At 58.8% G+C, this 57,671-nt stretch carries 32 protein-coding genes (1 of these 32 running past the window's edge); 7 read left to right on the top strand and 25 right to left on the bottom strand.

The annotated features are described in order from the left end of the window. Positions 1 to 372, top strand: the 3' portion of a protein-coding gene (locus JNB88_RS06330; protein WP_037134262.1) for an SURF1 family protein. It extends 384 nt beyond the left edge of the window; 372 of the gene's 756 nt are visible here — the last part of the coding sequence; its start codon lies off the left edge, out of view; the stop codon is at positions 370 to 372. On the opposite strand, the gene JNB88_RS06325 is transcribed toward JNB88_RS06330, so the two are convergent. Beyond that, a complete protein-coding gene (locus tag JNB88_RS06325; RefSeq protein ID WP_220354728.1) occupies positions 373 to 1,779 on the bottom strand; it encodes an FAD/NAD(P)-binding protein in 1,407 nt (468 codons plus the stop codon). A gap of 449 nt (positions 1,780 to 2,228) precedes the next feature. Here JNB88_RS06325 and JNB88_RS06320 point away from each other — a divergent pair, with 449 nt between their 5' ends. The 3 genes from JNB88_RS06320 to JNB88_RS06310 are packed head-to-tail and all read left to right on the top strand — an operon-like array spanning position 2,229 to position 7,024. After that, complete coding sequence (locus JNB88_RS06320; RefSeq protein WP_220355074.1) at positions 2,229 to 4,037, top strand: ABC transporter ATP-binding protein; 1,809 nt, start codon at positions 2,229 to 2,231, stop codon at positions 4,035 to 4,037. An 11-nt stretch (positions 4,038 to 4,048) separates the two neighbouring features. Further along, the gene (locus tag JNB88_RS06315; RefSeq protein WP_220354727.1) at positions 4,049 to 5,947 is read left to right on the top strand and encodes an ABC transporter ATP-binding protein; all 1,899 of its coding nucleotides are present in this window, start codon (positions 4,049 to 4,051) and stop codon (positions 5,945 to 5,947) included. 45 nt (positions 5,948 to 5,992) lie between these two features. Next, complete coding sequence (locus JNB88_RS06310) at positions 5,993 to 7,024, top strand: aldo/keto reductase (protein WP_220354726.1); 1,032 nt, start codon at positions 5,993 to 5,995, stop codon at positions 7,022 to 7,024. A gap of 38 nt (positions 7,025 to 7,062) precedes the next feature. Here JNB88_RS06310 and JNB88_RS06305 read toward each other — a convergent pair whose 3' ends face one another. The 14 genes from JNB88_RS06305 to JNB88_RS06240 form a co-directional block, all read right to left on the bottom strand. After that, on the bottom strand, positions 7,063 to 8,133 hold the full coding sequence (locus tag JNB88_RS06305; RefSeq protein ID WP_220354725.1) for an ABC transporter ATP-binding protein: 1,071 nt from the start codon (positions 8,131 to 8,133) through the stop codon (positions 7,063 to 7,065). Continuing rightward, complete coding sequence (locus JNB88_RS06300; protein ID WP_220354724.1) at positions 8,130 to 8,957, bottom strand: carbohydrate ABC transporter permease; 828 nt, start codon at positions 8,955 to 8,957, stop codon at positions 8,130 to 8,132. Before JNB88_RS06300 ends, JNB88_RS06305 begins: the two co-directional genes overlap by 4 nt. Beyond that, positions 8,954 to 9,856 (bottom strand): carbohydrate ABC transporter permease, encoded by a 903-nt coding sequence (locus JNB88_RS06295; RefSeq protein ID WP_037134268.1) that lies wholly within the window; start codon positions 9,854 to 9,856, stop codon positions 8,954 to 8,956. Before JNB88_RS06295 ends, JNB88_RS06300 begins: the two co-directional genes overlap by 4 nt. Before the next feature lie 110 nt (positions 9,857 to 9,966). Then, a complete protein-coding gene (locus JNB88_RS06290; protein ID WP_220354723.1) occupies positions 9,967 to 11,199 on the bottom strand; it encodes an ABC transporter substrate-binding protein in 1,233 nt (410 codons plus the stop codon). Between the two features lie 65 nt (positions 11,200 to 11,264). After that, complete coding sequence (locus JNB88_RS06285) at positions 11,265 to 12,167, bottom strand: sugar phosphate isomerase/epimerase family protein (RefSeq protein WP_220354722.1); 903 nt, start codon at positions 12,165 to 12,167, stop codon at positions 11,265 to 11,267. Positions 12,168 to 12,177: 10 nt separating this feature from the next. Continuing rightward, positions 12,178 to 13,257, bottom strand: coding sequence for a Gfo/Idh/MocA family protein (locus JNB88_RS06280; protein ID WP_222857954.1), 1,080 nt, complete (start codon positions 13,255 to 13,257; stop codon positions 12,178 to 12,180). Between the two features lie 351 nt (positions 13,258 to 13,608). Further along, on the bottom strand, positions 13,609 to 14,646 hold the full coding sequence (locus JNB88_RS06275; protein ID WP_220354720.1) for a LacI family DNA-binding transcriptional regulator: 1,038 nt from the start codon (positions 14,644 to 14,646) through the stop codon (positions 13,609 to 13,611). 114 nt (positions 14,647 to 14,760) lie between these two features. Beyond that, complete coding sequence (locus JNB88_RS06270; protein WP_338110962.1) at positions 14,761 to 15,135, bottom strand: VanZ family protein; 375 nt, start codon at positions 15,133 to 15,135, stop codon at positions 14,761 to 14,763. A gap of 78 nt (positions 15,136 to 15,213) precedes the next feature. Continuing rightward, entirely contained in the window at positions 15,214 to 15,771 is a 558-nt protein-coding gene (rfbC, locus tag JNB88_RS06265) for a dTDP-4-dehydrorhamnose 3,5-epimerase (RefSeq protein WP_220354719.1), read from the bottom strand. Further along, positions 15,768 to 16,652, bottom strand: a complete 885-nt coding sequence (gene rfbA / locus JNB88_RS06260) for a glucose-1-phosphate thymidylyltransferase RfbA (protein WP_220354718.1) — start codon at positions 16,650 to 16,652, stop codon at positions 15,768 to 15,770. Before rfbA ends, rfbC begins: the two co-directional genes overlap by 4 nt. Further along, on the bottom strand, positions 16,645 to 17,544 hold the full coding sequence (gene rfbD / locus JNB88_RS06255) for a dTDP-4-dehydrorhamnose reductase (RefSeq protein ID WP_220354717.1): 900 nt from the start codon (positions 17,542 to 17,544) through the stop codon (positions 16,645 to 16,647). Before rfbD ends, rfbA begins: the two co-directional genes overlap by 8 nt. Continuing rightward, positions 17,541 to 18,590, bottom strand: coding sequence for a dTDP-glucose 4,6-dehydratase (rfbB, locus tag JNB88_RS06250; RefSeq protein WP_037134279.1), 1,050 nt, complete (start codon positions 18,588 to 18,590; stop codon positions 17,541 to 17,543). The genes rfbD and rfbB overlap by 4 nt, the downstream gene beginning before the upstream one ends. Positions 18,591 to 18,639: 49 nt before the next feature. Next, positions 18,640 to 20,079: an exopolysaccharide biosynthesis polyprenyl glycosylphosphotransferase gene (locus JNB88_RS06245; RefSeq protein ID WP_220354716.1), complete on the bottom strand. Its 1,440-nt coding sequence runs from the start codon at positions 20,077 to 20,079 to the stop codon at positions 18,640 to 18,642. Between the two features lie 436 nt (positions 20,080 to 20,515). Further along, a complete protein-coding gene (locus tag JNB88_RS06240) occupies positions 20,516 to 20,887 on the bottom strand; it encodes a hypothetical protein (RefSeq protein ID WP_220354715.1) in 372 nt (123 codons plus the stop codon). 239 nt (positions 20,888 to 21,126) lie between these two features. On the opposite strand from JNB88_RS06240, the gene JNB88_RS06235 reads away from it, so the two are divergent. Beyond that, positions 21,127 to 22,185 carry a right-handed parallel beta-helix repeat-containing protein gene (locus JNB88_RS06235; RefSeq protein ID WP_223217095.1) on the top strand — a complete coding sequence of 353 codons (1,059 nt, stop codon included), beginning with the start codon at positions 21,127 to 21,129 and terminating at the stop codon, positions 22,183 to 22,185. A 33-nt stretch (positions 22,186 to 22,218) separates the two neighbouring features. On the opposite strand, the gene JNB88_RS06230 is transcribed toward JNB88_RS06235, so the two are convergent. From JNB88_RS06230 to JNB88_RS06190, 9 genes are all read right to left on the bottom strand, one after another. Then, entirely contained in the window at positions 22,219 to 23,508 is a 1,290-nt protein-coding gene (locus JNB88_RS06230) for a tetratricopeptide repeat protein (protein ID WP_220354714.1), read from the bottom strand. A gap of 17 nt (positions 23,509 to 23,525) precedes the next feature. Further along, positions 23,526 to 26,396, bottom strand: coding sequence for a tetratricopeptide repeat protein (locus tag JNB88_RS06225; protein ID WP_220354713.1), 2,871 nt, complete (start codon positions 26,394 to 26,396; stop codon positions 23,526 to 23,528). 277 nt (positions 26,397 to 26,673) lie between these two features. Continuing rightward, positions 26,674 to 29,622 carry a tetratricopeptide repeat protein gene (locus tag JNB88_RS06220; RefSeq protein WP_220354712.1) on the bottom strand — a complete coding sequence of 983 codons (2,949 nt, stop codon included), beginning with the start codon at positions 29,620 to 29,622 and terminating at the stop codon, positions 26,674 to 26,676. Further along, complete coding sequence (locus tag JNB88_RS06215) at positions 29,619 to 30,788, bottom strand: alginate lyase family protein (protein ID WP_220354711.1); 1,170 nt, start codon at positions 30,786 to 30,788, stop codon at positions 29,619 to 29,621. The genes JNB88_RS06220 and JNB88_RS06215 overlap by 4 nt, the downstream gene beginning before the upstream one ends. Then, positions 30,785 to 34,540, bottom strand: a complete 3,756-nt coding sequence (locus JNB88_RS06210) for a NosD domain-containing protein (protein WP_223217094.1) — start codon at positions 34,538 to 34,540, stop codon at positions 30,785 to 30,787. Before JNB88_RS06210 ends, JNB88_RS06215 begins: the two co-directional genes overlap by 4 nt. Positions 34,541 to 34,622: 82 nt before the next feature. Then, positions 34,623 to 35,753, bottom strand: a complete 1,131-nt coding sequence (locus JNB88_RS06205) for an alginate biosynthesis protein Alg44 (RefSeq protein WP_037134290.1) — start codon at positions 35,751 to 35,753, stop codon at positions 34,623 to 34,625. A 10-nt stretch (positions 35,754 to 35,763) separates the two neighbouring features. Beyond that, on the bottom strand, positions 35,764 to 37,401 hold the full coding sequence (locus JNB88_RS06200) for a glycosyltransferase (RefSeq protein ID WP_220354709.1): 1,638 nt from the start codon (positions 37,399 to 37,401) through the stop codon (positions 35,764 to 35,766). A 107-nt stretch (positions 37,402 to 37,508) separates the two neighbouring features. Further along, positions 37,509 to 38,900, bottom strand: coding sequence for a nucleotide sugar dehydrogenase (locus tag JNB88_RS06195; protein WP_037134292.1), 1,392 nt, complete (start codon positions 38,898 to 38,900; stop codon positions 37,509 to 37,511). Positions 38,901 to 40,039: 1,139 nt separating this feature from the next. Beyond that, positions 40,040 to 42,259 (bottom strand): multicopper oxidase family protein, encoded by a 2,220-nt coding sequence (locus JNB88_RS06190; protein WP_338110961.1) that lies wholly within the window; start codon positions 42,257 to 42,259, stop codon positions 40,040 to 40,042. A gap of 869 nt (positions 42,260 to 43,128) precedes the next feature. Between JNB88_RS06190 and JNB88_RS06185 the strand changes: the two genes are divergently transcribed. Beyond that, a complete protein-coding gene (locus JNB88_RS06185; protein ID WP_220354707.1) occupies positions 43,129 to 44,052 on the top strand; it encodes an ArdC family protein in 924 nt (307 codons plus the stop codon). Between the two features lie 1,683 nt (positions 44,053 to 45,735). Here the strand turns inward: JNB88_RS06185 and JNB88_RS06180 are convergent. Beyond that, positions 45,736 to 47,178: a sensor histidine kinase gene (locus tag JNB88_RS06180; protein ID WP_220354706.1), complete on the bottom strand. Its 1,443-nt coding sequence runs from the start codon at positions 47,176 to 47,178 to the stop codon at positions 45,736 to 45,738. A 346-nt stretch (positions 47,179 to 47,524) separates the two neighbouring features. Between JNB88_RS06180 and JNB88_RS33440 the strand changes: the two genes are divergently transcribed. Further along, on the top strand, positions 47,525 to 57,671 hold a 10,147-nt coding region (locus tag JNB88_RS33440; protein ID WP_223217093.1), incomplete at its 3' end, for a peroxidase family protein.

The raw sequence follows: 57,671 nt of genomic DNA, 5'->3' as shown, positions 1-57,671 counted from the left end.
CCGACCGACAGACGCGATCCGAAAACGCGTAGTGAAGGGCAGGTTTCCACGCCGGTGAAGATCACCGGGCTCTTGAGGATCAGCGAGCCGAGGGGCACCCTCCTCAAGTCCAACGATCCGAACAGCGACCGCTGGTATTCACGCGATGTCGCGGCAATCGCGGAGCATCGCAATATCGCGCTTGTCGCACCTTACTTCATCGATGCCGACGCGACCGTCAATCCCGGAGCCCTGCCGGTTGGTGGCTTGACGCAGATCGCATTCCCCAACAATCATCTCGTCTACGCCATCACCTGGTTCGTGTTGGCGGCCATGGTTGCCGCGCTCCTGATTTTCGTCGCCCGAAGCGAGATCCGCTCCCGCCGGTCGTGATCAGACGGCCTTGCTCTTGGGATAGAAGCGCTCGGCAATGTGCTCTCCCACTGCATAGGCCTGGCTGACAATCTCAGGAACGAGATCGATATCAGGCAAACTGCCGAGGCCGAGGGGTCCAATTGCAAACAATCCGCCGACGGTTGATCCGTCCTCAAGGCACGGCTGGCCGCGCTGGTTCACTGCAAGGCCCAGTGACAATTCGTCTGCTAGAGCCAGCCCCTGGTTTTGCAGGCTTGAAAGCAGCGGAGAATTCAGTTGCGGTCCGCGGCAGCGGCAATCCAGTATTCGTTCAGCATGGATGACCTCGTCGCAGGCCGATCCGGCTGGACGGAAGAAAATGCCGCTCAGGCCCTGCCTTCCCACGACGCCGCGGCGAAGGATCGTGTTGCCACTCGCGAGTTCGCCCTGAAGGCGTGCATAGATCGCCTCCGGCAAACGGTTGCGATGGCTGTCGTAGATAGCGCGAAGGTGCCGATTGAACTGACGTTTCTGATGAGCCGGTAGCGAGCGCCAGAGCGAACGGGCGTGCTTGCGCAGCCCGTTCATGACGGACTGCCAGCTTCGACCCTCCTCCTCTGCTTCGCGGCAGGCGTTGCGGATGAAACGCAGGATCTCGGGGAGGTTGGATGGTAAGGCCGCGGCAGGGAAAACCGGATCGGCAGAATTCGGGGTGTGGCTCTGCGGCAGAAAGCCACGGCGGGAAACGATTGTGATCTGGCCCTGGTAGCCAGCATCGCGCAACTGCAGGAGATGATCGACGACCCTGATACCGCTGCCGAGAAGCACCGTATGGGGTCGCGCAATGAGCCTCTGGGCTCTGACCGGCGACGGATCTCGCGCCGGGTCTTCGATCTCGGGCATACCGTAGCCCGTGGCAAGGATCACGCTGTCGAAAAGTGGATTGGCAGGGTTGGCGCTTTCCAGCAGGAAGCGGTTGCCATGCGTCCTGCGGATCGCCACGACTGGATCATGGCAGACCTGGACGGTTATGTCCTTGCGAGCGGACAAGGCTTCGGAAAAACGCTGGTAGACATAGTCGCTGAAGATGTCTTTAGGCACGAATATCTGGCGGAATCCCGGGATTGCAGCTGGGACTGCAGCGCGGAATTCCGCGTTGCTACAGAGCCAGTCGTTGAAATCATCCGTGTCGCCCACCGAAACAGACAGATCGCGCACACGCGTGTTCAGGATAGTGGAGGCACGTGCCGACGACAGTGCCTGTCCGCCACTGACCGAAGAATTGGGGTCGAAGAGCTGCATATGAAAAGGCAGGCGCACCGTCTTCATGAGCGCTATTGCCATCATCATCCCGGAGAAGCCGCGACCCACGATCGCAAAGCGCGGCCTCGCGGAGATCTGGGCTGCCGCCGCTGACCTGGAAGAAAAAAGTCCTTGAACCGTCATCTCAACTCCCCTGCGACCTTCGCGCATCGTGTCTCGACTGGTTTCAACGCGGGAAATTTACTCGCGCGTTGAAGAGGTTCATGCGGTTTAGAACCGCCTATAGTCTATCAAACTGGTCGTGTATGAAAGCGCTAAAAGACGATTTAGGCAAGGCCTTTGTTTCCAACCACGCCGCTCCAAGTTGCTAAGTACCCGGTAGTACTTTGATATTTCGAGCCGACGCGAGTATGCGCGGTCGCAATTCCCCTTCGCTTCTGCGCTCACGATAAAATAACCAACTGGTGAATTATTGACTTGAAGGGCGCAAAGGAATCGGCAAAAGTAAGGGCGCTAATCAATCCCTTTACGGGCTTGTCGTCTTTCCGGACCAGCGTCCGACCACACTTCTGTTTTGGAATATCACCGTGAGCAGCGATGCTTTAACACGCGCGGCGAAGCCATCGGCTTCGATGGCGAAAGCGACTGCGGCAGGCTGGGGCAAGGGCCTCTTTACGCTCGTCCGCATTACCGTCATGGCGTTTCGCCATCCCTGGCAATCCAGCCTTGCAATTGGCGCAACACTTGTGGCTTCGACCTTCCAGCTGATGATACCTCGCCTCCTTGGCCAGGCCGTTGACCACACCCAGGTTGCGATGGAGGGCGGCCGGGCCGGCCAGCTCGCGCAGGATGCACTTCTGACAACCGCACTCATGCTGCTTGGCGCCAGCGTGCTGCGGGGCATCTTCACGATGGTTCAAAACTATTACAGCGAGAGTGTCGGCCATCATATCGGGTATGAGCTGCGGCTCGCCTGCTATGAGAAGATCCAGCGCCTCTCCTTCAGCTTTCATGACAGCGTCCACTCGGGCGACCTGATCACCGTCGGGTTGCTCGACCTCGAAGGTGTGCGCATGTACTTCTCGACAGCGTTGGTTCGCATGGTGCTGCTGACCGTTCTGATCGGCATCGGCGCTTACATGCTGCTCTCCACCGATCTCATTCTTGGCCTGCTTGCCCTAAGCTTCGTGCCTTTTGTTGCCTGGCGCTCTTCGGTTACGCAATTGCGATTGCGTGCGACGTGGCTCGATTTGCAGGAACGCCTGTCAGTGCTCACGCGCATAATGGAGGAAAATCTCGGCGGTATCCGCGTCGTGCGGGCATTTGCCGCGCAGGCACATGAGATGATGAAATTCGAAAAGGCCTCCACGAACGCCCTTTTGCTTGCACACCAGCGCGTTGGCATCCGTGTCATCAACACCAGTGCGATGACCTTTTCGTTCTTCGCAGCGATGGGACTCGTGTTATGGATTGGTGGTGGCAAGGTGATGTCCGGCGAGATTACAGTCGGCACGCTTGCCTCCTTCCTGACCTTCATGACGATCCTGCAGATGCCAGTCCGCCAACTCGGACTTATGGTCAACGCCTTCGCTCGCGCTTCGACCTGCGGCACGCGGCTCTTTAACCTGCTCGATCTCGAAATTGCTGTGCGGGATGCACCTGACGCCAAGGAGCTCGCGCTAACTGACGGCACGATTCGCTTCGAGAATGTAAGCTTTGCCTATCCAAGCTCGCCGATGCATGAGGTGCTTCGGAACGTCTCCTTCGAGGCAAACCGTGGCGAGACCATCGGGATCGTCGGTCCCCCCGGGAGCGGTAAGTCGACGCTCGCGCATCTGATCCCGCGCTTCTATGATGTCACGAGGGGTAAGATCACCATCGACGGCCAGGATATCCGCAAGGCCACACTTCAATCGCTTCGCCGCGCCGTTGCCGTTGTCCAGCAGGATTCGTTCCTCTTCACGACTTCGATCGAGAACAACATCGCCTATGGAGATCCCTGGGCGAAGGAAGGTCGTATCGAGCGGGCGAGCGAAAGCGCGCAATTGCACAATTACGTGCTTGGCCTGCCGACCGGCTACGGAACCGTCGTTGGCGAGCGGGGCGTATCGCTGTCGGGAGGACAGCGCCAGCGTTTGTCGATCGCACGCGCGCTGATGCTGAAGCCTGCCGTGATGGTTTTCGATGATTCAACGGCGGCGATCGATGCGGCAACCGAACAGCGCATTCGCGCCGCCATGCGCAAATACGCGGCCGATCGCGTAACGATCATCGTCGCGCATCGCCTGAGCTCGCTGATGCACGCCGACCAGATCCTGTTCGTCGAAAACGGACAAATCGTCGAGCGCGGAACGCATGACGAATTGTTGGCTGCCGGGGGGCGCTACAAGGCGCTCTACGATCTGCAAGTGCGGCCGGGCGACGACGCCGTCGGCGCCTAGGGAGGAAAGAAATGGCTGAGGAGTTGGAAACCGAGCGCTCCGACGTTCGCGAGGACGGGCGCCGCCCGCCGCGTGCGGTCGTCGGCTCTCACCGCGTCGAAGAAGAGATGTTCGGCAAGGCGTTCGATGGCAACATCATAAAGCGCATCTGGACCTTCGTGCATCCCTATCGCCGGCAAGTCTGGCTTTCGGTGGCCGCAGTTTTGACTTTCACGGCAATGCAGCTCCTGATCCCGCTGATTATCCGCTACGCGATCGATCACGGCATGCAGCCGCAAGGGGGCCATTCGGCGCTGACATGGGCGATGGTCGCTTTCCTGGTTGCGATCATCATCAATTACGGCGCCAGCTACGCGCAGGAGACACTGGTCGGCAATGTCGCAGAAGAGGTTCTCTTCGACATCCGCAAGGCGATGTTCTCACATTTGCAGCGCGTCTCGCTTTCCTTCATGGACAAGACCGAGGTCGGGCGCCTCATGTCGCGCCTGCAGGGCGACGTCAACTCGATGCAGGAGTTCCTTGAAACCTCCGTCCTGTCGGTCGGCGATATCGCGCTGCTCTTCGGCATCGTTTTCGTGATGCTCTATCTCGACTTCAAGCTGGGCCTCCTTACGCTCTCGGTTCTACCGATCCTCTTTATCGTTCGCCTCTTCTGGCTTCCTTTGGCGCGCAAGTCCTTCATGGCGGCACACGAAACAAACTCGGTTGCCAACGGCGCATTGGCAGAAGCTATTCACGGTGTGCGCGCCGTTCAGAGCATGGACCGTCAGGGGGTCAACTTCATGCTCTACGACGATAAGGCCAAAGCGAACCTAAAAACGCATCTGACGGCGGCGCGCTATGCGCAGGTGATGGTGCCGATCGTGGACTCACTCACTGGTGTTGCCATGGCGCTGGTCATTGTCGTCGGTGGCGCGCGCGTGCTCAACCAGGCGCTCGATGTAGGCGTGCTCGTCGCATTCCTGTTTTATATCCAGCGCTTTTTCGATCCGATCCGCTCGCTGACCCTACAATATTCGGTGATGCAGCGCGCCATGGCCTCCGGCCAGCGGCTGACAGAGGTTCTTGATGTTCCCGTCGAGATCAGGGACGCGCCGGATGCAAAAGAGCTTTCCGCCGATATGGACGGCTCCGTGGAATTTCGCGATGTGGTCTTCGGCTATCATCCAAAGCACCCGGTCCTGAAACACGTGAGCTTCAAGGTGAACCCAGGCGAAACGGTTGCTCTTGTCGGGCCGACCGGCTCCGGCAAGTCGAGCTGCATGTCGCTGATCCACCGCTTCTATGATGTGCAGCAGGGTCAGGTGCTGGTTGGTGGACACGATGTGCGCGACCTGACGCAGGATTCGCTGGGCAACCAGATCGCTATGGTCCTTCAGGAGCCTTTTCTGTTTACGGGCACAGTCTTCGAGAATATTCGCTATCACAAGGCTGAAGCGACCCGCGAACAGGTCATCGAAGCCGCAAAGGCCGTCGGCGCCCATGATTTCATCATGCGCCTGCCGCAGGCCTATGACAGCATGCTCGGCGAGCGCGGCGGCAATCTTTCGCTCGGCCAGCGTCAGCTTCTGAGCTTCGCCCGTGCGCTGGTCGCTGACGCGAAAATCCTGGTGCTTGACGAGGCAACTGCCAATATCGACAGCTACACCGAGATGCTGATTCAGAAGGCGCTCGTCAAGCTGCTCGAGAACCGCACGGGACTGGTTATCGCGCATCGCCTCGCCACGATCAGGGAGGCGGACCGTATCATCGTCCTGCAGAACGGTGAGTTGATCGAAAGCGGCAACCATCAGCAGCTGATGAAGAACCGTAAGCTCTATTCGCGGCTCTACAACCTCAATTACGCGTCGTTCGACGACATTCCGGACGCCGTGCTCGAAGAGACCACGGCGAACGGTTCAGCGACATAATCAAGCCTTCCAAGCAACGCCATTATTCGAAGAGGAGGATGTTCCATGGAATACCGCAAGCTTGGCCATAGTGGAGCAGTTGTCACCGCCTACTGCCTCGGCACGATGACGTTCGGTGCCGAGGCCGACGAAGCTGCATCGCACAAGTTGCTCGACGACTACTTCGCCTGGGGCGGCAATTTCATTGATACCGCTGATGTCTACAGCGCCGGCACGTCGGAAGAAATCATCGGGAGATGGCTTAAAGAGCGGCCCACCGAGGCAAAGCAAGCGGTTATTGCGACCAAGGGGCGATTTCCGATGGGACCCGGGCCGAACGATATCGGTCTTTCTCGCCGCCATCTGAACCAGGCGCTCGACTCCTCGCTTGCGCGGCTGGGCGTCGAGCATATCGATCTCTACCAGATGCATGCATGGGATGCCCTGACGCCGATCGAGGAGACGCTGCGCTTCCTCGATGATGCCGTTTCCGCCGGCAAGATCGGCTACTACGGTTTCTCCAACTATGTCGGATGGCAGATCGCCAAGGCCGTGGAGATTGCCAGGGCGCGGGGCTACACCCGTCCGGTGACGCTACAGCCGCAATACAATCTCTTGGTACGCGACATCGAACTCGAGATCGTCGCTGCCTGCCAGGATGCTGGCATGGGCCTCTTGCCGTGGTCGCCGCTTGGCGGCGGCTGGTTGACGGGCAAATACCGCCGTGACCAGAAACCGACGGGTGCGACCAGGCTCGGCGAAAATCCGAACCGAGGCATGGAATCCTTTGCGCAGCGCAATGCGCAGGAACGGACATGGGACATCATCGAGACGGTAGAGGCGATCGCCAAAGCGCGTGGCGTCAGCATGGCACAGGTGGCTCTTGCCTGGACGGCGGCGCGGCCGGCGGTGACTTCGGTCATTCTCGGTGCCCGAACGGGAGAGCAACTCGCGGACAATCTCGCAGCAGCGAACCTGTCGCTTTCCGAACAGGAGGTTACCAGGCTTGATGAAGTCAGTCAGCCACAAGTGGCCGACTACCCATATGGTGTCGGCGGCACCAACCAGCGGCATCGCAAGATCGAAGGTGGCCGATAAAGTCATTCATGGCGGCCGGCGAGCGGCCGCCAATCGATTTAGAGGCGCACGCCGCTTGTCTCGTCGAACAGATGCAGCTGCGATGGATCGACGGCGACGCCAATCGTCTCGCCCGCGCGAGCGGTTCCGCGCCCAGTCTCGACGATCGTCAGTTCCGGTGTTGTCGCAGCCGTGATGAAGGTGGATGAGCCGGTTGACTCCACGACAGCAACAGGTACGTCAAACGTCCCCTGCCCTGGCGCTGTCACCCCGATATGCTCAGGACGAATGCCGGCGGTGACCTTGCGGCCTGGCTCGACCTGATGGTCGATTGCGATCTTGTGCTTGACGGTGCCGAGATCGATTGCCAGGCTCTTGCCGTCTTCGCCTACAACGGCTGGAATGAAGTTCATGGCAGGAGAGCCGATGAAGCCGGCGACGAACTTGTTGGCGGGCTTGTCATAGAGATCGAGTGGCTTGCCCTGCTGCTCGATCACACCTTCACGCATGACGACAACATGGTCGGCCATCGTCATTGCCTCGATCTGGTCGTGGGTGACGTAAACCGACGTGGCACCGAGGCGGTCGTGCAATGCGCGGATTTCCTTGCGCATGTGAACGCGCAATGCGGCGTCGAGGTTGGAGAGCGGCTCATCGAAGAGGAAGGCCTTCGGATGGCGGATGATGGCTCGGCTCATTGCGACGCGCTGGCGCTGTCCCCCCGAGAGCTCGCGCGGATAACGCTTCAAGAGATGTGACAGGCCGGTCGTCGTGGCAACCTCTTCGGCTGCCTTGCGGGCTTCCGCCTTGGCGACGCCACGGATGCGCAGGCTGTATGTCAGGTTCTCCTCGACCGTCATGTGCGGATAAAGCGCGTATGACTGGAAGACCATGGCGACGTCGCGCTTGCGCGGCGGCACGTTGTTCATCAGCTCGCCAGCGATCTTCAGGTCGCCTTCCGAGATGCTTTCCAGGCCCGCGAGCGATCGAAGCAGTGTGGACTTGCCACAACCGGATGGCCCGACGAGTGCGACGAAAGTGCCTTTTGCAATCGACAGATTGATGTTTTTCAGGGCGTGAAACGCGCCGTAGTGCTTGTTGACGCCGCTGAGCTCGATCTGATTGGTCATTTGAGGGCTCCAGAGGTGAGGCCGGATACGATGCGGCGCTGCAAGAGAACAAAGATGGCGAGGATCGGCGTCACATACATCGTGGCGTAGGCCATGATGTTGTTCCACTCGTTGGTATTCGGTCCCATGAAGGAATTGAGACCGACGCTTGCCGGCTGAAGCTCGGCCGCCTGGATCATCGACTTTGAGTAGACGAATTCACCGAAGGCCTGCATGAAGATCAGAATGGCGCTGACCAGGATGCCATTGCGAGCAAGCGGCAGCACGATACTGAAAAAGGCACCGACGCGGCTGTTGCCGTCGACAAGCGCGGCTTCTTCGAGCTCCATCGGCACGGCCATGAAGGTGGCGCGAACCAGGACGACGAAGAACGGCATGCTTTTTGCGGCGATCGCGATGATCACGGCAAGACGCGGGTAGTCGAGCATCCCGAACTGCGAGAAGCCTACGAAGATCGGCGTCACCATCAGCGACGCCGGCAGGACCTGCAGCATCAGGATCATGAAGAGACCGATGTCGACCCAAACGTTGCGGTAGCGCGCCAGTACATAGGCGCAGCCAACACCGAGAACCGTAATCAGCGTGACGGAACCGACGGCAATGACCAGTGAATTCCAGAGATAGCGGCCCATGCCGCGGCTCTCCCAGACATAGCCGAACGTGCCCCATTGCGGATCGCCCGGCCAGAAGCTTGGGGGGGTGGCGAACATCTCGGATCCGCCCTTGAGCGCCGTGATGTACATCCAGTAGAGCGGAAACAGGTAGACCGCCGCCATTAGGATGGCGATCACAAGCATAAGACGGTTGTGTGTCGTTTCGGTCATCCGCGCACCTCATGGCGTGTGGAGCGGACATAGACGACGGAGGCAAACATGACGAAGACGATCATGATGACAGAGATGGTTGCGCCCTTGGCGAAGTCATACTGGCGGAACGACAGGTCCCAGGCCCAGTATTGCGTGACGTTGGATGAGTTGTTCGGCCCACCCGAGGTGATTGCAGCGAAGAGATCGAACTGCTGTAGCGTGAAGATCAGGCCGAGCGAGACGATGGCGCCTATCGTGGAACGCATCATTGGCAGCGTGATCGTCCAGAACCGTTGCCAGGCATTGGCCCCGTCCAGTTCCGCAGCCTCATAGAGGTCACCGGGAATTCCGGACAAGCCAACCGACAGGAGGATCATGTTGAAGGCAGTTCCAAGCCAGACGTTGGCGATGATGACGGCATAGAGCGAGAAGTGAGGATCAGAGCGCCAGAAGATGTTGCTGCTGATGATGCCGCTTTCCTTCAATATGAAGTTGAGGACACCGAAGTCGCCCGACAAAATCCAATTCCAGATTGCCCCGACAACAAGGCCGGGCATGACCCACGAGACCAGGAAAAGGCCGCGCAGCCATGAGGCGCCGGGGAAATTGACCCAGAAGAACAGCGCCAGACCGAAACCGATCAGAAACTGGCCGGCGATGGAGCCGACGACAAAGATGACCGTATTGCCGAGGATCGGCCAGGTTTCCGGTTGGGCAAAGAGATCCGTGTAGTTCTTGAAACCGACGAAGGGGCGCGAGAAGGTTCCGAGGCTGAACATGTCCACCTCCTGGAAACTCATCACCACATTGTAGATGAGCGGCAACCCGGCCATCAGGAACAGGAAAGTCAGCGGAAAGGCGACGAGTGCGATGTCGAAGCCGCGGCCGTCTCGGACACTTGAAAGTAACCGTTTCATCGATCCTCCAATACTCCGAACGGGGCTGCCTGAAGCTTGCGCTTGGAGACAGCCCCTGCCGGGAGGAAATGGTGGGATGGCCCGAAGGCCATCCGGTTATACGGAGAGGGTTAGCCGAGCACGGCCTTGATCTTGTCGGCAGCCTGGTCGAGCGCATCCTTCGGGCTCATCTGACCGGTCAGGGCAGCCTGGATGGCGTCCTGGATCGCCTTGGAGATCTTCGGCCACTGCGGATTCGGGCCACGCGGCTTGGCATACTTCAGCTGCTCGATGAAGACCTTCAAAGCCTCATCCTTCAGCTTGTTGCCCGTTTCCGGGATGGTGATGTCAGAACGAGCCGGAAGCTGACCATAGTTCTTGAACATCTTGTCGTCCTGAGACGCAAAGAACTCGAGTGCCTTGAAGGCTTCGGCAGGATGCTTCGTGCTGGAGAAGATCGCCCAGTTGAAGTCACCCATTGCCGAGGAACGCTCAGCGCCTTCGTTCGGAACCGGGAGCAGGGCAACACCCCAATCAAACTTCGCTTCCTTGGTCATACGATCGAGTTCCCAGGGACCGGAGATCACCATCGCAGCATTGCCGGAGTTGAAGGTGCCGGTCGAGTCCCACTGGCCGCGCGTCAGGGTGTCAGGAGAAGCGAGCTTCTCGTCCATGATCGTCTTCCAGGTCTCCAGCGCCTTGACCGCACCTTCGGCATTGATGTTCTGGTAGCTGCCGCCCGCCATCTGAGCCCAGGGAAGGAACTGGAAGGTGCCCTCCTCGTTCGCCTTGGCCGAGAAGGCCAGGCCGTAGACGTTCTTGGCCGGGTCTGTGAGCTTGCGTGCATCCTCGACGAGCTCGTCCCACGTCTGCGGCGGCTTGTTGGGGTCGAGACCCTTCGCCTTGAACATGTCCTTGTTGTAGTAGAGCGCGATCGTGTTGGTCGCCTTCGGTATGCCGTAGTACTTGCCATCCCATTCGACCGACTTAAGCGGACCAGGGAAATAGTTTTCCGGCTTGATGACCGACGAGCTCTTGATCATGTCGGAAATATCCAGGAAGGCACCACGCGAGGCGAACATCGCATGCTCGGGATTATCAACGGCAATGATGTCAGGGGCCTGGCCGGTGGCATAGGCGCGCATGGCTTCGGTGACGACGTCATCGAACTGGATCAGACGATATTCGATCTTGATGCCATTGTTCTGGGCGTTGAATTCCTTGACGAGATTCGGCGCCGGCTGAATGTCCTTATCCAGCGACCAGACGGTCAAGGTGACGTCTTCGGCCTTGGCGGCCAAGCCGAAGAGAGACGCGCTTGCGAGCGCCAAAGCGCCGATCATAGCAAACTTGCGGATACCCATAGTTCTCCTCCTTTGTGGTTATCCTGTCGGAAGCCGGCGATTCCTCTTCGCCGGCCACGATGCCATCAAACCGGATCAACGACGAAATCGCCGCCCCGGGCATGCTTGAGGTGGTTGAGGGCGTAGACCTGGCCCGTCATTTCGAGCGCATCGCGGTAAACCGGATCGTGCCAACCTTCGATATCGATCGAACCGGACCAGCCGGCAAGACGCAGTTCCGAAATGATGTCCGTCCAGTTGCTGTCACCGAAGCCGGGCGTGCGCATGAAGACGAATTTCTCCTTGCCGAAAATGCCGTGTTCCTTGATGACATCCCATCGGATCGTCGCGTCCTTGCCGTGCACGTGGAAGATCTTCTTGGCCCATTTGCGAATCTGCGGCAGCGGCTCGATCAGATAGACCATCTGGTGGCAGGGTTCCCACTCAAGGCCAATGTGATCGTCGGGCGTTTCGTTGAAGATCAGTTCCCAGGCGTCAGGGTTGTGCGCGATGTTCCAGTCACCGGTCGCCCAATTGCCATCCATGGCGCAGTTTTCGAAGGCGATCTTGACGCCCTTGTCGGCCGCTCGCTTGGCAAGCTCGCTCCAGATTTCCTTATACCGCGGCAGGCTCTCTGTCAGCGGCTTGTTGCGAATGCGACCGGTAAAGCCGGCAATGCATGTCGCACCGAAATGGTGCGCATTGTCGATGCAGTCTTTCCAGCCCTGCAGCGTCTGCAGGTCGATGTCGGTCGTCTCAAGCGGATTGCCGAACATGCCGAGCGTCGAGATGGTGATATCGCGCTCACCGATGGCATCGACGCAGCGCTTGCCGAGTTCGGCCAGATCCTGGCCATTCGTTGTCTGCCAGAAGAAGGGCTCAAAGCTCTCGAAACCCATGTCGGCAATCTGACCGATGCGCTTGTCGGCACCGCCCTTGGAGGCGCTGACCATGGTACCTACACGAATAGACTTGGCGGGGTTGCTCACAATGTCTTCCTTATGCTGAAATTTCGATGCGCTTGCCGGTCTTGGCGCTTTCGATCGCGCCGAAAACCATGGCGAGGCTTCTTATATTGTCCGAGCTGGCGGTCTCGGGCCGCTTGCCCGTCTTGATCGCCTCGACGAAGCTTGCGATGACGCTGGCGTGGCCATGCGTCTCTTCTTCATGCGCGGGCTCGGGAACGTTTACGGGCGCAAAGCCATGCAAGAGACCCGGCTCCGTGCCGGCGACGGCCGCATTGAAGGTATCGCCGCCGTCCCAGGTCAACATTCCCTTGGAGCCGACGAGGCGCCATTCGCTTTCCCAGCTGGTGCGCTCGCCTTCGGCACACCAGGAGCCGCGGTAGGTGAAGACGACGTCGTCGGAAAATTCGAAGGTCGCATTGGCGGAGGCGCCATGCTTGTACCAGGAACCGGCCGGATTGCGCTCGACGCAATAGACGGCGAGCGGCTTCTTGTCTGCCACATAGCGGGCGGCGTCGAAGGTATGGATCGCCATGTCGAGCAACAGGACGTTGTCCATTTCCTCGCGGAAACCGCCGAAATGCGGACCGAGGAAGAAGTCGCAATGGATGGCAGTCAGATCGCCGATTGCTCCGCTCTCGACGAAGCGACGCATGCGGCGTACGCCAGAGATGAAGCGGCGGTTCTGAATGATGGCGTGAATTTTGCCGGTTTCGGCGGCGAGATCGATCAGAGCGGCACCTTCGGCAAGCGAAGTTGCCATCGGCTTTTCGCTGAGAACGTGGCAGCCCGCTTTCATCGCCGTGGAGACGACGTTGAAACGTGCCGTCGGAATAACGACGTCGAAGACAATATCGGCGTTCGACTTGGCGATGACGTCGGCCAGATCGCTGCCGATCACGGCGCCCTCAAGACCGAACTCGGCAGCGAGTGCTTCGGCGGCCGTCGGATTGACGTCGACAAGGCCCCTGATTTCAATGGCGGCCGCAAGAGCCGGGGTTTCCTTGATGGCGCGCAACCAGCCTTTGGACATGGCTCCGCACCCGCATAGAACGGCATTCAAAATCACGATTTCCTCCGATGGATCGTTTCCGGCTTTCCTCCCGAAACGCATCCCGTAAACGTTTACGATACTAAGCGGAAACGTTTCCTGGTGTCAATACCGCGCAATCTGGTGCAAAATGCTGCGAAAAACACCTGAGAATGCGGCACCTTAGGAGGGGTGGCGCTGCACTGCAGCGTAAAAAAACTTTCAGAGATTTTCATTGGCAGCTTCGGGTCAGGTTGTCCGCGCCGGCCTTTCTGCGCCAAAAAAAAACGCAGTGCGCCGGCTGGAGCCCGAGAAGGCAAAGCAAACGTTTCATCGTGCGCCCCTGCATCGTTCAACAATCGGTCTCGGTCCGTCGCCAGTCCTCGCTCCATCAATAAGAAGCAAAGCCGCAATGCTGCGCCGAGGCTCCTGTGTCTACTCGTCGAGAGAGAAGGCGTCGCTCTCACCCGGAACAAGCTCAAGGGGCCAGATCGTATTGCGTGCACCCTTTGGGTAGTGCTCTCCATACGCGGGCATTGTCGCAAGCAAGGTTTCGGCAAGTTCGACCCCGAGATCTCGTAGCGACATCCGGAAGCATGTAAGGGAAGGCTGCAGAAACTTACCGCGCGGCTCTTCGCGAAAACCGATGACGGCAAGGTCGCGGCCGGGGACGAGCCCTGCCTCATTGAGGCGACGATAAAGGCCAATCGCCATGAGCTCGTAAATGAGGATGATTGCTGTCGGCTTGCTGTCGAGACGAAGCATTTCATGGCCCGCCTGGTAGCCGCCTTGCTCGCTCGATTTGACGCGGATGACCAGCGAGGGGTCGAACGCAATGCCGTGCCGCTCCAGCGCGTCCCGGTAGGCATCCACAAAGATGTAACCGAGGTTTATGTCGTTGGATGGCGCGGCGATGGCGATCCGGCGATGCCCCTTTGACACCAGGCGATCGACCGCGCGAGCAGCGACACCTTCAAAGTCGAGGTCGATCCAGGTGTGGTTGCCGCCGGATGTACTGCGGCCGAGCGCTACAAACGGGATCTTGGCTTTCACAAGGAGATCGATGCGCTTGTCGACGCGCTGCGTGGCCGAGATGATCATTGCGTCGACGATCCGCCGCGCAACCATCCGCTTCAGATACTCGTGGGGGTCTTCGTCATTCGGGCACGGAAGCATGAGCAGATCGAGCTTGTGACGAGACAGTACGCTCTGGAGACCGCCAGTGACGCCAAGGAAGAAGTTGTCGCTGTTTTCGACCGTCTCCTTGCTGGATTCGATCATCAGGCCAATAACATTCGTAGTGCCCTGGCGCAGACTTCGACCGGACTGGTTGGCCACATAGCCAAGCTCTTCGGCCGCCGCAAGGACACGCTTGCGTGTCTCTTCGTTGACATCGGGCCTGCCGTTAAGCGCACGCGAGACTGTCCCGATCGAGACATCGAGATGCTTGGCGAGTTGGCGAATTCCCTTCATTTGCGGCAATCTTCCTCCCGATTGAACGCTTGTTTCCCTATCTGCCACACTAAAACAGTTCCGCAAAGCACCCTTGCGATCTGGGTGGGCAGGCGGCGGTGCATGTCCGATGACCTAGAGCTCGAAAATACGGGATGTCGCCAATACCGCCACCGCGATAACGGCGCCTGCAGCTGCACCAAGGGATTTGGCCATCGCGTCGGGCAGCCGCGCATGACGTGATGGCGAAAGCATCTGTAGCACTTCGGAAAGACCAGCGCCGATCACGCAAGCGGTTGCAACCAGTGCCTCAGAGCCGGGAAAGCCTGTCACAAAGAAGAACGTCATCGCCGCAAACGCCAGGCTCCTGTCGAGGTTGACGCGAGTGATCGTCGGTGGGCGCAGTTGAATGGGGGAAATTGTGACGAAGAGTATTAAAGCAAGCAGTAGCCATGCGATCGCTTGCGCGATGACAACCATGTCTAAACCATGGGCAATCGGCTCTTGCACTCTGCATATCCTCTTGTCGGCGCGCTTGCAGGACCATGCAGGAGCGGCCGCAAAGTTTCAACCACGCGACCAAGGCGGTCAGGAAACTGGATCGGTGAAGGCTTCCGCATCTCGCAGCGTTGGTGCTGTTGCGTCCTTTTTCGACAGTATCGGGTCCGTTTCGATGGGCCAGTTGATGTTCAGCTGGGGGTCGTTCCACGCAATCGCCCGCTCGTTTTCCGGGGAGTAAAAGTCGGTCGTCTTGTAGAGGAACTGCGCTGATTTGGAGAGAACGAGAAAGCCATGCGCAAAGCCTTCCGGGATCCATACCTGCCGCTTGTTCTCGGCCGACAGTGTTACCCCGACCCAGTTGCCATAGGTCGGCGACAACCTGCGCAAATCAACAGCCACGTCAAACACCTCGCCTTCAATGACCCGTACCAGCTTTCCCTGAGGCTGCTTGACCTGGTAATGAAGTCCTCGAAGCACGTTTCTTGCCGATTTTGAGTGATTGTCCTGCACGAAGTTCACATCACGGCCGATGAGCGCGTTGAATCTGGCCTGATTAAAGCTTTCGAAGAAGAAACCGCGATCGTCGCCAAAGACTGCAGGCTCGATCTGCAGCACTTCGGGGATCGCAAGCGATATCGCCTTCATTGAGCGTGAGCCTCCGCTACCAACCGCATCAGGTATTTGCCGTATCCGCTCTTGGCAAGGGGCGTCGCCAGACGTTCGAGGTGAGCACTGTCAATCCAGCCGTTGCGGAACGCAATTTCTTCCGGGCATGAGACCTTGAGCCCTTGGCGGTGCTCCAGTGTCGAAATGAACTGTCCTGCATCAAGCAGCGAGTCATGGGTTCCTGTGTCGAGCCATGCGTAGCCACGCCCCATGATTTCCACGGTCAGGCTGCCGTCCTCCAGGTAGCGGCTGTTGAGGTCGGTTATCTCAAGCTCACCCCTTGGCGACGGTCGGAGTTCCTTGGCGATATCGACCGCGCGCTCGTCGTAGAAGTAGAGGCCCGTAACGGCGAAGTTCGATTTGGGCCGTTCGGGTTTCTCCTCGATTGAAAGCGCCTTGTTTGCTCTATCGAATTCGACGACGCCGTAGCGCTCCGGATCAAGGACATGATAAGCAAAGACCGTAGCGCCGGCATCACGCGACATGCCATTTCGCAACAGTAGCGGCAGGTCATGTCCGTAGAAGATGTTGTCGCCGAGCACGAGCGCCGATGGCGATCCGGCGAGAAACTCCTCGCCAATGATAAATGCTTGGGCTAGGCCGTCGGGCGACGGTTGAACGGCATAGGAGAAGTTGACGCCCCACTGTTGTCCGCTTCCAAGCAATGCTTCGAAGCGCGGCGTATCCTGCGGTGTCGATATTATGAGAATATCCCGAATGCCGGCAAGCATCAGGGTGCTCAGTGGATAGTAGATCATCGGCTTGTCGAATACCGGCAGAAGCTGCTTGCTGATCGCCAGTGTCGCCGGGTGAAGCCGTGTGCCGGAACCGCCAGCAAGCACAATGCCTTTTCTAGTCACCTCTGCCCCCCCGCTTTCGAAGTTGTTGAAGCATCCTGTCCACGTGGACGGTCCAATCCGGTAGGTCCAGGCCAAGGCCACGGGTAAGCGCATTGCTGTTGAGCAGGGAGTTCCTTGGGCGCATGGCCGGCAGCGGATAGTCTTCCGTTGCAATCGGCTCGATATCCTCGACGTCGGCCATGAGCTGAAAGCCAATACCACGAGCTCGCTTGACGACGTAGCAGGCAAGCTCATGCCAGCTCGTCCGACCTCGTGCCGCAAGATGATAGATACCACCGGCAAGCTCATTGCGGCGATGCGCGGCCACCGCCAGTGCCGTAACGTCCGCGATCAGTTCCGCAGACGTTGGAGCACCAAACTGATCAGCGACGATCCGAAGGTTCTCACGCTCGCGCGCAAGCCGAAGAATGGTGTTGATGAAATTGGTTCCTTCTGCTGAAAAAACCCAGCTGGTGCGCAGCAGGACGAACTTGCAGCCTGAGGCCTCCAACGCCTGCTCGCCCGCTCGCTTTGACCGCCCATAGACATTCAGCGGATTTGCCTCGTCGGTTTCGACATATGGTGTTTGCTTTTTGCCGTCGAACACGTAGTCCGTCGAGTAATGTAGGAGCGTGGCTCCGCGCTCACGAGCGTACTGTGCAATGGTTCCGACGGCGTCAGCGTTGATGCGAAACGCCGCATCGGCAGACGTTTCCGCCCGATCGACTTGTGTCCACGCCGCCGCGTTGACGATCAGATCTGGTGAATGATCTCGCAGCGCTGCGGCAACGGCGTTTGGGGCCTCCATGTCGAAGGCGTCACGCCCCAGCGCAGTAACCGAGCCGAGCGGTAGCAGAGTACGCTGTAGTTCCCGGCCGATCTGGCCGTTCTTGCCGAGGAGAAGAATGTTCATGCGTATTGCTTTGCGATCCAGGTGCGGTAGCTACCCGATGTGACTGCGGTTACCCAATCGGGGTTGTCGAGGTACCAGCGAACCGTTTGCCGGATGCCGCTCTCCAGCGTTTCCGCCGGTCGCCAGCCCAATTCCGCCTCGATCCTTCCAGCGTTGATTGCGTAGCGCCTGTCGTGGCCGGGACGGTCGGCGACGAAGATGATCTGATCCTTGTAGGCACCGCCTTCGGGCTTTGGCGCGAGTTCGTCGAGGACGTCGCACACCATGGTAACGACGTCCAAATTTGTCCGTTCGTTAAAGCCGCCTATATTGTATGTCTGCCCGGGAATACCCGCCTCCAGGACCCGCTGTAGCGCGCGGCAATGATCTTTCACGTAAAGCCAGTCGCGGATCTGCTTGCCGTCGCCATAAAGCGGCAATGGTCGACCCTTGAGAGCGTTGTGGATCACCAGCGGGATAAGCTTTTCGGGAAAATGATATGGGCCATAATTGTTGGAGCAGTTCGTTGTAAGAACCGGGAGCCCGTACGTGTGGTGATAGGCGCGGACCATGTGGTCGCTGGCGGCCTTGCTGGCAGAATAGGGGCTGTTGGGCTGATATTGGGAGCGTTCGTCGAAGGCCGGGTCATCCGCGTTAAGTGAGCCAAACACTTCGTCGGTCGAAACATGAAGGAAACGGAAGCTTTGACGATCCGGCTGCTTGGCAACGTAGGCGAGAGTCGCCTCGAGCAGGCGGAAAGTCCCGACGATGTTCGTTTGGACGAAGTCTTCCGGTCCATGGATAGAGCGGTCAACATGACTTTCAGCAGCAAAATTTACAACGGCCCTTGGCTTGTGCCGTTCGAGCAGGCTCGAAACGAGTGCGCTATCGTTGATGCTCCCGTGCACGAAAATGTGTCTGCTGTCGCCCGCCAGCGAACTGAGGTTCCCAATATTGCCGGCATAGGTCAGCGCGTCGAGGTTCACGACAGATTCGTCGCTATTTGCCAGCCAGTCGAGAATGAAGTTTGAACCGATAAATCCGGCTCCGCCAGTTACCAAGATCATCGTCTAAGCACCTCTCCAACAAACGCAAGAACCAATTAGTGATGGGTACCTAGTAGACATTGCGACGGTCATTGAGCGCCAGCACCGTCAGAAAGACTATTCTGACGTCAAGCCAGAGCGACCAGTTGTTTATATACCAGATGTCGTGGCGAACACGCTCCGCCATCCTGTCGACCGTCGGCGTCTCGCCTCTATATCCGTTCACCTGTGCCCATCCCGTGAGGCCCGGTTTCACGCGCCTGCGTGAGGCGTATTGGGCAATCAGCGCGTCGTAGAAATCGTCATGTACCAGCGCATGAGGGCGAGGTCCGATGACCGACATGTCTCCGCGAAGAACGTTCCAGAACTGCGGCAGTTCGTCGAGACTCGTCGAACGAATGAAGCTGCCAACGCGCGTAACGCGCGGATCGTGGCGGGTTGCCTGGCGGACGTCGGAAGCATCTTCCATGACCGTCATGCTGCGAAACTTCAAAATACGAAATGCGCGACCGCTGTAGCCCTTTCGCGTTTGCGCAAAAAAGACAGGTCCCGGGCTGTCAAACTTGATCGCGATCGCCACCGCAACACAGATCGGGAACATTACGACGAGGGCGCTAATGGAGAATATGATGTCGAAGGCTCTCTTGAGGCTCCGTTCATAAAGATCAAGCGGTGGGCGATGCGCCTGGAACACGCGGCGTTCTCCGACATTGTGCGTGAGGCCTTCGACTATGTCGCCGACCAGTCCGTCGAACATGACGCTGACCGGAACGCAGAATTGGCGCAGAGCAAACAGGCACTTTTCCAGCGACTGCAAATTGCCGTAGTCGCTCCAGGCGACGAGTACCTCGTCAACATCCGCAATACCGTGGTTTGCAAAGACGTCGCTCGTATAGCGCGGCGCCGGATCTGTCGCAGAGAGCCGCATCGTGTGCATTATGGAAAGGCCACTTAGGGCTGCTCTTTCAGCAATAGATTCCGTCGGCATCGCGTTGGGGCAGATCAGGAGCACACGGCGGGTCGGGAAAGCCGCTCGCGCGATGGCCCGGCTGAGGTGCCGGTGCCAGAGCAATCGCAACCCTAGCAGGCTGACAATCGAGAGGAACGCAGTCGTCGTAACTGCGCCGCGAGAAATTGTCGCGCCGATCTTCAGGAAGAAAACGACGGCAAGGAGAAACAGGAAAACGGACGGAAGGAGTGTGCAAATCAACAGAAGCTGGCGTCGGAATGCCAGGATCTCGTCCGGCCGATAAGCATGGGCGCCTCCCATTGCCAGTACGAAGATGGTCGCCACCAGGAGGCCGATGCCGACATACAGCGACAGGTCGCCGAAAGTCCCCAAAGCTGCCTGTGCATAGAGCAGGTAGCCGGCGGCGCTCGCCGCGACAAGAACGATCAGATCGGACGTTGCAGCGATCCAGGTAATGGCAACGTTGTTGAATCCGAACCATTTCCGGTCGCTTTTGACCGAAAGGTACGGGCTCCAGTCCTGTTCAACCGGAATGCTCATAGTGCAGACCCTCAACCCTGCTGTATAGTTAGCATGAGTTAAACGCGTGCAACAATTAACCCGCAGTACGCCTTATTGGGTAACGCCAAAATGTATTTAGGACATGTTCGATTGATTGTCGTAATACTTGAACTCGGCGCGCATATATTGTGATCGTTTGAGCCCGCTTGGAGAGCGATTGCGGTTCTCGGTAGGCATCGAGGGCGCGGCCAAGCGATCCTGGCCATGGTCAAATGTCCAGGGTTGGCACAGCTCGTCGTCACCGATGTCGCCATCGCGCGGCCTCAGTCGAGCCGATGCGGCTCTTCAAGCAGTGGATGACAGGTCGCGCATCGACGTTGCCAGTAGAGCGTTCGGCCAGGGAGTGGTCGAATTTCATAGTGCCTAGCCTCACAGCGAGGAATCGCGAGTAACCTTTGTCGCCCGTAACGTCCGTCTATTGAGTCACATCAAGCTTGTTTATCGCGAACGTATAGTTGTTGCCGGTGCCCGCCCGAGTGACCACCAACTTGCGCGTCTTGGTGATAATCCGCGCAAAGTTTCCATCAGTCGTGATCGACCGAGCGGTAGAAATCGTGGCGTAACTTTCGCCGGGGAACCTCTGCGGACATGCCTTGCCACCGATCGCATACATGCGGGCGCCGCCCGACTCGTACCGTTGCTGGATGGGCCGGCCATTCGGGTCGGCAAGAACCTTGCAGCCGGGTGCGTTTGGTACGGGAAGAAGCTGGTACCATGGGCTGGCGGCTAGAGCGTTTGTTGCTGAAAAAGAGAGCAGCGTGGAGACGACAAGGAATAGCTTCATCATGGTCCAGCTCCTTCGGAGTCAACAAGCTAAGGCTATATTAACTCAGCATAATGGACAAGATTTTTCACGGTATACGAAGAAAAACATAATCGTGATGAGTGATTATCAACTATTCGACATAGTCTTGTGTGAGTAATTCTTTGCAGTGTGACGGATATCAAGAATATCCATTTCATGTTTGTCCGGAATGCAATTTTCCGGTGCCTGTGAAATTCCTCAATGATTCTGAAGAGGTCACAATGGCTTATCAATCTTTGGCGTCTTCTCTTGTTGCTCGCACCTTGGCTTTCTGCGGCTGCGCGGCCTTCGCCAGTGCGAGCCTTGCGGCGACAATCGATGTTTCCCCTTCGCCCAGCGGTACCCGTGCACAGGGCATACAGGCCGCCCTCAACCGCGCCGAACCCGGAGATGTCATCCGCCTGAAACCCGGCGTGTATTACGAAGACTTCAAGACCGTCCGAGATGGCAGGTCGGGCAAGCCGATCGTGATCACCGGTCCTCGTTCGGCGATTATCAAGGGAGGCGGTGCGCCGCGGATCATCGAGATCAACCATGACTACACGGAACTGCGGGGCTTCACCGTCGATGGCAAGTTCGGCGCCGGGAACACCAAGGGCAGTTATCGCGATAAGCTCATTTACGTAATCGGCAAGACGCGCGGAAATGGTGTCACGGGTCTGCGAATATTGAACATGTCGGTCAAAAACGCCGGTGGGGAGTGCATCAGGCTGCGTTATCAGACACGTCAAAACGAAATCGCCTATTCGCAGATCAGCAATTGTGGCCGCTATGACTTCGCCTTCAAGGACGGCGGAAAGAATGGTGAAGGGATCTATATCGGCACGGCTCCCGAACAACGCGGTGCGAATGGTGCTCCGGACAGGTCGGTCGATGCGTCGGATGCCAATCACGTCCATCACAATGTCATCGACACCAAGGGCAACGAGTGCGTCGATATAAAGGAGGGCTCAAGCCGTAACATTATTGAGCACAATCAATGCTCTGGTCAAAAGGACAAGAATTCCGGCGGTTTCGATTCGCGCGGCAACAACAACGTCTTTCGCTACAACACCGTCAGCAATGTGAGAGGTGCGGGGGTCCGCCTCGGTGGTGATGGTGAAAGCGACGGCATCCATAACGACGTCTACGGCAACACGTTTCAGCGGGTCGGCGTCGCGGTCGTTCGCGCAGAGCGCGGCCCGCAGGGCAAGGTTTGCGGCAATACCTCGCAAAACAACTCCGAGGAGAAGGAAAAGAAGAAAGGCAAGGTGCAACTCGAGCCCCTGGTCGGCTGCTGAGTGTCACTTCTCTATTGTAACCTGTTCAGCGCTCTAGTTGGACAGTTGCTGAAGCGCGGCGCGCGCCAGTGCGTAGCCACCCGCTGCCGACTTCTCCAGCCACTCCCGGCCTGCCGAGTCATCTTGTGAGCCGTTGGTCACCTGAAGCATCATCATGCCGAGAAGATATTGAGCCTCGGGATCATTCTGTTTGGCGGCGGCTTCCCGGTAGGCCTGCGCCTTTTCAAGCGAAGCGTCGACGCCGGTGCCATGATAGTAGGCGCTGCCCAGTACCTTTGAGGCAGGAGCATATCCGCTGGCTGCGGCTGACTGGAGGCTGGCAATGATCTGAGTTTTTCGGCTCTTGTCGACATCCGAACGCTCCAGGGCCTTCGACAAATAGTCTATGGCCTCAACGTTGCCGGTCTCCGCCAGGATCTGGAACATCGAAATTGCCTCGTCGACAGCTTCCGGCTTGTCCTTCCTCCACAAGACCTGGCCCATCACCTTGAGCGCATTCGGGTCGGCTTTCCGTCCGGCTGCGCGAATCTCATCCATCGCCTTGTCCTGCACCGGAGTGGGGTAGTCGAGATTGAGTAACTGTTTTGCTGGCCTGCCAGCGTCGAGCGGATTGAGTGCCATCGCCTGCAGCAATAAATCGGAACTGACGTCCACGTCTTCCGGATTCTTGCTCAGCACGATGCGCTTCGCCATCTCCGTATAAAGCTTTGCTCGGCGCGTAGGTTCCAGACGGCTCGCCCATTTCTTTGCTTCCGGAATACTCTTGGCTGTTCCACGGCCTTCAGCAAGAGCAAGTGACGTTGCCTCAATCCCCTTGGCATTTCCGACAACTGCGGCCCATCGGTACCACTTGTAGGCAACAGCATCATTTTGCGGGACATCCTGACCGGCATACTGGATCAATCCATAGGCCGCCACGCAACTCTTGCAGCCGCGCATGGCCTCAGCGGCAAGGGAACGAAGGACTGCTGGCGTTTTATCACCGAATGAGTAGTCGTTCATTAGAACGCCCTTGGCGAGAAGTCGTGTGGCGTCGCGCGATGTTTGCCCTGTGAGCAGAAGTGCGAAACCATAGCTGGGATCACGCACCTTCCGGTCAGGTGTCGTAAGGGCTGCAGTGGCTATTGCCAGGCGCTTGGGTAAGGGAAGCTTCGCCGCGGCGTTGACATCGGGCCAGCCCTTGCTGATCCGCATCTCTTCCCAGTTTGCGTATTTCTCAATGACGGGCCTGGGCGTCGGCTTTACGACCTTTGCGGCTTCGGCGGTCGCGATCGTTGCTGTTGCCATCAGAGCGGTCAGCGATATCAGTAAGATGCTCTTCATGACGCCACTCCCACTTCTCAGTTTGCCAGCTCGGTCGACCTAGTTAGCCAGCGTTGCGCCTCCTCGGCGTCAGCCTTCGTGCCAAAACCGATTTGAAGCGCGATTGCATATTTTTCGAAAGCGCCGCGGTAGCCTGCATGTGCCGCTTTCGCGAGCCATTCGGTGCTCTTGGCGTCGGAATGCTCGAAACCGTGAGTACCGGCGGCATAGAAATCGGAAACATTGAGCATGGCAGCGCCATTTCCGAGTGTTGCCGCCTTCAGGGTCCAGGTCTTTGCTGCTTCAGCGAAGGCAGGGCTGCCCTCGGAGAGCTGTAGGTAGAGTCTCGACAGAAGGGTGGCCACTTGTAGAGAATTCTCAGCTGCGAGATCGCGCAACATTGCGCCCACTCTATCGTCGCCGCTTGTCGGGTCGTCGAGAGTGGTCTGCTGTGACAGGATGCCTGTTGCCAGGCTTTCCAGCGCCCCCTCGTCGCCGAGCCGTGCGCTTCTGAGCAGCCATGTATAGCTGCTCTCCTCGTCCACCGGCATGCCCTCGCCGGTACTATACATCCGGCCGATCTCGCGCATCGCCTCGCGCTTTCCGCCCTCGGCGGCGGCCTTCATCAGCTCGATCGCCTTGGCCTTTTCGGTTGGGCGTTCGTTCAACAGGAAACGTGCAACTTGATATTGTGTGTTCGGATCAACGATTGGCTCTGCAATGAGTTGATCGAAAAGACCGAAATAGTTCTGTCTGAATTGCGGAACGGTACGGACGGCCAGTGCGACCTGAATTTTCTCTTTGTCCGAGCAAAGCGATCGATCCAGAGCGGCCTTCAGAATGGTCGCCTGACGTTCGGCGTCGCTTTCCATTTCCGCTTGCTTGAGCAGTGCGCGAAGATCGCCGGTCGCGTTCGCACGGGCAAGCCAACGCTGCCAATCAGCTCCGTCACCGTCCGCAGCCTGTACTTTCATGTCCACCAGTCGCAGCATCGCAGAGATGCTGCCTTTTGACGCCGCTTCGACGAAAATTGATGTCGCTTTCACCGCATTCGGCTCAAGAGCCGGATCGGGATCCATATACAGCTTGGCCAACTCGAAGAGCAGGTCGGGATTTCCCGTCGATGCTGATCTCTCCAGCATCGCTCTCGCCTTTACGGCGTTGCGGTTCTGAACGGTATCGGGCGACAGCAGCGTACGTGCTTCGGTCAACGTGGCGACTCCAGCGTCCGTCGTGATCGCGCGTTGGCGCCAGGTCGCGGCCGCAGCTGGATCTTCCGCCGTTCCCGATCCATCGCGATAGGCGAGACTAACGCGCATCATGGCCTCGACATCGCCTTGTTCTGCCGCTTGCATGAGTAGGCCAAAGGCTGAAGTGGCGCCCTCTTGGTTGCGGTTTGCAAGGGCCTCATCCGCAAGAGTTAGCAGGCTGGCAGCGTTTCCCGCTGCTGCCGCCTTCTCAAGCCAGCGCTGTGCCTTGGTGCGGTCTTTCTCGACACCCATTCCGCAAGAGTAGAGATATGATAGCTTGCTCATGGCGACGCCGAGGCCATGGTCGGCTGCTGCCTTGAGGTACTCCAATGGATCCCTGTCGAGCTTGATCGACGGTTTGTCGCCGGAGGCGAGGTTGTAGAGCTCGAAGGCGGCGGGAGACGAGCCAAGATCGGCGGCCTTGACGAGCGTCTGCTTGGCGAGCTCGAAATTTGGTGCGCCCGCGCTGCCGCGCGCATAGATTATGCCGAGTCGTTCCAGCGTCTGGAGGCCAACGTCGGGCAATACGGCTGCCTTCTGCAGGCTTTGTAGTTCGAGGCTCGGATCCACTCCAGCGCCGTAAGCGCCGCGATAGTAGGCCGCCCTGATCTCATAAGCGCGGGCGTTGTTGCGCTCTGCTTCCTGGCTGAGCAATTTGAGCGCTTCGTTCTTGCCGTTTCCCTGTGGCGAAGCTGAAAGCAGGAGATCGGCCAGGGTCAAACGGCTTGCCGAGTGTCCGAGCGCTGAGGCCTGCCGCAGCAGCTCGATCGCCTGCTGCTGCTTGGTGGCGATGCTGCCGTCCTGCAGGTATCGGCGCGCGAGCGCCGACATGGCGCGGACATCGCCAAGTTTCACGGCCGCTTGCAACCACTGCGCAGAGGCTTGCTGATCGTCCAGGCCAAGGTCGGCATCAATCAGGATATCAGCGAAGCCGGTCAACACGGTGCAATCGCCTGCACCAAGCCGTTCCGACATCTTCGAGATCGCGCGGTTCAGGTAGAGACGGCTCTCGTCGGCCGTAGCGGCAAGTTGAGGGTTGCGGTGGTACAGGCGGGCAAGCTCCAACTCGGCGCTCGGGTCGCCTGCGTTTGCCGCTGCCATGAGATACGTCTGCGCCCTGTTGTCGTCCACCGGCACTACTTTGCCTTCGCGATAGAGCCTACCGAGAAAGGTACCCGCTTCAATCGTCCCACGTTTGATCGCTTCAGTCTCGACCCGGACGATTTCGTCAGCGTGAAGGGACGCGTCGTCATCGTCGGCGAGAATGCGCCCATAGAGATGCAGCGCGCGGCCCGCGCCGGCAAAAGGAACCTGGCTCAGATAGAGGGCGATGCGCTGCGCGGTAGCAGGACTTCTCTGATAACGGCTGTAGGGGTTGAAGAGCGTCTGCGCATCCCGCAGCATGTCGTCAGGCGACAGATTGCTCGGACTTTTTCCGTCCCACCGGCTCCAATTGCGCGGCGCGGGAATTGCGGGCGGTGCGATGCAAATTTTGGAATAGTCAAAATCCGGACTCAGCGGGATCAACGCGGGCGTAGCGGCGATGGCGTTTGAGGCACAAAAAGCCGCGGAGGCGATTGTCGTGACGAGCACGGCTTTCCGCAAGCCCGAAATTGGGCGGATGACGCTTGCACTCCAGCTCTTGGTTCCGTTCGACATCTTAACGCTACCTCATTGCTTCCGACCACCGCCGCCATTCTCGTCTTGGGTCGATCTCAATCTGTCCAGCATGCGTTGCCGTGCTCGTGCGATGATCTCGCTTCTCACCAGCACGACCCAGTTGGAACTCCGGTCCAATCCGGAATCGCCTCGGGCGGGCATGATCAGTGCGGTGCAGGCGAGGACGCGTGGACCGCCCGCTCGGCCCTCCTCCAGGCTCACGCCCCCCAACGCTCTGCGCGGTATTCGCTTGCGAAATGTGACGCTGCGCTGGCGTTCACTCTTCCACACCATTGTCCTCGCCCCCTTGCAGCGATGCGGAAGACGCGTCTCCCGCATCCATTTTCTTGAGTTTTTTGGCCGCTTGCACATGCTGGAGGGCGCGCGCGCTCTGCAGCCATTTGATAGCTTCTGTTTTGCTGCTGTCCGTATTCTCGGCTTCCAGATCCAGGGCAAGATGGAACATCGCTGTAGCGCTGCCGGCGTTTGCTGCTCGCAGTTTCCATTCGCGTTCTTTCTTCGGATTCTTGTCGACGCCGATGCCGAATTTGTAGACCTCGGCCAGTCTGTACATCGCATCGGGTGCATCCCAGCCGGTGCTTGCCGATGCCCTCTCCAGCCAGAGGATACCTGCCTCGGGATCGCGCTGGGTGCCGAAGCCGGAGAGAAGGGCCACACCTGCGCCGATCATGGCGGTTACATGCCCTTCCTTGGCGCCGCGCATGTTAAGTCTGAAATTCTGCGAGGCATCGACCGCCGGTCCGATAGCGGAACCATATGTATCTGCGAGGTCGCTCCAGGCAAAGGCGAAGCCGTGTTCGGCCGCAGAATGCAAGAGCTGAACAGCCTTGCCTTCGTCTCTCTTGACGCCGCTGCCCCACATATAGGCGAGGCCTAGGTCACGCGTCGCCATGCGGCTACCCGCGTCAGAGGAGATCTTCAAATACGAAGCCGCGGTCGAGAGATTGCGTTCGACGCCGTTGCCCTCCCTGTAGGCGCGCGCCATCCGCATGTTAGCGGTCTCGTCGTCCGGGTGAAGCGCGATCACCGCGCGGTAATAGCCAACCGCTTTTTCGCCGTCGCCCTTGACGTACTTGCCATCCATGTAGAGATCGCCGAGCTTCAGGAGGGCATCGACATCGCCCTTTTGGGAGGCCTGTTCCAGCAGTTCCAGACCGGCCGGGACATCCGTTGTGTCACCTTTCCCTTCGATGTAGACATTGGAGAGGGCGACCGCGGCGCCCGGGATTTTGGCGCTCGCGAGCTCGCGCAGCATGGAGGCGCCCTCGAGGTTAAGGCGGATATCCGCTGGCATCAGCATGGCGCTCGCCAGATGCACCTTTTCGCGCGGCACATCGCTTACCGTCTTCAGCGCAACGCGTAGCCATTCCGCCCCGACATTCGGGTCCTGGGCCCGCTCGGACACATATTCGTAGAGCTGGACGGCGGCAGAACTGTTGTTCCTTCGGGCGGCAGCGGTCAGCCGGTCGATTGCTTCGTCCAGTTTCCCGTTTTCCTTGAGGAAGCGCGCCATCTCGACAGGCGCCTCGCGGTTCCCCGCGGCTATCGCGTCGGCGAAGGCTTTATGTGCGTCGCGAAACGCGCTCTCTCCTCCGCGCGAAAGATAAAGGTTTGCTAACCTGACCAGAGCATCCGTTGCACCGTGCGAGATTGCCTTCTTGTAGAGCGACACGGCCTTGTCGAAATCCTGCGCAACGATCTCGCCCTTGGCATAGGCCTCCGCCTCCTTCAGCATGGCGCTTTCACTGCCAGCCCGCGACGCCCGCTCGATATAGGGAAAGGCCTTCATTCGCTTGCTGCCGTCGGGGGACGACAGATAGACGTCTGCCAGACGATTGAGCACCTCGACCGATTCCGCCGCAGCGAGGGCACTGCGATAGAGCTCGATGGCTTTCGTCTCGTCCCTCTCGCCTACGACGCCCTTGGCATACATGTCGCCGAGCAGCAGCTGGCCAGTGACGCTTCCCTTTGCTGCCAACCCGCCAAGCTTTTCGCGGGCGAGCGTGACATTTTCTTCGCTTCTGAGAGATGGGGCGTCGATGATCAGATGCGCGAATCTGGTCAGTGCGGCATTCGAGCCGTTCTTAATTCCCAGGCGAAAGATATCTACGGCACGTGTCTGATCGATTACGACACCGGCGCCGTCCCGGAAGCTTTCGCCAATTCGTACCAGATCATCGAGGTCGGCCACATCGCCCGCCATGGTTGCCTTGTAGAGCATGTCTGACGACTGCCTGCGCTGCTCGGCCGTCTCTTGCAGGGCTTGGGTGTAATAGAGAACTGCCGTCGCATCCTTGGAGTCGATCAGCTTGGCAATCCACATGTCGTACACTTGAGGGGGGACTTTCAGAGGACCGGCCTCTGCAAAGTCGCGCACCAGTTCCTGTGCGGCCTCGATCGATCCACTGCGCGCGGCGATCTGGTATTGCTCGACAGCGGCTGCGGGATCAAAGAAAGGCTTGTCCGGATCGCCCAGCAAGCGTGCCACCCAGACAACAGCTGTTGTCTGCCCAAGCTGCGCCGCCTTTTGATACCAGGCCAACGCCTCTTTCTGATCCTCGGACTTGTCCGATTGCTTTCGATAGTATCCGCCGAGATCGAAGGCGGCGCCTCCGTCGCCGCGCGCAACGCGCTGGCGTAAGAGGTTTAGACCAAAACTGGTCATGGCAGCGGCTTGCTGCGGTGTTGCACTGGGCAGCTTCGCGAGCTCGAATGCCGCAGCACCGTCGCCCAGGCGAAGCGCCAGATTGAGATTGTCGAGAGCTTCTTTCTCCCGATTGGGAAGCGAGGCCAGCTTCTGTCCGCGGATATATGCGGCCTCGGCATTCCCTACCTTGATGACATCGTCAAGCAGTACCAGCGCGCGATCGAGGTCAACCGGTCCTCCCTCCCCCGAAAGCATCATCTTCGCCAGCAACAGCTTCGCCTCTGCCTGTCCGGCGCCGGGAAACGTCACGACAGCTTCAAGAGCCTGCCGCGCTTTGGGGAAGTTTGGAACTTTCAATGGATTGTCGCCCGAGACAGCCGTTCCTGCGCGCAACTGCTTGGCAACCTTTAAAAGCTCATCACCATCCTTCAATTGGATCAGCAGGTCGACTTGCTCTGCAGGCTTTGCCTTGGATTGGGCATTTGCCGAAATCGCCGTCGACAAGACCAGGCAACTAACTGCAAGCAGAACGGAGAGCTTCTTCTGACGCCGCGTCATCCCTGCCTCCAGAAGCAGGTGGCATTCCCGCCTGCGAATTCGTCGATCAAAGGACGCTCATTTCCCGCTTCGCGCTCCAAAAGGGCGCCCGCGCGTCGCTGAATGAAATTCGGTGGTTGATGAACAGCGAGCGCCTCGAGGAATGCGAGGTAGTGCCGTCCATTGCCGCGATTTTCCAGGAAGCCGAAATCCGGCTTCATGAAATCCTGCTCCGGTCCGGGAATATAGTTCTGCGCGGAATAAGCCTTGACCAGGATTGGATTGGTCATCCCATTCATCCAGAAGGACAGGATCGTCCACATGGATTTTTTCATTCCGTCTTCATCTGCGGTGGCGTCGAAGAGGTCATCCTGGCTACCGGCGGCAACTTCGGCCATGACGGTCATGCTCGTCAGTGATTGGCGCATATACCAAAGCGCACGTGCGCCGCGGCGGGTTTCGAGCGGTAAACTGCCATCGGCGCGCGCGTCATCGAGGATGATGCGGAAGCGGTCGAGCCCCTTCTGATACAGGTCCTGATTGCCCGTCAGGCTGCCCCATGTCATCAAAACGCTGTCAGCGAGGTATCGATGATTGTTGTAGTCGACACTTCCTTCGAACATTTGATCGGCCCGCCGGACCAATGGATCCATCCAGGCGATCAGCTTCTGCGCTTCTTCGTCGCTTAGCCCATCGCGAATGATCGAATAACCCACAACAGTCGGCAACATGACACGCTTTAGGGCGTAATAAGCGTCATGCGCCTTCTCGGTTTGCGAAAAGGCAGCAGCGTCTGCCCACTTCAGCAAGAACGCCTTGAGCATCTCTTCGGAGCGCTTGTCGCCGGCAAGAGCGCGGCCCGAGAGAACCATGACGGCCCAGGCATACTGATTGGCGGACCCATCGGTGCCGTATCCTTCTGTTGTCGTCAGACCCTTGATGACGTCGATGTTTAGCCATTTGGCGTCGGCATTCACCGCAAGGCATGCCTTTCGTGCATCAGACGCCGGATTCTGTTCGAGGAATGCCTTGCGCTCCCTCACGTCAAACAGTCCCTGGTAACCGCCACTTGCAGCTTGAGCCACCGGCCCATGCGGTAAGCTCGGCCCAGCCGCTACGCCAAGTACGGTTGCCAAAAGGACGACACCACCGCGAACTGTGAGGAAAGAGTGAGGCGCGTTTTTCAACTGCTGTCTCCTTTTCCATGGAAACCCTCAAACTGCACCGACCCTCGAGCGTCGGTGCAATTGCCGGCCGTATTGCTGTCAAAGAACAATGCGTCGCTGCCTCCAATAAAACCCGCTTCCCTGAAGGCGCATTCATAATTTGCCGGACGTTGTGGACGGCATGTGGATGCGATGACCACGTCCTTGTTCCCGTTGAAGCGTAGCACGTGACCCTCGAAGGGACGCGTATCGCCGTCGAGGAGACGACCCTCCTGGTTTCGGAACTCGTTCTTGGCCAATGTCAGGCCGGAAACGCCGGCAGCTTTTATGCCCTTGCCGTTTGCGGAAATCAGATTGCTCGACGCCGAGAAGGTGGTCAGCGGCACATAAGGGTCCATCAATAGGTCGCGCTTATATTCGCCGTCTGCCAACGACAGGTCGCTGATATATCCGCTGATTGCCTCGAGCTTGTTGCCGACAATTGCATTGTCGTGGACGGCGATATCCCAACTGTTGCGAACGCGCACGCCGGAGCGGCCGTTCTCGATGAAGGCGTTGGCGACGGCAAGATTGCAGCTGCTTTCGAAGAAGGTAAGACCGTCCTGATCGTTCTCGAAGGAGAGGTTGCCGTAGACAAGATTGTCGACGCTGTCGCGGTCGAGCATCAGGCCGGAACCCTTGTTGTGAAACACCACGTTCCCGACCTTCCAGCTGGCGTCGACGCCACGGGAGATGATGATGCCGTGCTTTACCATGGTGTCATGCGCGGTATTGAGCGCAATCAGCAGCCGGTGCGAGCGGTCGTGCGGATCAACGCCATAGAGGACGTTGTCTGCGAACTCGTTGCCGATAAGCGAGATGTCGTCGGCTTCGTAGGAATAAAAGCCGTATTCGAAGTTGTGGAAATAGTTCTCCACGACGATACCTGTTGGATTTCGCAATTGTTCGCGCACTTTGACGATGGTCTTGGGACCAGCTGAAAACGTCAGGCCAAACGATTTGGACGCGGCATAGCCAAGCGAGTCCAGCACCGACCCGCCGATGAACATCTCTGAGTTGCTCCAACCGACAATGAAAGGTCTGAAAATCCCACGCGTCTCCTTGGTCGAACTGCGTGGCTTGCGTAACGCCTCATCCCACGATGTGACGGTCGTGTCTTGAATGTAGAGCTTGCCGCCGACCGCAAGGAACGCACCGGCGGTGGCGGACAGTCGGTATGTGGAAGCCTCCTGGCCCGACAGGATCAGACTTGCCCCTTCTCCGACAAGCAACGGCGCGCGAAGTGTGACAGTGTCGCCGTCTCGTTCGACGAGCGGTTCGCCAGCCGTACTGTCAAGCTGCATCGCAAGGCTGCCGAGGGTATAGACACCGCTCTGGATGACGATGATCCTTGGATAGAGAAGCCCTTGTGCACGCGCGGCATGCGACAGACCGGTAAAACCCCCTGCCAGGTCCTCCATGAATTTGCTTTCATAGGGGCTGAGGTTTCCAAGCGTTATCGAGACCCGTCCCGGGGCCGGCAAGGGCAGCATCGAGCGGGTGGTCGCGGCTGACTTGCTTATATCGGGGTACCCGTACCTGGCGAGCGAACCCGGCATTTCGGATGTTGTGCTGAGCGACATCCGGCCATCGCTGAAGATCGCCGTCGCGGCCCTAGCCTCGTCTCTGGTTGCAGGTTCCAAGGAGGCCTTTTCCCGCCAATTCCTGTACTCAGATGGTTCGCCCTTTCCCATTCCCCAGCCGACGCGGTCAAGATGACGCAACTGTACTTCCGCAATGGCGCGAAACGTGCGCACCCGAAGCATCGGATCGTGAATGCTCTTGGCAGCAAGGATGGCCGTCTTGACATAAGCGGGATCATTTGCGGTCGCGATGATGACTTCTGCTTTTAGATCTTCATCACTGGCGGCCGGCCGGCTGTCGAGGTATGCAGTAGCGGTTTTAGTGTCACCCGAGAGCGCCGCCCGGCTTGCGATGCGCCCGGCTGCCTTCGCCTTCAGCTTCTCGTCGGCGATCTTGCTGACGAGCTGCTTTGCAAGATCAATCTGATTGGACTTCGACAAATAGTCGATGATGTCAAAGTACAATTCGTCGCGCTGCTCTGCTTTGCCTATACCGCCGGCATAGGCGATGGCCTGGCCGACAACGTCGCTCGCCTTTTCCGCGTCACCCTTTCCGGATATCTCCTTGGCAAGCCGCAGGAGCGATTCAACACGGTACTCCGGTTCCTTGATGGTGATCGCAAGGCCTAGTGCGTCATCGACGCTTCCGTTGCGCGCCCGGACGCGGACAATTTCAGACTGCACCCGGCCCTTGTCTTCGTCATTTGTTATCTCGTCGGCGATCTTCGTTGCGGCATCTAGATCACCTTCCCTCGCCTTGGCACGCCCAATGCCGGAAAGCGCCTGCTCCCGGTCCTTGGGGATGGGGATCTTGGCAAGAAGTGCCTCGGCCTTCTTCAAATCGTCGCTGTCTGCAAAGGCTTTGGCCAGGTTGCCGAGTGCATTGGACGCGCCTCGAATATCCGTCAGCTGGTCTGCAAAGAACTGTGCGTCATCAAAACGCTTCAGGTCTGTCGCACCGGCAATGGCCGCGATCAGAGCCGCTTCCTTCTCGTCTCCGCTTAGTGCTTTGACGATCTCTGTACCTTGGTCATACTGCTGCGTGGCCATCTTGACCAAGCCGCGATCGCTAAGCTCGGAGGCAAGGGTGAAGTCGATTTCCGCAAGCCCAGGCCCGCGTTCCATGACGTCGGTCATAGCCGTCGCATCGATCAAGCGGTCGGCATCGATCCGGTTCTTGACGATACGGACGATCAGATCTTCCTGATCACTGCGATCGGCGAGGCTCGTGGCTAATACCGGGAACAGATTGACGGTATTGTTTTTGAGTGCTGCGTCCAGGACGTCATTGACAGCGTCTGCGCGGTGGTCTGAGGATTCCGGATCAACCGCAAGTGCAAACAAGAGAGCTTGCTCAATTCTGCCCGCCTTGAGTTCGGCTTTGATTGCCGCCGAAATGTCGTCGAACTTGGCGTCCTTGATTTCCTTTTTTCCAAGTTTCTTTTCGCCAAGCAGTCTGAGAGCGATATCGTACCGGGCAAAACCCCGCATGCGCGCTGGCCACATACCGCCGACCGCCTTGTTGACGATATTCGATGTCAGCTTCGGCTCCACATAGGCGCCAACCTGTGCGATGTTGTTCAACGCCGCGTTCTTCTCGTCCGCCGAAGCGAGCTTCGTGCTAACGTCGATCGCTCTCTCCAGCAGGCTCAAGGCGGCATCGTGGTCGCTTGCGATTTGGCGCGCATAGTCTGACAGCGCCGAAACCTTGAGTTGTGGCGCCGACAGGGTGTCGATAAGGTCGTCGATCCGCAGCCTGGTTGCGACGCGTGCGTCGGGATCGCCGACTTTGTCTGTCAGACTTCCAAGCATGGCGCTTAGCGTGCCTGTGGTAACGACGTCGCTGGTGATACCGTTCGCCTCCAGGTCCGCAATGCTCATCTTGGCAGCCTCATCACCACCCTCAGCAGTCACCGCCAGCGCGGCCAGCTGATCGCGAGCGCGGTCATAGGCCTTGATCCGTTCGGCGGGCGTCTTGGCCTTGTCTGCATCAAGAACGGACTGCCGGATTTTCTCGACGACCTGCTGAATAACATCCGACGTTTCCGACGTCTGAGCAAAGGCCGGATAGGTCCCGCTTGCACAGAAGACGACGGCCATCGTCAGAACCGAGGCGGCCAATCCAGCGAGGTACCGTTTTGTGCATGTCATACGCATCAACTCCCTCGTCATCGCTAGGTGTCGAACTCGCTTGTTGCAATTCCTCCGCGGGCACGCGGCTGCCACAGAGCTCCTATCCCTTGGTCTCGGCCGGCGGTTGGCCCCCCGTCGAACTCGTGCTGGCGGGAACCCTCGGCATGTCTGGCAAGGACGAAGTTGCCCAAGGTGGTTGCACGAACCGTACGCTCACGGGTGTCCCAACGATGGAGGTGAGATCCTGATCGCCGACATCGATGTTGATCGGGATCTTGTTTCCTAGTGCCAGTTCTGTGCTCGTAAGTTTTGGCAGGTCCCGGATAGACGCATTCGAAATGCTCTGGCCATGCGGAAGGTCGATTAGAACGCGAACGCCCTCATAAAGGCGCTGTGCTTGCGAATAGTCGACCATCGCCACGACGTGCGGTTTGGCATTCTGCATGCTCAAAGAAAGGAGCCGCTCTCCGGCCCGAACCTGGCTATCCAACCCCACCTGGACATCTTGAACGATGCAGTCGCAGCGCGCGAGCACTGTGACGCTTTTGTTGTTGGCGGTAGGCAGGATCGTCGCTACGGGATCGCCGGTCTTCACAGCGCCTTGTGTGACAATATTTGTGACGATGCCGTCCGACGGCGCGATCACAGCTGCGGCATCGATCGTCACAAGGGCCTGGTCGGCCTGGAAGGTCCAGAGCTTCTGGTAGAGCGCTCCCCACAGAAAAGCCAGTACCCCGAGCCCGAGGATCGATACTGCGCCGATCCGCAAAAATCGCTTGGCCAATGCCCTGCGACGCTCAGTGAGGGATTGTTTGGCGGTGAGGGAATCCTTCTTGCGACCGCGCGCATCGATCGCCCGACTGGACAGGTCGAGAACGTCGTCGAGGGCGACGACTTCTCCTGTTAGGTGAGCGTCGCGCACGTAGCGCAGAAAGCGGAGGTTTTCCTCCGTTAGCGACATGTATTGGAAACCGGTACGCCCCTTCACCGGGTCGCAATAGCGAACCTGAGCGTCTACCCTCAGGGTAAAGACGAAGCCGTCGAAAGGGAACTCGAGGTCGACCGGAAATGTCTTGAACTCGGGCAGCACGGTCTTCCCGGTTGCAACCCCCACGCCACCGATCGACCAATCAAGGCAGTTGTAGCGGTATCCGTCAATGACGCACTTCAAGGGGAGCTTGTAGCGTGCATGCTGACGTTGCACGTCCGCTTCGAATTTTACGACGTTCATATCCACTCCCTCAATTTACCGGGTTCAGACCGTAGGCCATTGCAAATACGGTGGCGTCGGGGACTGCTAGTTGCCCCAGCACAAGGGCCACCAACGTACCGAACACAATGAGAGCAATGACATGCAAGAGCACTGAGGATGCCTCGCGAGCATAGCTCTCGAAGCGCGTGCGGTTATCCGCAAGTGTCGTCTTCTGACGCGTCCACTTCTGCTTGTTCAGGCGGAAGAAGATGTAGGTCTTTATGATCGATCCGTAGATCTGGTTGAAATAAATAAAGAAGGGATAGAAGGCCGATACGCGCGGCCGTGAATTGAACAACATCAGTGTCAGGAGGTATCGCGTTACCAGAACCCACAGGAGGTAAATTGGGAAAGCGTAAGGTGTCGCAAACAGTCCGACCAAGAAAACCATCGCCAGCCCGGCAAGCGATGTCCACATGGAGATGCGCTGGTCAAAGATCGTCCACCATGTAAAGAGGCCGACTTTGGATGGTCCTAATGCCAACGCCCGTGTATTCGTGCGCAGCATATTGCCGAACCAGCGCACCATCAGCTGGGTCGCCGCCGGCAGAAAATACCTGGATGGGGGTTCCTCGACGGTCGCGACGACAACGTCAGGAATATATAGCATCTTGTAGCGGTTGCGCAGAAGCCAGAACCAACTCGACTTGTCATCTCCTGTCAGGAATTTGAGCCGACCGAACCGCCAGTGATCGACATAATCGGACTCGATCTGGTTTACGAAGTCGGGGTCACAAATGATCGACGCCCTGAACATCGACATGCGGCCCGTCAATGTGAGCACCTTGCCGGACAGTCCATTCGACGACATGAGAATATGGCGCTGAGCAAACCGCAAACTGTACCAGATATGAAACTTCGCCTTGCCGTGAACGCGCGAGATTTCATCCGTTGTGAGTGCCCCGACGCGGCTGTCGGCCTGGAAAAACCCCATGCACTTGCTGACGAGATCAGACGGTACGATTGAGTCCCCGTCGATGACGGCCACGACGTCGTCGACCTTCGGCTCCTGCCGGGAGATAGCGCGGAATGCATAGGCCAGCGCATCGCGCTTACCGCTTCCGGCTATGCGGGTGATGACCAGGCGAACGTTGCTGTTTTCGCCGCAGACCAGCTGATGTAGCTGCTTTATAAGGCGTTGATCGCCCATTTCGACGATGGAGGCGACTACCGTAGCGCCATTCGGCGCCCGTTTCGCTGCTTCGAAGGCTGCACGATAGACCGCCGCAGTTGTATCGCCGTCGATGCGAAAGCTGGTAACGAGGAGAAAGACGTGTTGCTCGTTCTCAGCGCTTTCGCGCATTGCCGTCTCGGCTGCAGCTCGCATACGCGGAAACACGATCGAGCGGTAGATGTTGGAACGCACGAAGTGCGCAAGGCCCCAGCCATATCGCCAGACAGCCAGGAAGCCGAGACCGAAAAGTGCACCTGAATGAGCGCTGGCAAGGCTGTCAAGAGGCGTAATGGAAGCGATGCAAAGGATCAAAGCAATGTAGGCGATATGGGCCTCAAGCGTTTCACTCCAGGCCACAAATCGTGACGTGGACCGCTCGCGCCGAGCAGATGACGTCGCCTGCAGGCGATCGACCGGCGCGGTAATCAGTCCATGGCCCTCGGCGTGCTGCATTCCTGCTCTTGCTCCCTGCCAAAATGGTTGGGCATCCTATGTCGAGATGCCTTCCTTCCTCGATTGCATCGAGGCGCCGACCGCTCGTTCGGTCGGCTCGAAACTGGTCACCAGCAAAGGCCGTGATAGATGACGTTTCTGTTTTCCGGCTTTTCGATGCGTGCTAGGTCGATCACAATCACAGGCTTGCCCGTAGATTCGATCGCATCCTTCAAGCCGGGATATTTGTTGCCGACCACGACGACCTCGGAGGCCGCAATTACGTCCTTGATGCTGTCACGCAAGAGCGGTGCGATGTGCTTTAGGAAGTTGCGACCTTGGTCTGCATCCGTTGCAACGTTCGGATCGTAGATCGCAACCTCCTTACCCTTACCTAGAAACCCCTCGACCAGTTCGAGCAACGGGCTTTCCCGGAGGTCATCGGTGTCGGCCTTGAAGGTCACACCAATGAAACCTATGGTCTCATGTGCAGCTGCATCCACCAGTGAACGTGCATGATCAATTTGAACGGTATTGGCGAGCCGGGCGGCGTCCAGGACCGGTGTCGGCACGTTCATGGAGCGGCCAAATGCCGTTAGCGCGCGCAGGTCTTTCGGAAGGCAGGAGCCGCCGTAGGCGAAGCCTGGTTTCATATAGGCCCTGGATATGTTGAGGCGTGTATCGGAGCACAGCACGTCCATGACAACGTGGCTATCGATGTCCTTGGCTTTGCAGATATTGCCGATCTCATTCGAGAAGCTGATCTTCACCGCATGCCAACAATTATTGGCGTACTTTACGATCTCTGCGCTGCGCATCGGGATGACGTGTGGGGTGACGCCGATATGGCCAACAAGTGTCCTGAGGGCTTCGATGGAGCGTGTGTCGTCGGCATATTGGCCAAAAACAATCGCGCCGGGCCTGTAATAGTCCGCAATCGCTGTGCTTTCGCGCAGGAATTCCGGGTAGTAGGCGACACCAAATTCGCGTCCTGCAATTTTGCCGGAAGCTCTCTCCAGTGTCGGAATGACAAGATCTTCCATTGTCCCGGGAAGAATGGTCGAGCGCATGACAACGATGTGAAAATCGACCTTGTGCCGCAGTGCCCTCCCAATGTCCTCGCAGACTTGACGAACGTGATTGGTATTCAGCGTTCCGTCAGGCAGGCTCGGGGTTCCGACGCAGCAGAACGAGATGTCCGTTTCGTTGATGGCGTCGGCAGCTGAATGTGTTGCACGCAACAGGTCGTTTGTATGTGCACTCTGTAGAAGTTCATCCAGACCCGGTTCGACAATGGGAGCCTGGCCGTCGGCAAGGTGCTGGACCTTGAACCGATCGGGATCGACCGCGACAACAGAGAAACCATCATTGCTAAGGCATGCAGAGGAAACGCATCCAACGTAGCCGGCACCAAAGACACTAACTCGATACGGTCGCGTTTCGGCACCCGGATAGTAATTTTCTAGAACAGCAAGTTTTCGCTTGGAGGCAACTCCGGCCGAATTAAGGTCCATTTCCATGTTTAACCTCATCTGCGCATAGTTGAACTATCCGCCGAAAAACGTCGTCGGAACACATGCTTACAGTCTAAGGAAACCCCCACACGACGTTACTTTCTGACCGTCTTTTTGTTGTGGCGGGGCGAATGCTAAGCGCAAATAACGACGCATGCAATAGGTAAAAATTAACTAAAGCTAATATATGGGATCTTGCCCACTCCATATGCCGACATTTCATAAATAAATCAGATAATTGTACCCGTATCGTAAAAGGTTTGCGGTGAGCGTTTTTGGCAGAAGACGTCTGCGACGTAATGATTAGCCGTCCATCACTTCTTGATGAATTGTGAAGAACGAGGGCTTTTTTCCTTCGAAGTCTAAAGAACATTCGCGTCTGCTTAACGATACTATGAAGCGAATGCGTTATACCCTTTTTATGCAGCAACGATTCCATGACTCGAAAGCAATGTTACAAGGGGTGAAAATGCCCTCGGGACTTTTGCTCCGTTACAATCACCTTCCGAAATCGCCGGTCAATTGATCTCGCTAGGACCCTTCCAGGTCGCCGGTATCGCCTTGCTTTATCGGAGAGCGAGAGGGGCTGACGGCAACGAAACGCAGTCTGATCGCCTGTTTCACTGTGTGACTTGCGTCGCCGGGGTGAAGACGCTGGCGTATCAGGATCATTGCGCCCCGACAGCCTCGGAGCTAGCAAGGAGCGTTTCCAACTACTCAAACGCCAGGCTCAGCCATCGGTCGTTTTCTGAAACATGAAACCGACTCTGCGGACGGTTGGACGGCGGCCCAACCGCTTCTGGCGTCGCTGGCGCGCGACGTGAGGTACGAGCGAAGCCAAGGGCCGTGTTGGTTAGTTTCCGTTTTGGCTAGAGGTCATGCGAGCGGCAGCATCAATCGGGGTGCACTTTAACGGGGCGCTCAAAGGGTGCCGCAGCTTACGTGGTTCAGGGCCATGTGAATCGTAATCCACGTTGCACGGAAGGCGGTCGACTGGCAATAATCATCACGAAGCAGCGCGACCTCGTCTGGTTTCGCCGTCGTTCGTCAACAATTCGCTGATCCTGCACGGACAGAGGTATGGGTCGCGCCGGCAAGCAGTGCCATCCTCCAAGCGGCGGTGGATTGATGGCGCGTTGGTTAGATCACGGCTTGGAAGTGTCAAGCTGTGCATGAAGCTGTGGCTCAGTGTTAGTCCATCCTTTCGGCGCGCCTTCGGGCAGGATCTCCGGGGTCGTGAAGTAGACACCGTCCGGGGTCGGGTTCGGAGTAGGCGTCACCGCCGCCTGGGGTGTTCCAGCAACCCCGGTCAGCAGCTGAATCCGCAGCAGCATGGCGAAGTCTTCGTGAACGGTGTTGTGGCAATGGTTCACATAGGACCCGCCGAATTCGCCGAACTGGACCTGGAAGGTGACGCTGCCGCTTTCTCCAAGCCGCCACACGTCCTTTCTGACCAGGTTCTCTGTCGGCCCCGGCGGCTTGCCATTGCGCAGCATCGTGACGCCTTCCTCGAAGTGCAGGTGAATGGGGTGATCCCATCCGCCGCCGCCATTCTTGTAGGTCCAGTGCTCCACTTCACCTGCTTTGGGAACCAGCAGGGAAATCCTGTTGGCATTCATGGAATGCGACGTCTCGCCATTGATGCGAATGGTCCATGGGAAAGTCACAGTCTCACCGCAGTCTGGCGTGCAGCCGTTCGGTCCACGCGAGTCTCCGGTTCCGGCCCTGCCAAATTCAACAACGCGCGTGCGCACCGGTGTGACGATCGGGATCTGCTCGGTCAGTACCGCCGGCACCTGGCTCCTGTCTAGGTCGGTGGCGCGGTGAATGACCCCTGGAACATCCACGCTTTCGACGGCACCAACAATCCGGAACTCGAGCATCGGACCCACAACGGGATCATCCGACGTGCCCTTCAGGGCCTTCGAAAGGCTGAGTTCTTCCTTTGGCCGTCGCCCATCCTCGTGGCGCAGATGATTGACCACTTTGATGCGGTCACCAACCTTGAAGCCGGAGAAATCGACGATGAAGTCATAGCGCTCGGCTATCCCTTGAACAGGAAGCGCTGTAAGCGTCAACGGATTGACGACAAGGTTGCCGTCATTGGCGATGAACTTGATCGGAACCGGATTGCCTTTCGCATCCGCGAGCCCGAGCTTCAGGAAGCGCGACATGCAGGCGTTGAGGGCACGGAACCGGTACTTGCGTGGCAGCACTTCGAAGAAGGGTGCAAACCCGAAGTTGACCAGCGGAACGTCGCCCAGCATGCCGTCGGTGTCGAAGATGTCGAAGTAGAGCTGGCCTGAGGCGTCGCAGGCGCAGTCAGAGAAGATCAGGTTGACATCAAAGTCGGTGTTTCCCCAGCCTAGCAGCTTGCCGCTCGGCAGTCTGAGATTGACGCCGTCCTGCAGCTCCTCATTGCCGCGGTCCGGGCCGCTGTAATAGTTGATGGCACCAAGGTTGCCCTTGTAGACGTTCTCGGCGGTGAAGAAGAAACGGTGGTCGTGGGCCCACATCGACCCCTGCAGTTCGCGGAAATCACCGGCGACATTGACGAGGCCGGTATTGTCGTCAGGACCGGAGGCGCGCGGGTCGCCGGCCTGGGTGTTGATCCTGTCGCGCCGGGCAAGCGCTGTGCTCCAGCGATAGTCATAGAAGGTGCCGGGGAAGTGGTGGACGTTTGCAGCCCCATCGCTTTCCGCGCCATTGTGGGCGTTGTGGAAGTGCAGCTGGGTCTCGTTGCGGCCGAAGCCGTTGTTTGCTGCCCGGTCAGCAGGCAGGTCGTTGTAGACCCTGGTGATGATCGGCTCGCCGTAGCGGCCCTTGATCAGGAATGGCGGCAGGGTGCATTCGCCTTGCCTTCCTGATGCGTAAGTCCAGACACTGTTCGGTTGTTGACGCTGGAAGCCATCGTGGAAATAGCCGCCCGATCCCTGGGCAACCTGGCCAAGCCGCATGATGTAGCCGACCTTCGGGAAGAACTCGTCCCAGCGCTGGTGCGCGAAGACCTCGCCTGGGGGACGTCCTTCAATCGGTCCGCGATAGGTCAGCGGATTGATGAATTGCCGGTTGGTCGGATCGGCGGAGAAATCCGTGTGATAGGACAGCCGCTTGGCCGGCCGCTCGCCGAGGCTGGCCGGAAAGGCCGCGTGTCCTTCGGCGGTTCTGGTGATCGGCAGCGGTTTGAGATGGTTCAGCCTGTGCATTGGCTGCGTGAATTTCTGGATACCGAACAGCGGTGTGCGCGGCGTGCCAGTCGGAACAGCCGCATAAGCGCTCTTTGCGAATGGGCTCAGCCCGTTCTTGCACGCCAGATATCCGCTTGCGGTGAAGATACCCCATCGCAACAACTCGCGGCGGGTCACTTGCCCCTGGTTTAACGCCCTGACAATTTCTGCACGATTGTCTCGTGCATGCTGCGCTTCTCTCTGCCTGATTCTAGATGCATCGTTAGGAATATACATTCGACCAGCCCCCAATCAAATGTAATCAAGCGCATCAACGCATGATGGCAAAAACACAATACTCCTTTGAACTAGCAACAACAAATGTTTATTAGATAGATGTTATATAATTGTCCATTTTTTTAGTGCAATGGAGATTGCAGGATACTCGAATATACAATTCATCCGCGGTCTCTACATTTTATCTACGCCGAGTCTATGAATTCCACTTACGCACCACCTCCCCTGACTTCCTCAATCCAAGAGGACCATCCTCGCCCGGCTGATCGCGCAAAGGAGCCCTTGGAAGGCGAACGAGGACTTGACGAACAAGTCCCCAATATAAGCTCTACTTCCAGAGAAGGTCGAGAAATACGACCCAGGACAGGGACGCCAACTATTCCCTCGACGACACCTGGCTGCTGGCATCGGCTTTGCGCCGGAATGGACGCTGGAGCTTCCAAGCTGTGCCTTCGAACTGAAGGGTTGCATGGAACAGGGAGAATCCAACCGCCTGTAGCGACATTGTGGATATGTTCCAACGCTCACAGGTCGGGCGCGTTCCGCTGATGCTTGGCTTGTCTGCCTGCCATTGAACGAGCCCGTTCGGTGGTCACGTCTCGCGTCCTGCCCCGGCTTGAGGTCCTGCCGGGCCCGCGCTGTCCCGCAACGGCGGTGCCGTCCTTCACTGGCGTTGCGGCCCTTTCGGGTGCGGGCCAGCGCTTGCAGCCTGGCGTTCGGACCGCCGTAGCAGGTCGCGATGGTCGCGACCTCGAAACGGAGGTTCGAACATGAACAGGCAGTCAACAAAGCAACGGCCCGATCTCTACAGCCGCATCACCGACAAGATCATCGCCGAACTCGACAAGGGCGTGCGACCCTGGATGCAGCCCTGGAATACGACACAGCCGCACGACCGCATCACCCGGCCCCTGCGCCACAATGGCCAACCCTATTCCGGCATCAACGTCGTGCTCCTCTGGTCCGAGACAATCTCTCGCGGCTTCAAGTCCGCGACCTGGATGACCTTCCGTCAGGCCCTGGAACTTGGCGGCGCGGTGCGCAAGGGCGAGACCGGCACGACCGTGGTGTTCGCCAGTTCCTTCATCCGCACCGAGACGGACGAGATTGGCCAAGAGGTCGAGCACGATATCCCATTCATGAAAGCCTACACCGTCTTCAATGCCGATCAGATCGATGGACTGGATGAACGCTTCCACCCACTTCCACCGGCGCAGGATCCGATGACGCGCATCGGACATGCCGACCACTTCTTTGCCAACACCGGTGCCCTGATCCGGCATGGCGGATCGGCGGCATATTATGCCCCGGCCCGCGATTACATCCAGATGCCGGCTTTCGAAACCTTCCGCGACGCGCAAAGCTACGTCGCCATCCTCACTCACGAGATGACCCACTGGACGGCGGCTGCGCATCGACTGGATCGCGATCTTAGCCGTTACGCCAAGGACAAGCACGAACGCGCCCGCGAGGAACTGATTGCCGAACTTGGCAGTTGTTTCCTCTGCGCCGATCTTGGCATTGTTCCAGAACTCGAACCACGGCCCGATCATGCGAGCTACCTCGCATCCTGGCTCGAGGTTCTCTCTGGCGACAAGCGGGCGATCTTTGCTGCCGCCAGCCACGCACAACGCGCTGTCAGCTACCTGCATTACCTGCAGCCCGACAGCATCATCGAAGGGGAGGCGGCGTGAGCCGTCTCCTCTTTTCACAACGCTCACTCATAGAAAAGCCGCGCTGCGTCAGGTTCTGGACAACACTGTTCAGGGCGATGGCCGCAGGACCGCAAATCGGCTAGCGGATTAGGGAGAATCCGATGAACTTGCTGATCGAAATGAGGCCGACTCTCGCTCTGCAATCGAAGGTCGTTTTGCTGGCGACAACCTGTTGCTGATCGGCGCAATCGAACGCGGCCTACGATGCTTGCAATTTACCTCCGCAGATGGATACAGGCGGCGGAACCATGAGCCCCGAGGGATGCCGCCCATTACCGCTCCATTTCGGCCGTCGATGCCGGTCCGTCATATGCAACCGAATGTTTCTGTGCGGATAGCTTCCCTTCAGAAGGCTGCTTCCTGATCAAGTGGTACGGTTCTTGTTTATTCACCGTGCGCGAAACGTGGCAATCGCTGTTTGACTATCCAAAGAACAGGAGCAAACAACGCCAGCAACATCCTGTGCTGGGGGGTGACCGCAAATGACTCCCAGAACGTCACCTGGATACTGAATGACGCAAGGGGAATGGTCTTGGTGATTGCATCAGCGCCAGCACCCGTCGCAAGTCGCTCACGACGCGGACGGGGAGAGGTGAGAAGGCGCTGCGACTGATCGTGGAGGACTGCGGATAACCGCGCAGATCCCGTTGGCGACGGTGTCCCTGATTGACAAACTTGGATCATGTGACTGCACCACATCGTTCCCAATTCGCACTCGCCACTGGGAGAGGGGCGCGATAGTGCAAGGTAGCTATTCTCTACCCGATGCAGCACCGACGAGTCATGGCGCGCATCGATTGCCCGCTCCTGCTTGGTGAAACCCATCCCCAATATTTCCCTTCGCGCCTAAGCCACGGCTACATAAATTGCCCTGCGTTTCACGATGATCAGCCCCCATACGACTGGCGTGTGTATGGCTTCGATCCAGTCGCTCGACAGATTGTGCGGCCATGAGGTCGGCCAGGCTAATCGCAGTTGTGCGTGCAGCAGCGCCCATAGGTATGCAAGAATGTAGCGTGGAAATTGCCACATGGGTCCCACCAGGGCCCAAAGAGACGAAGGCGATGAGGGCACAAGGGCGCACTTACGAGTTGCTGCGCAACTCGGCGCGCGGATGTGTGGATCCGCGGGTTGCCTTAGGGTTTGACGACCTAACTTTTCAGCGTGGAGCTAACTGCTAACATCGAGGCGCGCAGTACCTTGCGCCTTTGCGGCCGCTCGCGCGGCTGAACGCGACACAAACCAGCTGGATTGGCGGACCTACGCTGACCAATGGTGGCGACGGACCATGAGGCCGCGTTTGGGCAGTTTGACACGGCACGTCCAAGGTCACATCGCCATTGGCGACAACACGTGTTGCAAACTCTGCACCATCATTTACCACCTCTTGGCAGATGGCCCGGGTTGCCAGGCGCGACCCACCCCTTCAATCGGTGCAGGATCATCATATCTTTGAAGAACCGCGGCGAAACCCGGAAGTGCCGCGCTCCTATCGCCGAATGCAATACTCGTTCAGCAACTCTATTGGACGCGGGTTGCCCATAGTCGTTCGCCTTCCATGACCAAGTGGATTGCGATCACATGACCCTGAACCACGTAAGCTGCGACACGCTTTAAGCTCGGCGCTGGCGCTGGAGCCGGCCACCTCGTCTATCGTTGTTGTCACTCCAGCGGAAGCACGACGATCACAAGGGTGCCATTGCTACGGCGGATCGTCCTGATCTTGCCTCCGAATGCCCGAATGCGTCGTTTCTGCATCAGTTTTCCGAGGCGGACCCTATGTGGTGCGAACGCCTGCGCCTTTGGGGGGGCACCGATGTCGGCAATCGCGATCACGATCCGGTTACGCCGGATGCCGTACCCCAGTTGTTGGATGTTTCCCGGCGCATGTCTATGGGCATTCATCAACGCCTCTTGGATGAAGCGATAAACGCAGATGTTCAGATGTCCGCGGCTCGGATTGACGTCGAGCTGGCCCTTGATGGCTACGCGATTGCCTGTCAGATCGGTGTGGCGGCGAACTGCAAGCAGGACTGTTTCATTGAGGGAAATGTCGTCGAGCTCCGGTAGCACGAGACCGGATGAGATGTTTCGGATATCATCCAAAACGTGGGTTACGAATTGCAGGAGCTTTCCGACGCTCTCGACGGAGACGGCCACGGTGTTATCGCTCGACGCGGAAGGCCTCATGTCGCTTAGGCGAAGCTTGACCAAGGTTAGCACCTGTATCGGTCCATCATGAAGGTCACTGCCGATCTGGTCGAGTATCTTCTCGTTAAGTTTTCCCGCCTCCCGCCTTGCTCGCTCTGCTTCCAGCCGGAGCCGCCTATTCTGGTTTGACAGTTCCAGCGCGTGCCTAAGGCTGGCGCGGATAGCCGTGTGCTGGTCATCGATCAACCTGCTGCCGCTGCGCACGATCATATAGAGAAGCGTTAGCATGGGTACAGAAACAAGCAGCACGATCATCAGTGTGGTGCGCCAAGCGCCGGAGATTTCAGCAAGAAGGTAGTCAGGGTGCTCGTAGAACTCGCCAACGAGAATCGTCTTACCCCGAGCATCGCGAACAAGCGGTGCATAGACTTCGATAAATTCCGCGTGTCGCTCCTCTCCAGAGTAGGCGTGCTTTGCTGTCTTCGTTCGGGATACGACCACTTCGCCGTTGAGTGCGCGCTTCAACTCATCGAAAACACGTTCACGTCCTGCCTGCTGCCCGGACGTGGAATAGAACAGGCTCCCATCGGGATTCCAGATCTTTATCTCGCTTACATGTTGGCCGAGTGGGCTGTCGCCGAGCAGCTGGTTGAGCCTATCCCTCAGCTCCGGCGACAGCCGCTTTGTTTGAATATCCTGGTCCGAAATCAACGGCTCGACGAACGTCTGCAGGTAGCCGGCACCAACGCTGCCAGCCCCCTTCATGATAGCCTTCTCGATGCTCTTTGTGGTCCACAGTCCAAGTACGAACATGAGTACAAGCACGATCAACGACGCGATGAGAATGAACTTCACCTCGAGGCGTAATTTACCCACCTTCGCGCTTGCCCGCTGCCACAAGGCGGTGTGTCGCCCCGGCGCGGCCCTCTTCGCCTCTCCCTGCATCAACGCCATGCTCCCCCGAATCGCGATGCTTCTGATTATATTCATGTTTGCGAATATTTTTCGCTCTGGCAACATAAAGCGGGGTCATGCCTGCCCACCGATCGAACGTCAATTCGAGACCTTTTCCACGAAAGTGAAGTGTCCTTCAGGACAGCGTCGTTCGGCCTTTAGTCTTGCTTAGCAGTACGACCTTTGTTGCTTATCGTCGCATACTATAGTCTTGGCAATCGCCGGACCTTGTTCTCTGTGTTCTGGATATCCTGAAATATATAAGTATCGGCATAAAGAATAATCTGCCTCCCGAGCGTCTGAAACGTTGCTCGTGAGGTCGGGAGCTACGCCAGAGGAGAGGGAAATGGCTGCGTTTACGCTGAACTTGCAGGACATGATGTTCATTCTGCGTCAGATCAAGGTTGCCGAGGCACATGCCGCTGGGACGCCCCTGACGGAAATATACGTCGACGCAGAGGGGAATGTGGTCGAGGCGGGAACGCCCGGCGCTGTCCTTGCCATTCCGGACCCGCATGTTCCGGTGGGTCTACGCACCGTGGACGGCACATACAACAACATCGTTCCGGGCCGCGAACTCTGGGGCGCGGCCGACCAGGGCATGCCCCGCATGCTGGACGGCAACGTCGTCAATGAGAACGAGGACACCTGGACGGTCGATCTTGACGGTCCGGCTCCCGGCAGCAATCCGCCGGTCACGCTAACCGACAACTACGGCACGCCCGGAAATGTCGCGGATCGTGATCCGCGCCAGATTTCCAATCTCATCGTCGACATGAGCCTTAACAATCCAGCGGCGATCGTCGCGGCGTTGACGTTCGCAGGTTCGGAAGATCCGACCGGCGACATGCAGCTCCTCCTAGCGGCACGCCTCACCCAGACCGAGGCCGACGCAGCGCTCCTCGCCGCACAGGCAGCGCTCGTTGACGCAAACGCCGACCTGGACGCAGCGGTGAACGCCTACGTCTTGTCCCCGTCGTCGGACACAATCAACGCGATCCAAGATGCCGCGGAAGCCCTGACGGTCGCCGAGCAAGTACTTGCAAGAGCCGAAGCCACGGCGCTCGACCCGGACGCCGCCTTCCAGGCGCTTGCCGAAGAGATGGGCCTCGTCGTCAACGAAGAAGGCTCGCTCGTTATCCCGAACGTCGCGCCGGACGAAGGACTGTCCGCGCCCTTCAACGCCTGGATGACGTTCTTCGGGCAGTTCTTCGACCATGGCCTCGACCTCATCACCAAGGGCGGCAACGGCACGATCTACATTCCGCTCGCGAATGACGATCCGCTTGTCGTCGGCGACGACGGCATCTTTGGGACCGCGGACGATCTTCCGCCCCAGCTACGCTTCATGCAGCTCACCAGGGCGGCGGCCGAACCCGGAGCGGACGGCGTTCTTGGCACAGCCGACGACATCCATACCAACACCACGACCTCATGGGTCGATCAGAACCAGACCTATACGTCTCACGCCTCTCATCAGGTCTTCCTGAGGGAATACGAGATCAATGACCTCGGCCGGCCTGAGGCGACGGGCAAGCTGCTCGACGGCCAGACTCCTGAGGGAGTGAAAAATGGACTTCCCACCTGGGCCGACGTGAAGGAGCAGGCGCTGATGCTCGGCATCCAGCTGACAGACGCCGATGTTCTCAACATCCCGCTGATCCGCACCGACCAGTACGGCAAGTTCATTCCGGACGCATTCGGTTATGCCCAGGTCATCACCGGCCTCGGCTTGGACGGCATTCCGAACACGGAGGATGACGTTGTCGTCTCGCGCGGCAATAGCGGCATCAACGTCAATTCGCTGACGGCGGGGGCGATCCGGACCGGGCATGCTTTCCTCGATGATATCGCGAACCTGGCCAATCCGCTCGACAGCCGTACCGGCCTGATGAAGGTTCGGTCCGAAGATGGCGTGGTCAACGACACGAACGGTAATGGCCGGATCGATGCAGGAGAGACCCCTCTCCCGGCTGGCAGCTATGACGGCGATCTGCTCGACCGCCATTTCATCACCGGCGACGGACGCGGCAACGAGAATATCGGCCTGACCGCCGTTCATCACGTTTTCCACTCCGAGCACAACCGCCAAATCGACTCCCAAAAGCTGGTCATCCTGCAGAGCGGAGACGTCGAGTTCATCAACGAATGGCTGCAGGGAGACATTGGCTCGCTGCCCGCCGGCTTCGCTACGATGTCGGCTCTTGACCAGCTAACCTATGCCAACACTCTCGACTGGGACGGCGAACGCCTGTTCCAGGCCGGCCGCTTCGCCACAGAGATGCAATATCAGCACCTCGTCTTCGAGGAGTTCGCCCGCAAGGTTCAGCCGGCGATCGACCCGTTCGTCTTCAACTCGGTCACGGACATCGATCCGTCGATCTTCTCCGAATTCGCGAACGTGGTGTACCGCTTCGGCCATTCCATGCTGACCGACAGCATGCCTCGCGTGATCCTGAACGAGGATGGAACCGTCGCCACGGTCGACGACATGGGCCTCATCGCGTCCTTCCTGAATCCGGTCGCGTTCAACAACGACGGCGCGCTGACGGCGGAAGAAGCTGCCGGTGCGATCGTGCGCGGAATGACGACCGAACGCGGCAACGAGATCGACGAATTCATCACCGGCGCGCTGCGCAACAACCTGCTGGGCTTGCCGCTCGACCTCGCGACGATCAATATCGCCCGCGGCCGTGACACCGGTATGCCGACGCTCAATCAGGCCCGCGAACAATTGTTCGCAGCAACGGGCTCGACCTTCCTGACGCCGTACGACAGCTGGACCGATTTCGCGGCCAATCTGAAGAACCCGATTTCGGTTGTGAACTTTATTGCTGCCTATGGCATCCACACCTCCATCACTGCTGCCACCACGCTCGAGCAGAAGCGCGACGCCGCTTGGGCGCTTGTGTTTGGTGAAGCTGTCGGAACGGCGGCCGAGGTCCCGGCAGACCGGCTTGACTTCCTCAACAGCACCGGCGGTTACAACGCCGGCAACAACGGCCTCAACACGATCGATCTCTGGATTGGTGGGCTCGCCGAAAAGAAGATGCCGTTCGGCGGCTTCCTCGGCTCGACCTTCAACGCGGTGTTCGAGGCACAGCTCGAGGCGTTGCAGGACGGCGATCGCTTCTACTACCTTACCCGCACGCAGGGTCAGAACTTCCTGAACATGCTGGAGCAGAACTCGTTCGCCAAGATGATCATGGCGAACACGGACATCTCGCAGCCTGGCGCGGACGGTATCCGCGGCACGGCCGACGACGTGATCAGCCGACACATCGGCGTCGACTCCTTCGCGAACTACGACTTCGTGCTGGAGGTTAACGGCGCCAACCAGGCCGACTACGATCCTAGTAGTGATGCCCTTGATGCTGTTGATCCGCTTGGCAATGACCCGGCGCTTGAAGCCATGGGTCTCGGCAAGGTCCAGCGCGACAATCCCGGCACAATCGGACTCGACGCCAACTATCTCCGCTTCACTGGCGGCGAGCACGTCGTGGTGGGCGGCACTAACGGAAACGACACAATCATCACCGATTTCGGCGACGACGGCATCTGGGGCGATGCCGGCAATGACCGCATCGAGTCCGGCGCGGGCGTCGACCTTGTCAACGGTGGTGCCGGCAACGACATCATCACCGACAGCGGCGACAGCGGCGACTTCATCAAGGGCGACGAAGGCGACGATGTGATCGCCAATTCGAACGGCCTCGACATCCTGATGGGCGGTACCGGCAAGGACGCCATCTTCGTGGGTGTCGACGACACGGAAGTCTTCGGTGGCGAGGGCGATGACTTTATCGCCGGCGGCGAAGGTGTCGACCTTCTTATGGGCAACGAAGGCGACGACTGGATTGAAGGTGCCGGCGGCTTCGACACGACGGCCGGTGACAACTCGGAGCTGTTCTTCAACAGCACCATCAAGGGCCATGACGTCATGTTCTCCGGCAACGAAGAGCACGACTTTGACGGTGAATCCGGCGACGACATCATGGTGCAGGGCGAAAGCGTCATGCGCAACGAAGGCATGTTCGGCTTCGACTGGGCGATCTTCAAGGGCATGGCGCTGGATGGCTACGCCGATATGCGCATTCCCATCTTCACCACCGAGCAGGAAGACATCCTGCGCAACCGCTTCGATAAGGTCGAGGCACTCTCCGGTTGGAACGGCGACGACACGCTCTGGGGTGACGACCGTGTGTTCGGCGAGATCGCGCCTGGTGACACGGTCGCGACCACGGAGAACATCTTCTTCAACGACGGCCTCGACCAGGCCGGCATCGACCGGATCAGGGGTCTCGAAGAGATCGTCAGCATCGGGCCGACCGGCTTCTTCGAAGCGGGCAACATCCTTCTCGGCGGCGCCGGCAGCGACAACCTGCGCGGCAATGGCGGCGACGACATCCTCGATGGCGACCGCTGGCTGAATGTCAGCATTGGCATCCTGAGACCCGGCGGCGACCCAGATAATCCTAATGACCGCGTGAAAATCGACTCCATGCGGCATACGTTCGGCGAAGGCGCCGACGTGCCTGCAGCATGGCAAGGGCGATCGCTGTTCGAGCTTCTGGTGGACCGCACGATCGTGCCCAGCCAGATGGAGATTGTCCGCGAGATCGTCACCAACGGTGTGACGGCGGACGACGAGGACGTTGCGTTCTTCAATGATGTTCGCGCCAATTACACGATCGTGCGAAATCCGGACGGCAGTGTCACCGTCACGCATGTCACCGTGAGCAACGTCGTCGATCCGCTAACAGAGCGCAATCTTGTGTCTGACGGCGTCGACACACTCAGGAACGTTGAAATCGCACGCTTCACCGACGAAGACTTCCTGCTCGTCAACCGGCCTCCCACGGGCTTCCCGACGATCACCGGCACCGAGAACGTCCTGACCGCCAATATCAGCGGCATCGCGGACGCGAACGGCCTGCCCCCGGCCGCGGACTTCGACTACCAGTGGCAGGTCTCGACCGACGGCCTTGGCGGCTGGGCCAATATCGGCGCCAACAGCCCGACCCTCACGGTCGCGAACAACGATAACCGCTTCTACCGAGTGACCGTCAGCTACACGGACGACAGCGGCTACCTGGAAACCGTTACCTCGCAGATGACCGCTGTCATCGGCGACAACAACGGCGGCGCAGTCAATGATACGCTGAATGGAACCGCCGACCCGAACCTCATAAACGGGCGCGATGGCAACGACGTTCTCAATGGCCTTCAGGGCGACGACGTCATCAATGGCGGCGACGACAACGATACGCTGAACGGTGGCGCCGGCAACGACACGCTGAACGGCGGTGCCGGAACCGACACTGCGACCTACGCGGCGGCGACCTCCGCGGTCACGGTCAACCTGACCCTCGGAACCGCCAGCGGCGCTGACGGAAACGACACCCTGTCGAGCGTCGAGAACGTCACGGGCGGCGGCTTCGACGACACGATCACCGGTAGCGCTGGCGGGAACACGCTGGTCGGCGGCGCGGGCAACGACACGCTGCGCGGCGCCGGTGGCACCGACACGCTGCAGGGCGGAGCCAACGACGACACTTACGTCTTCGGTCTCACGGACGGCAACGACACGATCAGCGGCGAAGCCGGCGGCAACGATCGCATCGTCATCGCAGCAGCGGGAGCGGCATTGACCGGTCTTGCCTTCAGCGACGACGACACTGGCACCGGAAACGGCAACCTGGATATCAGCTTCAACGGCCAGACCGTGACCGTGATCGATCATTTCGACACGGCACCGGGCAATGAGGGCGTCGAGCGGATCAACTTCGATGGCGCCACCTATGGTGGCTACCAGCTCGGCTCGGGCGACTACACGATCAGCACGGCCGATCCGGCCAATAGTGGAGCTCCTGCTGCCCGGACGGTTACCGTCGCATCCGGCAACAACCTTCTCGCTGGCGAGACCGGTGCGGATCGCCTCACCGGCGGCACCGGCAACGATCTTCTGTTCGGCGGTGACGGCAATGACATCCTGGCGGGCGGCGGAGGCAGCGACCTCCTCGTCGGCGGAGACGGAAACGACACGGTCAACGGCGGCGATGGCGACGATGTCATTGTCTATGACATCGACGAAGGCAACGGCGGAGCAGACACGATCAATGGCGGCGCAAATACCGATACGCTCGCGATCATTGATGGTGGGGGAGCAGACGTCGAAACCTTGGCGGTCAATTTCGATGGAACTCGCATCACTCAGATTGAGGGCGGCGGGTCAGTCGCTGCGGACGTCGAGAGTATTACTGCCAGCCTTGGTGCCGGGGTCGATACCCTCGCCTACACCACAGCAAGCGCGGTGTCCGTGGATCTGGCCGCCGGCACGGCGAGTGGCTTCACGTCGATCTCCGGCGTTGACAACGTCTCTGGTGGCACAGGCAACGACACCTTCCGCGGGAACGCCGATGACAATGCCTTTGTCGGCAACGCCGGTACCGATCGCGTCGTGTTCACTGGATCCATCCTGGCGCACAGCTTCGCGCTCGATGGCGCTAACCTCGACGTCACAGGCGCTGGTGGCCTGGATACGTTGACCAGCGTCGAGCAAGTCGAGTTCGATGAAGGCGTCTATTCGATCCTCCAAGGCACGGGTGGCGCCAATACGCTGAACGGCGGCGCCAATTCGGACCTGATCCTAGGCGGCGGTGGCATCGACACGATCAATGCCGGTGCCGGTGATGACATGATCGTCTACAACGCCGCGACCGATCTCGCTGCGCGTGACATCATCAATGGCGGCACCGAAGGCGCCGAGGGCGATACGTTCGTCATCAACGGCACGAATGCCGCTGAAACATATCGGGTCTATACGCGGGCAGCCTGGGCTGCAGTTGCTGGAAACAACGTCGCCAACCTGGCCGCTGCGACCGAAATCGTGATCACGAGAAACGGTACTGGCTTTGCTCAGGTGATCGCGGAACTTGCGGACATCGAGGAGATTCGGATCAACACCGGCCCGGGCAACGACACCGTGCTGCCGATCGGAGACTTTTCGCCTACGAACCTGAGCTTCAACACCATTACCATTGAGGGTTCCGAAGGCAACGACACGGTCGACATCTCCAGCCTGGCGTCCGCTCATCGTATCGTGTTCAAATCCTACGGCGGCAATGACACGATCATCGGCACGATGCGCCCGCAGGACGTCATTGAATTGGCGGCCGGACAGTCGCTCGCGAACTACACCTCGACCGTCAATTCAAACGGCACGACGACCTTGTCGAACGGGACGCACTCGATCACCTTCACGGGTACCGTTCCGCCTCAGATCGTTTCGCCGGATGACGACGAGATTGATGGTGCGTTCGCCTACACCGCAAGCGACATCGCGGGTCTTCAGGCCCTCGTCCGCGGACAGCAACCTCCAGGTGCTGGCGACGACGACGTGCCGCTCGGCTATCGCACTCTCTCGGGTTGGGGCAACAACGAGGGCCATGCGACTTGGGGCAGTGCCGATCAGGCCTTCATCCGCCTGACCGAGGCACGCTACGGCGAGCCTGACGCCTCCGGCAACAAGGCCATCAATCCGATCTTCCAGGGTCTCGATGCGCGCCAGCTCAGCGATATCCTGGGTGATCAGGAGGCCGGGCTGCCGCATGCCGGCAACGACGCGAACATCTTCTTCATGGCCATGGGGCAGTACATCGATCACGGCCTCGATTTCCTGCCGAAGGGCGGCAATGGAACGATCCAGATTGGCGCGCCTGGCGGCGGCGGGCCTTCGGGCAGTGGCAACCCTGCCGATCTGACACGTGGCACCGTCATCGGCTATGATGAGGACGGCAATCCGCTCCACAAGAACCAGACTTCTCCTTTCGTCGACCAGAACCAGGCCTACGGCTCGCACAATCTTGTCGGGCAGTTCCTGCGCGAAGGCGATGGAAATGGTGGCCTCGGTTCACACCTCCTGGCCGGGGCGCCGGATCCGTCCAACACGGAATTCAATCTGCTTCCGACCCTGCGCGAGCTGATTGTTCATCACTGGGAGAACGACACGATCTTCAAGGATCCGTCGCTTCCCGGCGGACAGATGAGCTTCCGCACCTACTACACGAACTACCAGATCGACGCGAACACGAACGGAACGCTGTTCGATCCGCAGACCGGTGGGTTCGATCCAGGCGTCCTGTCGAAGTTCATTTCGAACTTCATGGGTTCGACGCATCCTCTGCTGCTCGACGCGAATCCGTTCGTAAATGTGCTCGATCACTACATTGCCGGCGACGGGCGCACCAATGAGAACTTCGCGCTGACCTCGATCCACACGATCTGGGCGCGCAACCACAACTTCCACGTGGAGGGCCTGGAAGCGGCCGGCTTCGAGGGCACTGCGGAAGAACTCTTTCAAGCTGCCAAGATGCTGAATGAAGCCGAGTATCAGCGCGTTGTCTTCGACGAATATCTCGAGGTTCTCCTCGGCGGCCTGCGCAGCGAAGGCACGCATGGCTTCGAGGAATACGATCCGAACTCCAATCCCGCGATTTCGCATGAATTTGCGGCGGCGGCGTTCCGCTTCGGTCACTCGCTGATCGGGCAGACGATGACTGTACTTGATGAGAACGGTCAGCCGCAGCAGGTGCAGCTGTTCGACGCATTCCTCAACCCGAGCAATGATCCGAGCGTTTTCACGCAGCCGATTCCCGTACTCAACCAGTACGGATATTTCCCGCAGCCGGGCTATGCCCAGCACGGGGTCGGCTCGATCATCGGCGGCACGCTCACCCAGCCAGCCGAAGACGTCGATTTCAACATCGTCGATGCGGTCCGCGACAATCTTGTCCGCATCAGCGCAGACCTGTTCGCCTTTAATGTGGCGCGCGGCTGGGATCTCGGTCTCGGAACGCTCAACCAGATCCGTGCGGATTTGGCCGCTTCGAACAATCCTTACGTGGTTGAAGCAGTCGGTTTCGCCGGCGGTAATCTCAACCCGTATACGTCCTGGCAGGACTTCCAGATGCGTAACGGGTTGAGCAACGCGGTCATTGCCCAGTTCATGCAAGCCTATCCGGATCTCGTGCTCGACACGCCGGAGAAAATTGCAGCCTTCGTGGCGGTCAATCCCGACATTCAGCTGCTCGACGGTGCGAACGGCGCAAAGATCGTCAAGGGGATCGATCGGGTCGACTTCTGGGTCGGTGGCCTTGCTGAAGCCCATATCAACGGCGGTATCGTCGGCCAGACTTTCTGGGTCGTTCTCAGTGAGCAGTTTGAACGCCTGCAGGATGCGGACCGGTTCTACTATATCGAACGGTTCGATGACTTCGACTTCTACGAAGATTTCATCGACGGCCAGGAATTCGCAGACATCGTCGCCCGCAACACCGGCCTCGAGAATCTGCCTGAGCACATCTTCGAGACCGAGGAACTCGATGACGATGGTGGCAATGGCGGCGACGACGATGACGATGATGATGACGACACTTCGTCGGGTGGAGACGACGATGACGACGACGACGACACCTCGTCGGGCGGAGACGACGACGATGATGACGACGACGACACCTCGTCGGGCGGAGACGACGATGACGACGACGATGACGACACCTCGTCGGGTGGAGACGACGACGATGATGACGACGACGACACCTCGTCGGGCGGAGACGACGATGACGACGACGATGACGACACCTCGTCGGGTGGAGACGACGACAATGATGACGGCACGACGCCGCTGCCAGTCGCGGCACGGACATTACTCGGGACGGCGGCTGCGGATGTCCTGGTGGGTGCCGGTGGTGCCGATACGATCCTTGGTGGTGGTGCCGGTGATATCGTGGTCGGCGATGCCGGGTCGGATATCCTCAAGGGTGAGGACGGTGACGACGTGGTGACAGCCGGTGACGGCGACGACAGTGTCACCGGTGGTGACGGCAATGACGAGCTGCATGGCGGGTCGGGTGACGACATGCTGTTCGGCAATGCCGGTCGCGACATGATCCATGGTGAGGGCGGCAACGACTTCATCGAGGGTGGCGCCGGTGAGGATCAGGTCTGGGCCGGTGCCGGCAACGATACGGTGATCGCGTCTGCCGGCGACGGCGACGACCAGTACTGGGGCGGCGACGGCACCGACACGCTGGATTATGCGGTGGCGACGGCGAACCTGACGGTGGACCTCGGCAACGGCTTCATGCAGCGCGGCCAGGTGTCGGGCGGCACGACCGGGACGGATGTGGTCTACGGCTTCGAGAACGTCGTCACCGGCTCCGGTCACGATACGATCACGGCCACGGCCGCGGTCAACATCATGGACGGCGGGCTTGGCAACGACACCTTCCGCTTCCTGTCGGCAGGGGCTGCAGACGGCGACACGATCCACGGCTTCCAGCCTGGCGACAAGATCGACTTTGCAGCGATCGACGCCAATACCGGGGCGGCGGGCGTGCAGCACTTCTCGCTGGCATCGGGTGGTTCGCTGACGGCGGCCGGCCAGGTTGTGGTCACGCATGAGGTGCTTGATGGCAACGAGTTCACCGTCA

The organism is Rhizobium cauense (assembly GCF_019511525.1).
Lineage (GTDB): Bacteria > Pseudomonadota > Alphaproteobacteria > Rhizobiales > Rhizobiaceae > Rhizobium > Rhizobium cauense.
This window is presented reverse-complemented; position numbering and strand designations above follow the sequence as displayed.

Excerpts from the sequence above, each read along its gene's own strand:
- JNB88_RS06325 (WP_220354728.1), bottom strand. The coding sequence starts at position 1,779 with ATGACGGTTCAAGGACTTTTTTCTTCCAGGTCAGCGGCGGCAGCCCAG.
- JNB88_RS06320 (WP_220355074.1), top strand. The coding sequence starts at position 2,229 with ATGGCGAAAGCGACTGCGGCAGGCTGGGGCAAGGGCCTCTTTACGCTC.
- JNB88_RS06315 (WP_220354727.1), top strand. The coding sequence starts at position 4,049 with ATGGCTGAGGAGTTGGAAACCGAGCGCTCCGACGTTCGCGAGGACGGG.
- JNB88_RS06310 (WP_220354726.1), top strand. The coding sequence starts at position 5,993 with ATGGAATACCGCAAGCTTGGCCATAGTGGAGCAGTTGTCACCGCCTAC.
- JNB88_RS06305 (WP_220354725.1), bottom strand. The coding sequence starts at position 8,133 with ATGACCAATCAGATCGAGCTCAGCGGCGTCAACAAGCACTACGGCGCG.
- JNB88_RS06300 (WP_220354724.1), bottom strand. The coding sequence starts at position 8,957 with ATGACCGAAACGACACACAACCGTCTTATGCTTGTGATCGCCATCCTA.
- JNB88_RS06295 (WP_037134268.1), bottom strand. The coding sequence starts at position 9,856 with ATGAAACGGTTACTTTCAAGTGTCCGAGACGGCCGCGGCTTCGACATC.
- JNB88_RS06290 (WP_220354723.1), bottom strand. The coding sequence starts at position 11,199 with ATGGGTATCCGCAAGTTTGCTATGATCGGCGCTTTGGCGCTCGCAAGC.
- JNB88_RS06280 (WP_222857954.1), bottom strand. The coding sequence starts at position 13,257 with ATGCGTTTCGGGAGGAAAGCCGGAAACGATCCATCGGAGGAAATCGTG.
- JNB88_RS06275 (WP_220354720.1), bottom strand. The coding sequence starts at position 14,646 with ATGAAGGGAATTCGCCAACTCGCCAAGCATCTCGATGTCTCGATCGGG.
- rfbC (WP_220354719.1), bottom strand. The coding sequence starts at position 15,771 with ATGAAGGCGATATCGCTTGCGATCCCCGAAGTGCTGCAGATCGAGCCT.
- rfbD (WP_220354717.1), bottom strand. The coding sequence starts at position 17,544 with ATGAACATTCTTCTCCTCGGCAAGAACGGCCAGATCGGCCGGGAACTA.
- rfbB (WP_037134279.1), bottom strand. The coding sequence starts at position 18,590 with ATGATCTTGGTAACTGGCGGAGCCGGATTTATCGGTTCAAACTTCATT.
- JNB88_RS06245 (WP_220354716.1), bottom strand. The coding sequence starts at position 20,079 with ATGAGCATTCCGGTTGAACAGGACTGGAGCCCGTACCTTTCGGTCAAA.
- JNB88_RS06240 (WP_220354715.1), bottom strand. The coding sequence starts at position 20,887 with ATGATGAAGCTATTCCTTGTCGTCTCCACGCTGCTCTCTTTTTCAGCA.
- JNB88_RS06235 (WP_223217095.1), top strand. The coding sequence starts at position 21,127 with ATGGCTTATCAATCTTTGGCGTCTTCTCTTGTTGCTCGCACCTTGGCT.
- JNB88_RS06230 (WP_220354714.1), bottom strand. The coding sequence starts at position 23,508 with ATGAAGAGCATCTTACTGATATCGCTGACCGCTCTGATGGCAACAGCA.
- JNB88_RS06225 (WP_220354713.1), bottom strand. The coding sequence starts at position 26,396 with ATGTCGAACGGAACCAAGAGCTGGAGTGCAAGCGTCATCCGCCCAATT.
- JNB88_RS06220 (WP_220354712.1), bottom strand. The coding sequence starts at position 29,622 with ATGACGCGGCGTCAGAAGAAGCTCTCCGTTCTGCTTGCAGTTAGTTGC.
- JNB88_RS06210 (WP_223217094.1), bottom strand. The coding sequence starts at position 34,540 with ATGACATGCACAAAACGGTACCTCGCTGGATTGGCCGCCTCGGTTCTG.
- JNB88_RS06205 (WP_037134290.1), bottom strand. The coding sequence starts at position 35,753 with ATGAACGTCGTAAAATTCGAAGCGGACGTGCAACGTCAGCATGCACGC.
- JNB88_RS06200 (WP_220354709.1), bottom strand. The coding sequence starts at position 37,401 with ATGCAGCACGCCGAGGGCCATGGACTGATTACCGCGCCGGTCGATCGC.
- JNB88_RS06195 (WP_037134292.1), bottom strand. The coding sequence starts at position 38,900 with ATGGAAATGGACCTTAATTCGGCCGGAGTTGCCTCCAAGCGAAAACTT.
- JNB88_RS06185 (WP_220354707.1), top strand. The coding sequence starts at position 43,129 with ATGAACAGGCAGTCAACAAAGCAACGGCCCGATCTCTACAGCCGCATC.
- JNB88_RS06180 (WP_220354706.1), bottom strand. The coding sequence starts at position 47,178 with ATGGCGTTGATGCAGGGAGAGGCGAAGAGGGCCGCGCCGGGGCGACAC.